Origin of the sequence: Streptococcus sp. bf_0095, assembly GCF_004166885.1 — a bacterium.
Classification (GTDB): Bacteria; Bacillota; Bacilli; order Lactobacillales; family Streptococcaceae; genus Streptococcus.
Genome location: NZ_RCYU01000001.1, coordinates 113,887 through 171,557 on the forward strand (window position 1 = coordinate 113,887; position 57,671 = coordinate 171,557).

A 57,671-nucleotide genomic window follows, 5' to 3' on the forward strand; every position below is an offset into this window, starting at 1 on the left:
AAGATTATCATCGTCTGGTACTTGGCCCTGGTCTTCTCCAAAAAGCAAGAAGAGATTCAACGATATGATTACCAAGCGTTAACCCACAATCAATGGCTTCCTCGAGATTTGTCGGATTGGCGTTGGATGGTGCTCTTCCTGATTGCTATTGTGGTCATCATGCCAGACTTAGGAAATGCGACCATTCTTGCACTGACAACCTTAATTATGATTAGTGCAAGTGGGATAGCTTACCGCTGGTTTTCAAGCCTATTAGCCATCCTAGTGGGAGGCTCAACCGTTCTTCTTTATTCCATTCAGCTAATTGGGGTAGAGCGTTTCTCTAAAATCCCTGTCTTTGGCTATGTAGCGAAACGTTTCAGTGCTTTTTACAACCCCTTTAATGATTTATCAGATTCGGGACACCAACTAGCCAATTCTTATTACGCCATGAGTAATGGGGGCTGGTTTGGCTTGGGACTTGGAAATTCGATTGAAAAGCAAGGGTATCTGCCAGAAGCTCATACAGACTTTGTCTTTTCAATCGTTATTGAAGAACTTGGTTTTGTGGGAGCTAGTCTCATCTTAGCCTTGTTGTTCTTCTTAATTTTGCGCATTATTCTTGTCGGGATTCGGGCAAGAGATCCATTTAATTCAATGATGGCGATTGGTATAGGAGGGATGCTCCTGACCCAAACCTTCATCAACATTGGTGGGATTTCTGGGCTGATTCCTTCGACAGGGGTGACCTTCCCCTTCCTTTCACAAGGAGGAAATAGTTTGTGGGTCTTATCCATTGCGATTGCCCTTGTCTTAAATATTGATGCGAGTGAAAAGCGTGCCCTAGCTACTCAAGAGGCCCCTTCTTACGAGAAGCCTCAGAAAATTCAGAGCTATTACTAAACCGGTGTGAGTAAAGAAAGGAGTTATCATGACTTTACAAAAACTAGAGAGCTATACCAACAAAGAGATTATCAAAGAAGAAGCTGAGATTTTAACCACTATTTTAGAAGATATTGCTAAAAATTTGGTGAGTCCAGAAACCTTTAATAAGATTCTTGAATTGAAAAAACTATCTGTTTCAAAAGACTATTTAAAATTGGATCAAATTGTCAAAGAGCTATCAAATGAAGAGATGACCGTGATTTCTCGCTACTTTGCCATTCTCCCCTTGTTGATTAATATCTCTGAAGACGTTGATTTGGCTTTTGAAATCAATCATCAAAATAATGTGGGGCAGGACTATCTAGGGAAACTATCGTCTACCATTCGCCAGGTAGCTGAGACTGAAAATGCACAGGAAATCTTGGAGCACCTCAATGTAGTACCGGTACTGACCGCTCATCCGACCCAAGTGCAACGGAAAACCATGTTGGACTTAACCACTCACATTCACAGTCTTTTACGCCAACATCGAGATGTAAAAGCTGGCTTGATGAACGAAACCAAATGGTACAACAATTTGCGTCGTAATATCGAAATTATGATGCAAACCGATATGATCCGTGAAAAGAAACTCAAGGTAACCAATGAGATTACCAACGTCATGGAATACTATAATAGTTCCTTCCTTCAGGCTGTTCCTAACTTAATGTTGGAATACAAACGTCTTGCCAAGGAGCAAGGGATTGAGTTGCAACAACCCAAACCGATTACGATGGGAATGTGGATCGGTGGAGACCGGGATGGGAATCCTTTTGTAACCGCAGAGACCTTGAAGCGATCAGCTACGATTCAAAGTGAAGTCATTCTGAACTATTATATTCAGAAAATCTCTAGTCTTTATCGGAACTTCTCCCTCTCTACCAACCTTTCAAAAACCAGTCAAGCGGTTGAAGAGATGGCAGCCCGTTCCAGTGATACATCTGTCTTTAGAGAGAAGGAGCCCTACCGTCGGGCCTTCCATTATATTCAATCCAAGTTGGTCCAAACCTTTTTGAATATCAAGGAATGGTCTGTTGTTGGCTCAACAGTAGATGACCGTCATCCGGTCGAACGTCTTCTTGGTGCTCACACCCATCAACAAGGAGTGGTTTCCGATTATATCGGTACCCGAATCAGTGGTGCGATCCAAGAGTTGGCAGAAGATCGCCCTCCTTATTACGAAACAGTTGAAGAATTTAAACAGGATTTGACCCTTATTCAAGAGTCATTGATTGAAAATAAGGCAGAAGCTTTAATCTCAGGGGAGTTTGCTGAGTTATTAGAAGCAGTAGAAGTCTTTGGATTCTTCTTGGCTTCGATCGATATGCGTCAAGATTCGAGTGTCCATGAAGCTTGTGTTGCGGAACTTCTCAAAGAAGCTGGAATCAATGACCATTACAGTGATTTGTCAGAAGACGAAAAGTGCGAGTTGCTTTTACAAGAGTTGTTAGAAGATCCTCGTATTTTATCTGCTACCCATGCAGAAAAATCAGAATTGCTTGAAAAAGAATTAGCTATTTTCCAAACAGCGCGTGAATTAAAAGACCGCTTAGGAGAAGATGTTATTCGCCAAACCATTATTTCTCATGCAACCAGTGTATCGGATATGCTTGAGTTGGCTATTATGTTGAAAGAAGTGGGACTGATTGACAAGGAAAGCGCACGTGTGCAAATTGTTCCCCTCTTTGAGACGATCGAAGACTTGGATCAATCTGAAGATACAATGAGAAAGTATCTATCACTTCCAATTGCTAAACGCTGGATTGCTTCTAAGAATAACTACCAAGAAATTATGCTTGGTTATTCAGATAGTAACAAAGATGGTGGTTATCTATCTTCTTGTTGGACTCTTTATAAGGCCCAACAACAATTAACAGCGATTGGCGACGAGTTTGGTGTCAAAATTACCTTCTTCCATGGCCGTGGGGGAACGGTTGGTCGTGGGGGTGGTCCAACCTATGAAGCCATCACCTCACAACCATTGAGATCCATTAATGACCGTATTCGTTTGACGGAGCAAGGCGAGGTTATTGGCAATAAATATGGGAACAAGGATGCAGCTTATTACAACTTGGAAATGTTGGTATCTGCAACGATTAACCGGATGATTGCTAAGCAGAAGAGTGAAAAGAGCATGTCCGATCAGTACAATGAGATTATGGACCAGATTGTCAATCGTAGCTACGATATTTATCGTGAACTGGTGTTTGGCAATGAGCATTTCTATGATTACTTCTTCGAATCCAGTCCGATTAAGGCCATTTCTAGTTTCAATATTGGTTCCCGTCCAGCAGCCCGTAAGACCATCAAAGAAATCGGTGGCTTGCGTGCTATTCCTTGGGTCTTCTCATGGTCACAGAGCCGGGTGATGTTCCCTGGCTGGTACGGTGTAGGCTCTAGTTTTAAAGAATTTATTGATGCAGATCCTGAAAACATTGAAACCTTGCGTTATATGTACCAAAAATGGCCATTCTTCAAGTCTCTTCTTTCAAACGTAGACATGGTACTCTCAAAAGCCAATATGAACATTGCTTTTGAATACGCCAAGCTTTGTGAGGAAGAGGAGGTTCGTGACATCTTCAATATTATCTTGGACGAGTGGCAATTGACTAAGGATGTTATTTTACAGATTGAAGGTCATGATGAACTCTTAGCTGAGAACCCTTATCTAAAAGATAGTTTAGATTATCGTATGCCATACTTTAATGTTCTAAACTATATTCAATTAGAATTAATTAAACGCCAGAGACGCGGCGAATTGCCTGCTGATCAGGACAAGTTGATTCATATCACGATTAATGGTGTCGCGACAGGATTGCGTAATTCTGGTTAATCGTGAACCATAAAACCAATCCCGATTAAAGGGATTGGTTTTTTATTGGAATAAAGTGAAAATGATTGTGAAAAAACTCGAAAATTGGTCGCAAAGAATGAAATATCTAGCTGTTTATTTCAAAAAAGAAGTGGAAATGAGATTTCACAAACTTTCATTTGGGTAAATTCCTTTAAGAAAAAAGAAATAAGAAAAAAAGCTAGTAAAACACTTGCAATTTAGACGAAATTTGATAAAATAGTAAGGAAAGTTAGACTGTATTGCCTACTGTCTATCTATAAAATATATTTTATTGGAGGCTTTTACTCAAATGGCAAAAGAAAAATACGATCGTAGTAAACCACACGTTAACATTGGTACTATCGGACACGTTGACCACGGTAAAACTACCCTAACTGCAGCTATCACAACTGTTTTGGCACGTCGCTTGCCTTCATCAGTTAACCAACCTAAAGACTATGCGTCTATCGATGCTGCTCCAGAAGAACGCGAACGCGGTATCACCATCAACACTGCGCACGTTGAGTACGAAACTGAAAAACGTCACTACGCTCACATCGACGCTCCAGGACACGCGGACTACGTTAAAAACATGATCACTGGTGCCGCTCAAATGGACGGAGCTATCCTTGTAGTAGCTTCAACTGACGGACCAATGCCACAAACTCGTGAGCACATCCTTCTTTCACGTCAGGTTGGTGTTAAACACTTGATCGTCTTCATGAACAAAGTTGACTTGGTTGACGATGAAGAATTGCTTGAATTGGTTGAAATGGAAATCCGTGACCTTCTTTCAGAATACGATTTCCCAGGTGATGACCTTCCAGTTATCCAAGGTTCAGCTCTTAAAGCTCTTGAAGGTGACTCTAAATACGAAGATATCATCATGGACTTGATGAACACTGTTGATGAGTACATTCCAGAACCAGAACGCGATACTGACAAACCATTGCTTCTTCCAGTCGAAGACGTATTCTCAATCACTGGACGTGGTACTGTAGCATCAGGACGTATCGACCGTGGTGTCGTTAAAGTCAACGACGAAATCGAAATCGTTGGTATTAAAGAAGAAATCCAAAAAGCGGTTGTTACTGGTGTTGAAATGTTCCGTAAACAACTTGACGAAGGTCTTGCAGGGGACAACGTTGGTGTGCTTCTTCGTGGTATCCAACGTGATGAAATCGAACGTGGACAAGTTATCGCTAAACCAGGTTCAATCAACCCACACACTAAATTCAAAGGTGAAGTTTACATCCTTACTAAAGAAGAAGGTGGACGTCATACTCCATTCTTCAACAACTACCGTCCACAGTTCTACTTCCGTACAACTGACGTAACTGGATCTATCGAACTTCCAGCAGGAACTGAAATGGTAATGCCTGGTGATAACGTGACTATCGACGTTGAGTTGATCCACCCAATCGCCGTTGAACAAGGTACTACATTCTCTATCCGTGAAGGTGGACGTACTGTTGGTTCAGGTATGGTTACTGAAATCGAAGCTTAATTCGATCTAGTTCCCAGATTAACAATTATATAGACAGACAGAAAACCCCGTGAAGACGGGGTTTTTATTGTTTTAAAAAGTAAAAGAGTTTGTGCAACCTTTCATTATCACGAAAATTATGGTAAAATAGTTAGTATAAAATTAGAAAAACGAGGTATGTGAAATGTCACGTAAACCATTTATTGCTGGTAACTGGAAAATGAACAAAAACCCAGAAGAAGCTAAAGCATTCGTTGAAGCAGTAGCATCAAAACTTCCTACATCTGATCTTGTTGAAGCTGGGATTGCTGCACCTGCTCTTGACTTGACAACTGTTCTTGCTGCTGCTAAAGGTTCAAACCTTAAAGTTGCTGCTCAAAACTGCTACTTTGAAAACGCTGGTGCCTTCACTGGTGAAACTAGCCCACAAGTTTTGAAAGAAATCGGTACGGACTACGTTGTGATTGGTCACTCAGAACGTCGTGATTACTTCCACGAAACAGACGAAGACATCAACAAAAAAGCAAAAGCTATCTTTGCTAATGGTTTGCTTCCAATCATCTGTTGTGGTGAAAGTCTTGAAACTTACGAAGCTGGTAAAGCGGCTGAATTCGTAGGTGCTCAAGTATCTGCTGCTTTGGCTGGTTTGACTCCTGAGCAAGTAGCTGCATCTGTTATCGCATATGAGCCAATCTGGGCGATTGGTACTGGTAAATCTGCATCACAAGACGATGCACAAAAAATGTGTAAAGTTGTTCGTGACGTTGTAGCTGCTGACTTCGGTCAAGAAGTAGCTGACAAAGTACGTGTCCAATACGGTGGTTCAGTGAAACCTGAAAACGTTGCTGAATACATGGCTTGTCCAGACGTTGATGGAGCTCTTGTTGGTGGTGCATCACTTGATCCAGAAAGCTTCTTGGCATTGTTGAACTTCGTAAACTAATCGAACATAAAAAGAGAGTGGGACAGAAATCGGTAATTCGTTAGAATTCGATTTCGTCGTCCCACCTCCGCACAGTTGAGTAGGGCTGTAAAAGCTGATGAAATCAGCGTAGTAGAGCCCACTAAACCACTGCGTCTTGCTCGACAATCCAAAGACAATTGAGAGGCTAGGACTTTTGTCCTAGCCTCTTTTCTTGTCTTAAAAAAACCAGCTAGTAAGCTGGCTTTTGTTTTTTCTTATGAGCGTCCTAAGATCCGTTTGATCAAGGACAAGGCCTTAAATTTCAGAGGATTTGGGTAATAACGGAAGGTTCCCATCTTACGGACGATGTAGCCATTGAAGTTCTGTTTGAAACGAAGAACGCCGTCTGAGCCGTCGAAGACCCCTTGAATACCAAGGAAATTGTATAAGGTGATTCCTTTTTCTAATGCACGCTTCATGGCATGGTATTGAATCAAGAAGGCTGCAGAGAATTTCTGATATTTGGTATACGAACCACCAAACAAATAGGTCACTTCTGATGGATTATAGATGATCAGGGCGCAGGCTAAGGGCACTGTTTCAACTGTTTCGTCAGCCAAGGTCTCCCGGACAATTGTCTTTTGTTTCTCTAATTTTTGCAGCTGTTGCTCATATTGTTTGGATGAAGGATTGAGCAAGGAAATCTTCTGGTCTAAATAAGCGAGTGCATCAGCTGTATTGATTTCAGCAATGAGAAATTCTGCCTTGTCTCCAAAGGTATCATAGAGATCGTAGTAGTAGTCAAGGCTCTTGTCTTCAAAGCCTTGACGTTTTCCAGTTTCCTCAATAATTTGTTTAAACTGAGGGATTTCCTCTCTCCTAATATTTCGAATAGAGATATCATAGTTGAGGGCAGTCGTAATATTCCGGCTACAGTTCTTGTTGAAGGATTTTAAGAGAGATTTCGCATCAAAATCGGTGAGGTCCTTCAGATAATGCCAAACAGGCTCTCCTCCAGGATAGCCCACTTGTAAGCCATCAAATTGATAGCCAAGATCCAGTAATGATTGGAGAAGCTGTTTTTGTTCTTCTTCAGTTGGATTGCCATTGCTATCGAAAACTTGATAGTGGTCATAGGGTTTTAAAATGAATTCGATACCACCATTTTCTTTTACATAAGCCTGTACTGCTTTGTAAAAATCTGGTAGGTAGCGAGTATCCGTAACGATTGGCCCGCTATTGATTTCGTAATGCAGGCCTCCCGTCATAGGTAGGCTGTATAAAATGGCAGAGATAGCTAATGTTCCTTGCTCTTCCCATCCAATATAGTGAATGGTTGCGCCTCTTTTATGAAGCAAATCAGCCATTTCAATACTCTGTAAAAAAGAGTGATTGGAAGTAGTAAGAGAGTGTTGGTAAAATTCTTCCCTACTAATAATCTTGAATGTCATAGGTCACCTTACTGTTTATTTCTTAGTTTCTTTCGTAACTGATAGGCCTTGTTAACAAGGGGATAAAGCATGCTAGTTGGGAGGTTGAATTCGCCAACAAATTCTTCGATCATTGGATTAAATTTTGACTTGAAGTGGTAGAGTCCTCCATCTAACTGGTTCTCAACTCCTCCCATATTTTGCCAAGTAGCTCCACGGTCAAAGGCATGCTGGGCTGTTTCATACCAAGTCAAAATAGCTGGTTGATAGCGGCGGAAGTTCTCATCCATTCCTGCATAGACATTCTCTGAAGTGCCTCCAAATTCAAGAGTTAAGGTTCCAGAAAGAGAAACAATCTCTTGGCCAGCTTTTAGCTCTTGATGGAGAAATTGGATTTCTTCTTCCAAGCGTTCTTTTTCTTGACGGTTATTATCGATCTTGCCTGGTTTTGTTTTTTCGTTAAAACGACTAGCTTCGGCTTGGTTTTTTTCCAGCTGTTCCTTGAGTGAAGCAAGACGTTGAGCTAAATTAATTCTTGAGAGAGTGATATAAGATTGTCCTGCATAGGTTGTTAGCAGTTTCTCATAATAGTCTCTTCCACGAAGATGGATGCCTTTTCGTGCTTCTGTCTTTTTCATCAGAGCTGCAAATTCGTCTAAGAGTTCAGTACCTCCAAAGATGACTTCAACTCCTTTATTTCGAGCAGTCCGAATGGCTTGCTTGGTGGATTTGGACAGTTGGTCCTCAGTGAAGTATTCCTTATAGATATTGGCCTGGAAACGTGGTTGAATGGTTTCTCCCATGTCTTCTGTCCGTCCAACCCATTCCACTCCATATTCTTTTAAGGATTGGATAATCGCCAAAGTAGCCTCTTGATCACTTGTTTCTTGGCCGATTAATCCTTTTCTTAGGAAAAGAGAGGGATCAAACTTGGCGAAGACAGCACGCTTGCTTTTAGCATATGTTTTGATGGATTGGAGCATGAAGGCTACTAATTCGCTGTTTTGATAATCCATAATAGGTCCACGTGGGATATAGAGCATGGTAAAACCAAGTGGAAGTGGCTGGATTAAAATACTTGCGACAGCGACTAGTTTGTGATCTTGGTAAACGCCAAGGCGCTCATTGCCCCAGTTGTCTTTGATCTTTGCCCAATCGGCGCTCTGAAGCAAATTGGTTTGGGGGCTAGTTTTAACGAATTCATCATGTTCTTCGGCAGTAATGCCGATTTTGTATGTATACATTAATGGAGTACCCACTTTCTAAGGGCGTAAGCAACACCCGACTCATCGTTGGATCGCGTAACAACTTTCGCAATCTTTTTTAATTCAGGACTAGCATTGTCCATCGCGACTGGGAGACCAGCAACCTCTAGCATGGCCTGATCGTTTTCTTGATCGCCGACCGCCATCACTTGTTCTGGACTTAAGTGTAACTTGGACGCTAAGTGTAAGAGGGCCTGGCCCTTATCAACTGTCTTAGGCAAGATCTCAAGGTAAAAAGGTGCAGAACGCACAATCGTAAAACGGTCGTAAAAACTATCTGGTATAGAGGAGATGATTCTTTCTAAGACTTCCGGTTCATCGACATACATACATTTGAGCACCGTATGATGCTCCATTTCTTCTGGAGTGCGGTAGAAAAGATCTGAGTGGACCAATTTGGCTTCATGAACGGTATAGGTACCAATGTTACGATTAGCTGTATAAATGCCAGACTTGGTACTAGCGTGCATAGGAACAGCTAATTTGCGAGCTAGCGCTTCAATATCTAAATAGTCCTTGTAGGAGAGGTGTTCTTCATAGAGCATTTCGCCAGTATGGGCGTCTTGAATCAGCCCTCCATTGAAGGTGATAACCAGGTCACCTGGTTGATCCAAATGAAGTTCTTCTAACAATCGAAGGACACCCGAACGAGGACGACCAGTTGCTAAGACAACATGGACCCCTTGAGCTTTGGCATCTTGGATGGCTTGAAAAACTTCGGGGGTTATTTGGCCGTCAGATGTTAAAAGAGTCCCATCGATATCAAGTGCAACAAGTTTAATGTTCATCTTTTTCTCCTGTGAAGGTATCGTTAACAATATAGGACTGGAATAATTGTAGTTGAGGTGTAAATAAGCTATTTTCAAGCAACATTTCTTTTGGGAAATAGAAGCGGTTATCCCCTTGTCTGCTACCGGCTAAGGAAGCAACGATAGGAGAGAGAAGGGATAGCTCAGCTAAATTTCCATCCTTCTGGATGATCTCAATTTGAGTACGAGGTTTTTCTGAATCAGGTCGGTAAACGTCGTAAGGAAGGTCAAAGTTTCGATGAATAGCCGTATAATAGGTTGGATCAAAACCGACCTCTTGAATCAATTGTTTGAGAGCAGCTAATTGTTCTTCATCCTTATCTTGAAAGAGAATGGATTTGAAAACCTTGCGATTGATAAAACGCTGGGCCAAATCAGAGAGTACGGAGTCAGGACTCTCCATCCAAGATTGAAAGTAGGTATTCATAACGCCGTCGTCCAAAGCCAAGTAATCGGCTAGGCTAACTTGGTGTTCAAAAAATGGAATCAGTCGAGGAGAAGTCGCTCGAAAGAACTCTTTATGCGCAAGGTAGAGATGACGTGCCCGCTTGAGCAGGTTCTGCAATAGGACTTCCATTGCTCTGGTGGCTGGATGAAAGTAGACCTGCATATACATTTGATAGCGAGAAACAACATAATCTTCAACCGCATGCATCCCATTGACCTGAAAAGCAATTCCGTTTTCTACTGGGCGAATGACACGCAATATACGAGTTAAATCAAAATTTCCGTAAGAAGCACCAGTGAAGTAGGCGTCTCGTAGAAGGTAATCCATGCGATCGACATCAATCTGACTAGAGATTAACTGCACCACCTGTTTATTAGGGTAGGTGTGGTCGATAACACTGGCTACCTTTTGAGGGAAGTCTGGTGCTACTTGAATTAATACCTGGTAGATTTCTGTTTCAGGACAGGTAATAATTTCCTGGGTCATTTTTTCATGATCTGTATCAAATAGCCCTTCAAAGGTATGCGAATAAGCACCGTGTCCGATATCATGGAGCAAGGCGGCAACCATGGTGAGAAGGGATTCGCTTGAGTCCCATTGGTCGGTGTATTTCTCATCAAAGATTGATAGGATGCGCCGAGCAATTTCATAGGCTCCTAGACAGTGCGAAAAACGACTATGCTCGCCCCCATGAAAGGTAAACCCAGAGGTTCCTAACTGTTTGATGCGACGTAGTCGTTGAAATTCTTTTGTATTAATGAGCTTGTAAATGACTGGGTGATCCACGTGAATATAGTTGTGCACAGGATCCCGAAATACTTTTTCATTCATGCCTCTATTATAGCAGAAAACGGCCTAAATTGGTATCGAGAGATGGTTGCAATAGCAAAAAGAAAGAAGTTTTTGGTAAAATAAAGGAAAGAGGGAAAGGATGGGAACTTTTGAAGATTAGAATACAAAATCAGATTCAATTTGATGATCAAGTGGAAGTGATGGACCAATATTACGAAGGGGAATGGAAGGAAAGAGGCGGCTATCACTATCTGCTTTACGTTAACGAAGAAGGCGAAAAAGTCGCTTTGAAATTTCATGATCAAGAATTGACCATGACGCGCTTTTCAACGCCAAAATCCATCATGAAATTTATAGCTTCAGAGAAAGGTCATGCGCTCATTCCAACTCCCCTAGGCATGCAGCAGTTTGTGATTGATACTCAGGAATATAGATTGGAGCAAAATAGGCTTGGTTTGTCCTATCAGTTGTTAACGGCAGACGGAAGTCAACAGTTTGCGACCTATCGATTAGAAGTGACATGGGAAGACTAGTTTATCAGTAGTTTTTCTTGATTTTTTTACGAGTTGTGGTATAATGAAACCACTCAAGGGAGTAGCTGGCGGTTAACCGCGATAGTGTCGTCATTACGAATTATTTCCGGCACTATATTAAACAGCGAGACTTTTTTTTTAAAAAAACAGGTCTCTTTTTTTGTAAAAAGAGGCCAAAAAGGAGGAGACTGTTTTGTCAAAAGAACAAAATAAAGACTTGTTTTACACACAGACCTCAGAAGAAGTCCTAAAGAACTTGGACTCATCCGTTGAAGGTTTGTCAACTGCCCAGGCTCAAGAACGCTTAGTGACTTATGGTCGCAATGAGTTGGAAGAGGGCGAAAAACGGAGCCTACTAGCTAAATTCCTTGATCAATTTAAGGATTTGATGATTATCATCTTGCTTGCGGCAGCGGCACTTTCTGTGATTACAGAAGGAATGGACGGTCTAACGGATGCCATTATCATCTTGGCCGTTGTTGTCTTGAATGCTGCCTTTGGGGTTTACCAAGAAGGGCAAGCAGAAGCAGCCATTGAAGCTCTGAAAAATATGTCTAGCCCGATGGCCCGTGTTCGTCGTGATGGTCATGTGATTGAGATTGACTCAAAAGAATTGGTACCTGGAGATATCGTCTTGCTTGAAGCGGGAGATGTCGTGCCTGCAGATATGCGTTTGTTTGAAGCAGCTTCTCTTAAAATAGAAGAAGCAGCACTTACAGGGGAGTCTGTCCCAGTTGAAAAAGATGTGACAGGACTTGTTGAAGCAGATGCTGGTATCGGGGATCGTGTTAACATGGGTTACCAAAACTCAAACGTAACTTACGGTCGTGGTATTGGTGTTGTGACTAACACTGGTATGTATACAGAAGTTGGTAAGATTGCAGATATGTTGGCTAATGCCGACGAGACAGAGACACCATTGAAGCAAAGCCTGGAACAATTATCTAAGGCCTTGACTTACTTAATCATTGTGATTGCAGTGATTACCTTCTTGGTTGGAGTCTTTGTTCGTGGTGAACATCCATTAGAAGGCTTGATGGTGGCGGTTGCCCTTGCAGTAGCGGCTATTCCAGAAGGGCTTCCTGCCATTGTAACTATCGTTCTATCTTTGGGAACTACAACCCTTGCAAAACGTAATTCGATTGTCCGCAAATTGCCAGCGGTTGAAACTCTTGGTTCAACAGAAATCATCGCATCTGATAAAACAGGTACCTTGACTATGAACCAAATGACGGTTGAAAAAGTTTATACCAATGGTCAATTGCAAAGTTCGGCATCTGAAATTGCTGCTAACAATAATACCCTCCGTATCATGAACTTTGCCAATGATACCAAGGTGGATCCATCTGGCAAATTGATCGGTGACCCTACTGAAACTGCTCTTGTACAGTTTGGTTTGGACCACAACTTTGATGTTCGTGAAGTCTTGAAGGATGAGCCACGTGTTGCTGAATTACCATTTGACTCAGACCGTAAGCTTATGTCGACTATCCATAAGGAAGCTGATGGTTCATACTTTATCGCTGTCAAGGGTGCGCCTGACCAATTGCTCAAGCGTGTGACACGTATTGAAGTAAATGGGGAAGTTCGCCCTATCACAGAAGAAGACAAGAAAGCTATCCTTGCAATCAACAAAGACTTGGCCAAACAAGCCCTTCGTGTCTTGATGATGGCTTATAAGACAAGCAAGGAAATCCCAACCTTGGAATCTGAAATTGTTGAGTCTGACCTCATCTTCTCTGGTTTGGTCGGCATGATTGACCCTGAGCGTCCAGAAGCTGCCGAAGCTGTACGTGTCGCTAAGGAAGCAGGTATCCGCCCAATCATGATCACAGGTGACCACCAAGATACAGCGGAAGCCATTGCCAAACGTCTTGGAATCATCGATCCAAATGATACAGAAGACCACGTCTTTACAGGAGCTGAGTTGAATGAACTCTCTGATGAAGAATTCCAAAAGGTCTTCAAGCAATACTCTGTTTACGCTCGTGTATCACCTGAGCACAAGGTTCGTATCGTGAAAGCATGGCAAAAAGAAGGTAAGGTTGTTGCTATGACAGGTGACGGGGTTAACGATGCGCCTTCACTTAAGACAGCTGACATCGGTATCGGTATGGGGATTACAGGTACAGAAGTTTCTAAGGGAGCTTCTGATATGGTCCTTGCTGATGATAACTTTGCAACCATTATCGTAGCGGTAGAAGAAGGACGTAAGGTCTTCTCCAATATCCAAAAATCTATCCAATACCTCTTGTCTGCCAATATGGCTGAAGTCTTCACCATCTTCTTTGCAACCCTCTTTGGTTGGGATGTGTTGCAACCAGTACATCTTCTCTGGATCAACTTGATAACCGACACGCTTCCAGCCATCGCTCTTGGTGTGGAACCAGCTGAGCCAGGTGTCATGACCCACAAACCTCGTGGCCGCAAATCTAATTTCTTTGACGGTGGGGTTTTCGGCGCTATCCTCTATCAAGGGATCTTCCAAACTATCTTGGTACTTGGTGTTTACGGTTGGGCTTTGATTTTTCCTGAACACTCTACCCGAGCAGAAATCCATGCAGATGCTTTGACCATGGCCTTTGCGACTCTTGGATTGATCCAATTACTCCATGCCTTTAACGTCAAGTCTGTTTACCAATCTATCTTTAAAGTGGGACTCTTCAAGAACAAGACCTTTAACTGGTCCATCCCAGTTGCCTTTATTCTCTTAATGGCGACGATTATGGTACCTGGATTCAATAAACTCTTCCACGTGTCTCATTTGAGCTTGACGCAATGGTTAGTTGTTGCTGTAGGTGCCCTTATGATTGTTGTTTTGGTTGAGATTGTCAAAGCCGTTCAACGTGCACTTGGTAAGGATAAAAACGCCATTTAAACGCGTATCAAAAGTCATCTTCGGATGGCTTTTTTGTGTGCAGAGATGTCTGGGCATATTTCTTGAGGCAAGACTGGATTTTTGATAAACTAGACAACAGTTTGAAGAAAGGAAACTTATATTATGAAAAAGTTTTTTGCTGAAGTAATCGGCACATATATGCTTGTCTTTATCGGGACTGGCGCAGTTGTTTTTGGAAATGGGACAGAAGGTCTTGGGCATTTAGGAATTGCCTTGGCATTTGGTTTGTCCATTGTTGCAGCTGCATACTCTATTGGGACTGTTTCTGGTGCTCACTTGAATCCTGCTGTTTCGATTGCTATGTTTGTCAACAAACGCTTGTCATCTAAAGACTTAGTCAACTACATTGTAGCGCAAGTAGTAGGAGCTTTCCTTGCGACTGCTTCTGTCTTCTTCCTTTTGTCTAATTCAGGGATGTCAACAGCTAGTCTTGGTGAAAATGCCTTGGCTAAAGGAGTAACTCCATTTGGCGGTTTCTTGTTTGAAGTGATTGCATCCTTTATCTTTATCTTGGTCATCATGACAGTGACATCAGCTTCTAAAGGAAACGGGAAGATTGCTGGTCTTGTCATCGGTTTGAGCTTGACCTTGATCATTCTTGTAGGTTTGAACATTACAGGTCTTTCTGTAAACCCAGCTCGTAGCTTGGCTCCTGCACTCTTTGTAGGTGGTGCAGCCCTCCAACAAATTTGGATCTTTATCCTTGCTCCAATCGTTGGTGGTGTCTTGGCAGCGCTTGTTGCAAAGAATCTCCTTGAAACTGAAGCTTAAGCTATTTTAACGAAAAAAAGATTTCGATTCCCTGTGGGGTCGAAATCTTTTTCTTTTTAGCAGTCAAGGATGGTTAAAGCCTGACGAAATTCGCTTGCTAACTGCTGTCTTTTGTATTGATGAAATTCAGGTAAGTCTTTCACAGCGTTGTAGCGTTTATGAAGACGATACATGTGAGGGATCTTGTACTGTGGATAGGCCTTGAAAAAGTCTTCTGTCAGTTGCCATTCTCGAATATAGCCAAGAGGCCGCATGTGATAATGGACGTTATCGATGGCTCTGGAAGGATGGCGATGATGCAAGTGTCCGAAGACGACATCAGCTACCTCGTGCTTTACAAAGAGATCGTGAAAAGCTTGACTACCTAAGAAGGCGTTGAATTTCTGAAAGTAGGGGTGACTAACGAGGAAGTCCTTGTGGGGGACAAAGTGAAGAGCGACGATGATTCTACCATCTAAAGAAGCGAGGACCTGATCCAATCGGAAGAGATCTTCTTGCGTGATGGTTGGATCATCTAAAGGACGTTCCAATCTTCGATCAAACCAGAAAGTATTCTTGGTACGCAGGTGGGCTTCCTTGCTCTTTTCAGGAACAAAGCTATAATCGTACCATCCAGCAAGAGATACTAAATGGCTGTCTCCAAAGGTCTGGACCTGAAAATCATACTGCTTGATTTCTTCTTCTGAAAGAGATAGCATATCGTGATTGCCCAGGTTAAAGGAGACAGGAAGCTGTCTTTGGAGGTCCTGAATGAAGGGAAGGCTTATCTGTTTAAAGTCATTAGAGATGTCTCCAGCTAGATGAAGATGATCAATCTGTTCTTCTTGTAGGACCTGCAGGAGTTGCATGCGTTCGGCCTCGCCAAACTGATTGGAATCCAGGTGCAGGTCACTCATAAAACCAATACGTGTCATATCACTAGTGTATCATAAGTTGATGAGAAAGAGAAAGGTAACCAACATGTAACAAATCTAACAATTATGTAACAAGGGAGGTGACAACGACCTGGTTTTATGCGATTTTTGTAGGGTAAACTATTCTTACTATCTCTTACTATGTGCAAATGACGGGGTTTGTGGTATAATAGACTGATACTTAGAAAGAGGTACTTATGGATATTTCAGAAATCCGTCAGAAAATTGACGCGAATCGTGAAAAATTAGCTTCTTTCAGGGGGTCTCTTTGACTTAGAGGGTCTGGAAGAAGAAATTGCCATTTTGGAAAACAAAATGACAGAACCTGATTTTTGGGATGATAATATTGCGGCGCAAAAGACATCCCAGGAATTAAATGAGTTGAAACAAACCTATGAGAATTTCCATCAAATGACAGACTTGTTTGATGAATCCGAAATCCTTCTTGAGTTTCTCTCAGAAGATGAATCCGTTCACGAAGAGCTAGAAGAGAAGTTGACAGAGTTGGATAAGATGATGACCAGTTATGAGATGACGCTTCTCTTATCAGAACCCTATGATAATAATAATGCAATCTTGGAAATCCATCCGGGATCTGGTGGTACTGAGGCTCAGGACTGGGGAGATATGCTTCTTCGGATGTATACCCGCTTCGGAAATGCTCATGGCTTCAAGGTGGAAGTCTTGGACTATCAGGCAGGAGACGAGGCTGGGATTAAATCTGTTACCTTGTCTTTTGAAGGACCGCATGCCTATGGCTTGTTGAAATCTGAAATGGGCGTTCACCGTTTGGTACGGATCTCGCCATTCGACTCAGCTAAACGTCGCCATACATCCTTCACATCAGTTGAAGTCATGCCAGAATTGGATGATACCATTGAAGTGGAAGTCCGAGATGATGATATCAAGATGGATACCTTCCGTTCGGGTGGAGCTGGTGGACAAAATGTCAACAAGGTTTCTACAGGTGTTCGTTTGACTCACATCCCAACAGGGATTGTAGTTGCTTCGACGGTTGACCGGACTCAGTACGGAAACCGTGACCGTGCAATGAAAATGTTGCAGGCGAAACTTTATCAATTGGAGCAAGAAAAGAAGGCAGCTGAAGTAGATTCCTTAAAAGGTGATAAAAAAGAAATCACCTGGGGAAGTCAGATTCGCTCCTACGTCTTTACACCATATACCATGGTGAAGGATCACCGTACAAGCTATGAAGTAGCCCAAGTTGATAAAGTAATGGACGGAGATATTGATGGCTTTATTGATGCCTATTTAAAATGGCGTCTCAATTAAAGTCCTCCTTCTATATAAAATGTGGAAAGGAATTTTCAATACATGTCAATGATTGAAATGAAAGATGTTGTCAAAAAGTATGACAACGGAACGACAGCTCTTCGAGGAGTGACCGTTCATATTGAACCAGGAGAATTTGCCTATATTGTAGGACCTTCTGGTGCAGGTAAATCAACCTTTATTCGCTTGCTTTACCGTGAGGTGAAGCATGATAAAGGTAGCTTGAAAGTTGCTGGTTTTGATTTAGATAAAATCAAAAAACGCGATATTCCGATGTTGCGTCGGAACGTTGGGGTAGTCTTCCAAGACTACAAATTGCTTCCTAAAAAGACCGTTTATGAAAATATTGCCTACGCAATGGAAGTAATCGGAGAGCGTCGTCGCAACATTAAAAAACGCGTTATGGAAGTTTTAGACCTTGTTGGTTTAAAACACAAGGTTCGTTCCTTCCCAAATGAGCTTTCAGGTGGTGAGCAACAACGGATCGCTATCGCGCGTGCCATCGTCAACAATCCTAAAGTATTGATTGCGGACGAACCAACAGGGAACTTGGACCCAGATAACTCTTGGGAAATTATGAACCTCTTAGAGCGAATTAATTTGCAAGGTACCACTGTTTTGATGGCGACTCATAATAGCCAAATTGTAAATACACTTCGTCACCGTGTTATCGCCATTGAAAATGGCCGTGTTGTACGGGATGAAGCGGAAGGAGAGTACGGATACGATGATTAGAAGATTTTTCCGCCATCTCATTGAATCATTTAAAAGTTTAAAACGGAATGGCTGGATGACCATTGCTGCGGTTAGTTCGGTGATGATTACACTTGGACTTGTAGCGATTTTTGCCTCAGTTATTGCGAATACGATCAAGCTATCAGATGATATTCAAAATAGTGTACGGATTGTTGTCTATATGCGTAAGGATATCCAAGATCAAAGCCAGCAGATCGAAAAAGAAGGCCAGATGGTTGATAATGAGGACTACAAAAAAGTCTACAATGCGTTGACAGCCATGAAGAATGTTGATAAAGTTGAGTTCTCCAGCAAGGAAGAACAATATGAAAACTTGATCAAGACTGCCGGTAACAACTGGAAAATTTTTGACGGAGATGCCAATCCACTCTATGACGCCTATTTTGTAGAGACAACGGCTCCTAAGTATGTGAAAGAAGTCTCTAAAGCCGCTAAGAAAATCGAAGGGGTATCTGAAGTAAAAGACGGGGGAGTTGATACTCAACGTCTCTTTGCTCTAGGGAACTTCATCCGTATTTGGGGCTTGATTGGTGCCGCTTTACTAATCTTTATCGCAGTCTTCTTGATTTCTAATACGATTCGGATTACCATTATTTCACGAAGTCGAGAAATCAAGATTATGCGTCTGGTAGGGGCTAAAAGTGGCTATATTCGTGCGCCATTCCTTCTGGAAGGTGCCTGGATTGGCTTGATTGGTGCAATTCCACCAGCTCTCTTGCTTTATTATGTCTATAATATTGTCTACAAGTCCATGTACAATACCCTACAAGATCAGAAATTGTTCTTATATAGTCCAAACCTTCTTGTTCCGATTATGGTCGGAGGACTGTTTGGTCTCGGTATTTTAATTGGAGCACTTGGCTCATCTATTTCAATGAGACGTTTCTTGAAGATTTAAGATTATACAAAAAAGGAAGTTCAAAAGAACTTCCTTTTTTAATGCAAATAAACTGTTATTTTAAATAAATTAGCTAGATGATTTTCAAAAAACAACTTATAATATTTTAGTCAATTAAGAAGATTAAAAACTTTCCGCTGTGAGAAAAGTGACTGTAAAAATTCGATTTCAGGCACTCGGGAGTTTTGAAACCTTAGGTTCAAAACTAAGTTATGGAACTTCGGAGAAGTTCGCTAACGTCCGTGCTCACCTAAGGAAAGTTTTTTAGAGGACTTTATTTTTAAATTGAAAGGAAGTTCTTTTGAACTTCCTTTTTTATCGATTTCGAAAGAAGGGATTAAACATTTTTTCATGACCGATAGTGGTATCATTCCCATGTCCTGGGTATACTGCATAAGAGGATGGAAGAGTGAGCAATTGTGTCTCAATACTTTCAAGGAGTTGGGGACCGCTTCCTGTTGGCAAATCGGTCCGTCCAATGGTTTCTCGGAAAAGAGCATCTCCTGTCAAGACAAGGTGGTCATCAGGAAAGACCAAGGAGACCCCTCCGATGGAATGTCCTGGTGTGTGAAGAACATAAAAATGGAAGTTCTTCAAATGATAATCTGTTCGGTATTCAAAATGCTCTTCGGCTGGCTGGCAGACCACATCCGTTAAATCAGAATGGCGGTCTAAACCAGAAAGATTGTCCACAGGACTTTGAAGCCAGGCTGCTTCATGAGCATCTACATAAACAGGTGGATGGCCATAAGTTTCCCGCACCTTCTCTAAACTCATGATATGGTCGTAGTGGGTATGGGTGAGGAGAATAGCAGCAATTGGTTTTGCGAGTTGATCGATGCGGCTGCGAATTTGTTCCCAAGCACTCCCAGGATCAACGACGAGAAGATAGTCCTCGTTTTCAAGCAAGTAGGTGTTTTCATAAGCGATGGGATTGACAATGCGGTGGATTTTCATAAGAGCTCCTTTCTCTATTAGTCTATCAAAAATATTGTAAAATAGCTGACTAAAACGCCTCTAGAAACCGAAGAATCGTCGCTTGGCTGGATTTGGTCCTTTCAATGTCATAAAATACCAAGCAAAGCGAGTCGGAAAATGATATAATTTTAAGTGCTATGACAACGAATGTTAAAAGAAAATATGCTGTCGTGGACCTGGAAGCGACCAGTGCAAGCAGCAATGCAAAAATTATTCAAATCGGGATTGTCATCATTCAAGATGGGCAGATTGTAGAGACCTATGAGACTTATGTCAACCCCCATGAGGAACTAGACGAACATATTCGCCAACTGACTGGGATTACCAATCAGCAACTAAAGAAGGCCCCTGACTTTTCACAGGTAGCCAGACAAGTATACGAACTGATTGAAGATGCTGTCTTTGTGGCTCATAATGTCAAATTTGATGCCAATCTCTTGGCAGAATCATTGTTTTGGGAAGGCTTTGAGCTCATAACCCCCCGGATCGATACGGTTGAATTGGCCCAAGTCTTTTTCCCAACCCTAGAAAGATATAATTTAAGTAGCCTGTGTGAAGAATTGGCGATTCCTCTAGACCATGCTCACTCAGCTATTTCTGATGCGCAAGCAACCGCCCAGCTATTTCTTAAGCTTCGTGAAACGATTGCTTCCTTACCAAGAGAATTGGTTGAAACCTTGCTATCATTTTCTGATAATCTGATTTACGAGTCGAGACTCTTGATAGAGGATGCATTCGAGGATGCGGGAGCTTTTCATAAAGAGGACTTGACATCTCACCATGGGATTTTTCTTCGTAAGCCTCTGATCAAAAGAGATGCCAAGAATTTTTCTGATCAGTTTGCTATTAATATCCAGTTAATGGGCATGGAACCCCGTCCCTTGCAGCAAGAGTTTGCCCAGTCAATTGAAGAAAGTCTTCAGTCTTCGAGAGAAGTAGCAACCTTTATCGAGGGACCTACTGGGATTGGAAAAACCTATGGCTACCTCCTTCCCTTACTAGCGCATACAAGGGACCAGATTGTTGTCAGTGTTCCAACCAAGGTTTTACAAGACCAAATCATGCAACAGGAAGCTAAGACGATTGAGGACGTTTTTCAGACATCTTTTCATAGCCTAAAGAGTCCTCAAAATTATCTAAAACTGGATGAGTTCTTTCGAATCTTGCATGAACCAGAGGAAAATCGCCTATGGAATCGGTTCAAAATGCAATTGCTAGTCTGGTTGACCCAAACAAGGACGGGTGATCTAAACGAAGTGGGACAGCTCCATCGTTACGGGAATTTTGTTCAACGAATCCGTCATGATGGGAAACTATCAAAAAAATCTTTATTTTACACAGAAGATTTTTGGCATCTCGGTCAAGAAAAAGCCAAAATGAGTCGGGTCTTGCTCACCAATCATGCCTATTTATTGACTCGATTAGAGGATGATCCTTCTCTAGTAGAAAATCGGACTCTAGTGGTGGATGAAGCACAAAAACTATATTTTTCATTGGAGCAGTTTTCAAGGGCTTCCTTATCCTTATCGGATTTCATGCTAGATCTGCAACGGGAGATTGAAATAGAAAAATCCTTGTTGAAACGACGGATCCTTGAAAGTCTCCAATTTGAATTGAATGCTCTACTCAAACATCTTGAATCGGGTAGCAGAAAGGTCGAACTAACACCGGAACAGGTGAAAAAAATTCGCCAGGATTTATCTGAACTAGATAGTCCAGTCTTGGCTGCATTAAAAACGGTCTTTGATCCTCGTTTTCAAATTTTTTGGATTGATCGTACACAAGAGAATCAGCATCCGATAATTCGCTTGCAGTCTGGAAGAGAGGGCTTGGTTTCCCTTCAAGACTTTATTCCAACAACTACCAGACTTCTCTTGGTCTCAGCTACCTTATCCATTAGTAAAAAGGTCAATCTAGCCTCGATTTTAGGAATTGAGAATTACCAATTCATCGGGAAAGAACTGTCCTACCATCAAGGGCAAACCATCTTCATCGATCGAGAATTTCCTGATTTGACCAATTTGACGCAAGAGGAATTAGCTGGCTCTTTAGCAAGCTATTTGGATGATCTAGCAGCTACTGGCTTGCCTCTCTTTGCCTTGTTCACTTCCAAGGACTTGCTTTTAGCAACTTCTCAGCTGATGACAGTGGGTCACCTGGCTCAGTATAAGAATGGTGAAGCAGCAACTATTAAACGCCGATTTGATAGAGGGGAAGCTTCCGTCCTTTTAGGATCCGGTAGTTTTTGGGAAGGGGTCGATTTTGCCCAGCAAGCAAAAATCATTCAAGTCATTCCTCGCATTCCTTTTGATAATCCAAGTGATTTCTTCGTGCAAAAACTGCACGAAACCTTGCGTCTAGAAGGGAAAAATCCTTTCTATGATTATAGTTTGCCACTAGCTATCTTACGCATGAAGCAGGCTCTTGGACGCTCGAGTCGTTCGAGCGAGCAAGAATCTCTGGTCATTTTATTAGATCAACGCTTATTAAATCGCCAATATGGTTCGCAGATTCAAGCTAGTTTAGAGAAAATAGCTCCTCTTGTCATTGCTAAGACAGGAGAAGTAAAAGAAGTTGTTGAACAATTTAGGAGTTAACATGAATCAAAAACCCAATGGAACTCAGTATGTTCCCGGTGTCTTGCTAGCCGCTCTCACAGCAGGACTATCTATGGTGTTAGGAAAAGCAGTACCTATTCTTGGCTCTAGTCTCTTTGCTATCCTATGTGGGATCCTCTTGAATGCTAGTCAACTATTGCCTCAAAATAGCAGGCCGGGACTAGCCTATTCAGGGAAAAAACTCTTGCAATATTCCATTATCTTGATGGGCTTTACCATGTCTTTTCAAAAGGTGACTCAACTGGGACTATCTTCTTTGGTCATTAGTCTACCGACCATCAGTATTGCCTTTCTCTCTGCTTTTGCAATGGGCTACCTCTTAAAAGCTCCAAAGATCTTAACTGCCTTGGTTGGAATGGGGACAGCTATTTGTGGAGGGTCTGCAATCGCGGCAGCCTCTCCCGTTCTAGAAGCTGATGAAAATGACATCGCTCTGTCCATGTCGACCATCTTTTTCTTTAATATCCTAGCGGTTTTCCTCTTTCCTTTCTTTGGTCACCTCCTTGCTATGACGGATCGGCAATTTGGTTTTTGGGCAGGAACAGCTATTAATGATACCTCATCTGTTGTAGCGGCCGCATTTTCCTATAGTAAAGCAGCGGGTGAAGTGGCTACGGTTGTGAAGTTGACCCGAGCTCTGATGATAATTCCTATCTGTTTTGGGATGTTGGGACTAAAACTTCTAGGACGGTCGAAACAGGATCGAGAAGGCAAGCAAGTGGCATTGAGTAAAATTGTTCCTTGGTTTATTTTTTACTTCCTTTTGGCTTCTTTAGTGACGTCCTTTGGCTGGTTTCCAAGTTCTTGGATTCCCTTCTGTAAATGGTTGTCACAATATTTGATGGCCATGGCCTTGGTTGGCATTGGAAGTCAAGTGTCTATTCAGGCCTTCCGTAAGCAGGGGGTGGCTCCTCTCCTCATCGGCCTTGTTGCCTGGGTAGCTGTATCCATTTCTAGTTTGCTACTTCAACACGTTTTAGGAATCTAAATGAAAGGGAGATGAAATGAAGAGACGTCAGTCTTTCAAACTTAGAGGAGATTTCTCCTTGATCACCACTGTTCTGTTATTATTGGCATTTGGAGTGGTGGCAGTCTACATTGCAGTTTCGAATGATTATCCTGACTTGGTTTGGTCAATTTTAGGCCAACAGGTTGCCTGGATTGTTTTAGGATGTATGATTAGTTTTGTCGTCATGCTCTTTAATACAGAATTTTTATGGAAAGTAACGCCCTATTTGTATGTCTTTGGCTTGGTCTTAATGGTCTTGCCCCTTTATTTTTACAACCCAACCCTGGTTGCTTCGACCGGTTCTAAAAACTGGGTGGCTTACAAGGGGATCAGCCTTTTTCAGCCATCAGAGTTTATGAAAATTTCTTATATCTTGATGGTCTCTCGTGCGATTGTTCATTTTTTACGAAACAATAGGGAAGAAGATCGGACGCTAAAAAAAGACTTTTTTCTCATTCTCCAAATTGCTGCCTATACCATACCGGTCCTAGGGCTTCTAGCCTTTCAACATGATTTTGGAACCTCCTTGGTATTTATGGCTATCTTCTCAGGAGTAGTCCTTATTTCAGGGGTCTCTTGGAAAATCATTTTACCAGTCTTTTTGACCCTCGCAGGTGGAATTGCTCTCTTTTTGGCCGTCTTTCTATCCGACGGTGGGCGGGCCTTTCTCCATCAAACTCTGGGGATGCCCACCTATCAGATGAACCGCATTTTAGCCTGGTTGAATCCTTTTGATTATGCACAAACCATGACCTTCCAACAGGCTCAGGGACAGCTGGCCATTGCCAGCGGTGGTCTATTGGGGCAAGGTTTTAATGTATCTAATCTGTTGATCCCGGTCAGGGAGAGTGATATGATTTTTACGGTCATCGCGGAAGATTTTGGATTTGTAGGAGGACTGTGCCTCCTTCTCTTATACATGTTTCTAGTTTATAAGATGTTGCGCATTACCCTGAAATCTAATAATCAATTTTACACCTATATCTCAACTGGTTTCATCATGATGCTGGTCTTCCACATATTTGAGAATATTGGGGCTGTAACGGGGATCTTGCCTCTCACTGGAATTCCCTTGCCATTTATCTCACAAGGAGGATCCGCTATTGTGAGTAACCTTATTGGGATTGGTTTATTATTATCCATGAGCCATCAAAATAGGGTGAGTGAAGAACGGAAAAAAGAAAGTCGACTATTGAGACAGAAACAATTGAGTCGACTACACGAGAAAGGAATAATTTGATATGACAAAAGTAGCAGTGATGTTAGCAAATGGTTTCGAGGAAATCGAAGCCTTGACCGTTGTCGATGTTTTGCGAAGAGCAGCAATCGAGTGTTTGATGGTTGGATTTGATCCAGAAGTGACAGGTTCCCATGGGATCACAGTGAAGGTTGATGAGGTCTGGTCCGGTTCGTTGGATCATTTTGATGGCATTGTCCTTCCAGGAGGGATGCCGGGAGCAGCAAATCTACGCGACCATGAGGGCTTGATTCAGTCTTTAAAAGAAGCCCATGAACAAGGAAAAAGTCTAGCAGCTATTTGTGCAGCTCCGATTGTCTTGGATCGCGCTGGACTACTTGATGAAAAACGCTATACCTGCTATGATGGCTTTGAAAAAGAAATTGGAAGAGAGCATTATGTGAAAGAAGCAGTGGTCCAGGATGGTCACATTTTGACCAGTCGGGGTCCTGCAACAGCACTTGCTTTTTCCTATGCCCTGGTCAACCATTTTGGGGGAGATGCCACAGCGTTGAGAGAAGGGATGCTCTATCAAGATGTTTTTGGAACATCGGCCCCTTAGTTGTTGAGAAGAAAAATGAAGGTAGGAAAATTCCTGTCTTCATTTTTTTATCGTCTAGATTTCTTAAAATATAAATGCTTTTTGAATGAAAGTAAAATAGGTGGGAGATGACTGTAAAAAAACCGTGAAAACATTGACTTTACAAGCAATTTTTTGAAAAATATGGTATAATTGAAGCTATGGATTATCATGATTTTATATGGGATCTTGGTGGGACTTTATTGGACAATTATGAGACCTCTACAAAAGCTTTTGTAGCGACCTTACAGTATTTCCAAAGGGAGGCTGATCATGATTCTGTTTATGCAGCTTTAAAGGTTTCCACGGATTATGCTGTTCAGCAATTTGCCGCAGACCTTCCAGACTTTCTGGGAGAGTATAAACAGCGAGAGAAAGAAGCTCTTGAAATCCCCTGCTTATTCGAGGGGACTGAAGAGTTATTGCATCGTCTGACAGTGGTCGGAGCCCGTCATTTTTTGATTTCTCACCGTGACCATCATGTAGAGACCATCTTAGAAAAAACAGGGATTCGTCATTACTTTACAGAAGTTGTGACAGCTGATGATGGTTTTCCACGTAAACCAGATCCTACGTCCATGTTGTATCTAAAAGACAAGTATGCGATTGAGTCTGGCTTGGTAATTGGAGATCGCCCGATCGATATCGAAGCTGGTCAGAGAGCTGGTATGGCGACCTATTTGTTTGACTCAATGGATCAATTAAGTGCCTATATTTTTAATTAGAAAAGGGAAAGAATGACAGAAGAATTGAAGCAAGAAACGACTGGTCAAGAATATGATGCCAGTCAGATTCAGGTTTTAGAAGGTTTAGAAGCAGTTCGGATGCGTCCGGGGATGTATATCGGATCCACTTCTAAAGAAGGTCTTCACCATTTGGTCTGGGAAATCGTCGATAACTCAATCGATGAGGCCCTTGCAGGATTTGCTAGCCATATCGAAGTCTTTATCGAAGCGGACAATTCGATTACAGTCGTCGATGATGGACGGGGAATTCCGGTTGACATTCAAGAAAAAACGGGTCGTCCAGCGGTTGAGACTGTCTTTACCGTTCTCCATGCGGGAGGAAAATTTGGCGGTGGTGGTTACAAGGTGTCTGGTGGACTCCATGGAGTTGGATCATCCGTCGTAAATGCCTTGTCGACTCAGTTAGATGTTCACGTCCATAAGAATGGCCAAATTCATTACCAAGAATACAAACGCGGACAAGTCGTTGCAGATCTTGAAGTGATCGGTGAAACAGATCGAACTGGTACAACCGTTCATTTTACTCCAGACCCAGAGATTTTCACAGAAACCACTGAATTTGACTTTGACAAGTTGAATAAACGGATTCAAGAATTAGCCTTTTTGAACCGTGGTTTACGGATCTCGATCACGGACAAGCGTGAAGGGCAGGAGCAAACGAAAGATTACCACTATGAGGGTGGGATTGCTAGTTATGTAGAATACATCAACGAAAACAAGGATGTCATCTTTGAAACTCCGATTTATACCGATGGAGAATTGGATGATATCACGGTTGAAGTAGCCATGCAGTACACGACTGGTTATCACGAAACCGTCATGAGTTTTGCCAATAACATCCATACCCATGAAGGGGGAACTCATGAACAAGGTTTCCGTACAGCTTTGACCCGTGTTATCAACGACTATGCGCGTAAGAATAAACTTCTCAAAGACAATGAAGAAAATCTAACAGGGGAAGATGTCCGGGAAGGGTTGACGGCAGTGATTTCTGTCAAACACCCAAATCCACAGTTTGAAGGACAAACCAAGACCAAACTTGGAAACTCTGAAGTGGTGAAGATTACCAACCGCTTGTTCAGCGATGCCTTCTCTGATTTCTTGTTGGAAAATCCGCAGATTGCTAAGAAAATTGTCGAAAAGGGAATTTTGGCTGCCAAAGCGCGTGTTGCTGCTAAGCGCGCCCGTGAAGTCACCCGTAAGAAATCTGGTTTAGAAATCTCAAACCTTCCTGGTAAATTAGCAGACTGTTCATCTAACAATCCAGCTGAGACAGAACTCTTCATCGTCGAAGGAGACTCTGCCGGAGGATCTGCTAAATCAGGTAGAAACCGCGAGTTCCAGGCGATTCTCCCTATTCGGGGGAAAATCCTCAACGTGGAAAAAGCCAGCATGGATAAGATTTTAGCCAACGAAGAAATTCGTAGCATTTTCACAGCTATGGGAACTGGTTTTGGTGCAGAATTTGACGTATCGAAAGCCCGTTATCAAAAATTAGTCATCATGACAGATGCCGATGTCGATGGAGCTCATATTCGAACCCTCCTCTTAACCTTGATCTATCGCTATATGAAACCAGTTTTGGAGGCAGGCTATGTTTACATCGCCCAACCACCAATCTATGGTGTAAAAGTCGGTAGTGAAATCAAAGAATACATCCAACCAGGAGCCAACCAAGAAGCAGAATTGGCTGAAGCCTTGGAGCGCTATTCTGAAGGTCGTTCCAAACCAACGATTCAACGATACAAAGGTTTGGGTGAGATGGATGATCATCAGCTCTGGGAAACAACGATGAACCCAGAACATCGCCTCATGGCGCGTGTGACAGTTGATGATGCAGCAGAAGCAGATAAAATCTTTGATATGCTCATGGGGGATCGAGTAGAACCTCGTCGTGAATTTATCGAAGAAAATGCCGAATATAGTACACTTGATGTATAAAATTCTGCGATATTTGCCAATTATTCGAATATTTATGATATAATAACTACGATTACTTTCAAGTAATTTAATGAAGGAGTTTTTATATGTCTAGTGGACTAATTATTCTCATTATTGTCATTGGGGTCCTCTTGGTTTTAGGATATGTAGTGGCAGTCTTATTGAGAAAGCGTAACGAAGCCTTACTGGCATCTCTGGAAGAACGAAAAGAACAGTTGTATAACCTTCCGGTAAATGATGAAGTAGAAGAAGTGAAGAATATGCATTTGATTGGTCAAAGTCAAGTTGCATTTCGTGAATGGAATCAAAAATGGGTGGACCTATCCCTCAATTCTTTTGCTGATATCGAGAACAACCTCTTTGAAGCAGAAGGCTACAACAATTCTTTCCGCTTTTTAAAAGCCAAGCAAGCAATTGGAAATATTGAGAGTCAGGTTCAATTGATTGATGAAGATATCAAGGCCATCCGTCAAGCTTTATCTGAATTAAAAGAAAAAGAAGAAAAGAATAGCGGTCGGGTTGTTCATGCCTTGGATATGTTTGAAAACTTGCAAAGACAAGTAGCTTCTGATCCAGACGCATACGGCCCAGCACTTCCCGAAATCGAGAAGCAAGCTGAAAATATTCAAGTTGAGTTTTCAAAATTTGTAACCTTGAATTCATCAGGTGACCCTGTTGAAGCTGCAGAAATTTTGGATACGGCTGAAAACCACATTGTAGCCTTGACGCATATTGTTGAAAAAGTTCCTGCAATTGTGAAGGATGTCCAAACAACTCTTCCTGATCAATTGGAAGATTTGGAAGCTGGTCATCGCAAACTATTGGAGTCTGGTTATCATTTTACAGAGACCGATTTGGAAGCACGTTTCCAACAATTGCATGCAGCTTTGAAAGCCAACCTACAAAATGTTGCTGCTCTTGAATTAGATAATGCGCTCTATGAAAATGAGCAGATTCAAGAAGAAATCAACGCCTTGTATGATATTTTCACTCGTGAAATTGAATCACACAAAGTTGTTGAAAAATTGGTCAAAGCCTTACCAGGTTACCTTGCCCATGCGAAGGAAAATAACAAGCGTTTAGCAGAAGAAGTTGAACGTCTCAGCAAAACATTTGAAAGCAAAGAACTCAAGGAAAATCATTTGAAAGAGTTAGAAGCTGAATTAACAGCTCAAGAGCTCGTTGTAGAAGATGCCTTGAAGGATACATCTGAAACTCAAAAAGCCTACTCTATCCTTCAAGAAGAGTTAGAAGCGATTGAAGAACGTTTGAAAGAGATTGAAGATGATCAAATTGCATTGAGCGAAACCTTGTCTAAGATTGAGAAAGACGACACCAATGCTCGTCAAAAGGTAAATATCTACGCCAACCGTTTACATGCCATTAAGCGTTACATGGATAAGCGTAACTTACCTGGAATCCCTCAATCCTTCCTAACTATCTTCTTCACTGCAAGTGATAACACAGAAGCTCTCTTGGCTGAGTTAGAAGGTCGTCGTGTCAATATTGAAAACGCCAACCGTCTCCTGGATATTTTGACCAACGATATGACAGAGTTAGAGGAAGAAACCTACAAATTAGTACAATATGCTACTCTAACAGAGCAGTTGCTTCAATACTCAAATCGCTATCGTTCATTCGACGATCATGTTCAAGCAGCGTTTGATGAAGCCTTGTACATCTTTGAAAAAGAGTATGACTATCCTGCTTCATTCAAAGTCATTTCAGAAGCATTGGAAACAGTAGAACCAGGAGTAACAGAGAGATTTGTTACCTCATTTGAAAAAACAAGAGAATCCATCCGATTCTAATCCAAAACATCCAGGAGAACATTCCTGGATGTTTTTTTATGGAAATGAAGCTGTGATGGGAAAGGGAAGGATAGAAAAAGGAGATGAGTCCATGAAAGTTTTAATTGCTCCAGATTCATTCAAAGAAAGCTTACCTGCGAAAGATGTAGCGGAAATTATTGCAGAAGGCTTGCGTCAGTCTCTCCTCGATGTAGAACCGGTCACCTGTCCTGTTGGAGATGGTGGGGAAGGGACAGTGGATGCCATCAGCTACTCATTGGGATTGAAGGAAACTTTTACCCTTGTCACAGGTCCATTTGGAGAGCCGGTAGAAATGCGGTATATGGAGAAGGATTCTTTGGTTCTCTTTGAAGTAGCCGACTTGATCGGTTTAGGAAAAATTCCAGTTAATCAACGCCGTCCACTTGACCTAGAAACCCGAGGAATTGGTGAACTGATTTGTTATTTAATCAAACAGGGGAAAAAGGAGATTTATATCGGGGTTGGAGGAACAGCGACCAATGATGGTGGGCTAGGACTTGTAGCAGGTCTAGGCTACCAATTCTATGATCGAGAAGGAAGAGAATTAAAGGCCTGTGGACAAAGTCTTTTAGAATGGGATTCCATCCGTAAAGAGGAAGCGTTCAAGATCCCAGACAATGTCCAGATACAGATCTTAGCAGATGTTTCCAATCCCTTATGTGGACTAAATGGTGCGACCTATATTTTTGGAAAACAAAAGGGGCTCAGTCCCAATATGTTTGAGCAAGTGGATCAAGCTATTTACAGCTTTTACGAAATGCACTGTCCAAGTATTTTGAATCAAGCAGGGATGGGAGCTGGTGGAGGTCTTGCTGCGGGTCTTTGTGCCTTCGCGCAAGCGAGACTGGTATCAGGAATCGATAGCTGTTTAGATCTGATCGACTTTGATTCCAAAGTAGCAAATGCAGACTTGGTCATTGTCGGTGAAGGACGACTGGACCATCAGAGTCTATCCGGGAAAGCTCCGATAGGGGTTGCGAGACGAACCCCAAAAGGAATCCCAGTAATAGCCATTTGTGGTAGTCTTGCAGATAATTTACCAAGTCTCCCATTTGAAAATATAGTCGGTGCCTTTTCTATTACGAAACATCCCGATAGTTTAGAGCAACTTCTGAAGGATGTGAGGGAAAATCTTCTCTTTACAGCTAGAAATATCGGAAATCTATTAAGCATAGAAAAAAGCGGTTAAACCGCTTCAAATTGAAGATAAAGTCTTCAGAAAAACTTTCCTTAGGTGAGTACGGACGTCAGCGAACTTTTTCAAAGTTCCATGACTAATTATTGAGCCTAAGATCTCAATAATTCCGAATGCCTGGAACAATTATGTTTCAGGCATTTTTCTCACAGCGGAAAGTTTTTGATCTTCGTAAATAACTAAAAATTAAAAGTCATTTTTGATAATCATCTAACTGTTTTATGTAAAACAATAGCTTGTCTACATACTCAAGCGGTTAAACCGCTTTTTTCCATCTAATGTTTAATACTAATAAAATGTCTAAGGGACAGCTCTGATTAACCAAACCATTTTTTCCAAAGAGATGGTTTGGTCGGCTTCTTTTCTTCCTCCCAGAGATCCGAAAAAGCAGATCGGAGGTCCTTGTCAGTAGTGGTCACTGGTGCATCTGTATGAATCACGAGCCCAAAAGGAGAGGAGTCGTGTTCCTCCGAAACAATAGTAGCCTGGCAACCAAATTCTTTTGCTTGTTTTAGATAGCTCAACTGGACGCTAGAATCAACATTTGGAGAAATCTTGACAAAGAGAGGGCTAGCTTGTTCATTCAAGCTTTTCAGCACCTTCAAAAAGCCCTTCTGAAGCTGAGGACTATTGCTAGTTTTTAAATCGGCATATCCTAGAACACGCTCTTCAAATGTACCTAGAAAGCGACGTTGTTCATCAGGATTTAATTTTAGGCCACCGTTAGCCTTTTCCATAATTTCTTTAGATAGATCAGTCATAAGAATAGTATATCATACTTTAGGTTGAAAATGCCAAACGAATAAAGGCTGTTCCAAACAAAAAGAAAGCGATTTCTTGATAAAGTTAAGGAAAATCTGCACAAAGATAACGTTTTTTCTTGAAAAACGCGTATTTTTAAGGTATCATAGAGGTGTAAAAAATTTAAACTCAAAGGAGAGTAAGAAATGTCAATTATTACTGATGTTTACGCTCGCGAAGTCCTAGACTCACGCGGTAACCCAACACTTGAAGTAGAAGTGTATACTGAATCAGGTGCTTTCGGACGTGGTATGGTTCCATCTGGAGCTTCTACTGGTGAACACGAAGCAGTTGAACTTCGCGACGGTGACAAATCTCGTTACGGTGGTCTTGGAACTCAAAAAGCTGTTGACAATGTAAACAACATCATTGCTGAAGCAATCATCGGTTACGATGTTCGTGATCAACAAGCTATTGACCGTGCAATGATCGCTCTTGACGGTACTCCTAACAAAGGTAAATTGGGTGCGAACGCAATCCTTGGTGTGTCTATCGCTGTAGCTCGTGCTGCTGCTGACTACCTTGAAATCCCACTTTACAGCTACCTTGGTGGATTCAACACTAAAGTTCTTCCAACTCCAATGATGAACATCATCAACGGTGGTTCTCACTCAGATGCTCCAATTGCTTTCCAAGAGTTTATGATCTTGCCAGTTGGTGCACCTACATTTAAAGAAGCTCTTCGTTACGGTGCTGAAATCTTCCACGCTCTTAAGAAAATCCTTAAATCACGTGGTTTGGAAACTGCCGTAGGTGACGAAGGTGGATTCGCTCCTCGTTTCGAAGGAACTGAAGATGGTGTTGAAACTATCCTTGCTGCGATCGAAGCTGCTGGATATGTACCAGGTAAAGACGTATTCATCGGATTTGACTGTGCATCATCAGAATTCTACGATAAGGAACGTAAAGTCTACGACTACACTAAATTCGAAGGTGAAGGCGCTGCTGTTCGTACATCTGCAGAACAAATCGACTACCTTGAAGAATTGGTTAACAAATACCCAATCATCACTATCGAAGATGGTATGGATGAAAATGACTGGGACGGATGGAAAGCTCTTACTGAACGTCTTGGTAAGAAAGTTCAATTGGTTGGTGACGACTTCTTCGTAACTAACACTGACTACCTTGCACGTGGTATCCAAGAAGGTGCTGCTAACTCAATCCTTATCAAAGTTAACCAAATCGGTACTCTTACTGAAACTTTCGAAGCTATCGAAATGGCTAAAGAAGCTGGTTACACTGCTGTTGTATCACACCGTTCAGGTGAAACTGAAGATTCAACAATCGCTGACATCGCAGTTGCAACAAACGCAGGACAAATCAAGACTGGTTCACTTTCACGTACTGACCGTATCGCTAAATACAACCAATTGCTTCGTATCGAAGACCAACTTGGTGAAGTAGCTGAATACCGTGGATTGAAATCATTCTACAACTTGAAAAAATAATCTAGTTAACTAGATACAAAAGATCCTTGAGTTTTCTCAAGGATCTTTTTTGTTATCGAGCCAAACAAAAAATCCTCAACTAGATAGTTGAGGAATCGTTTTATTAGAACAAGCCTTTGATTTTATCAACAGCACCGCTGACGAGATCGTTTCCAGCAACAAGAGCTTTGGCTTGTTCTAAGTAGTCACCAAGGTTATCCTTGTTGTTATCGATAAATTTTTTAGCAGCATCGAAATCTTTCTTTTCGATCATTTCTTTGACTTGGTTAAATAAATCCATTGGGTTCATGAGTTTTCTCCTATAACCTATTTATTATTATCACTATTTAATCACTTTTTAACCAAACTAGCAAGCGTTTTGATTGTTAGTTGAAGAGGACACAAACCGCCTCTGGTACGTGGAAATCATGGCTTAATTCAGTCAATCTACCACTCGTTTTATCGCGTTTAAAAACAGTGGCATTGTCTGAATCTTGATGAACTGCAATGAGATATTCTTGGTCCGGACTAAGAATGAAATCACGTGGATTGAGTCCATTGGTTGGAACGATTTCCAGAAGCACTAAGCTACCATCTGCCAAGATTTCATAAACTGCAATGGAGTTATGGGCACGATTTGAGGCATAGAGGAATTTCCCATCCTCTGAGAGGCGAATAGCAGCGGCCCATTTTTGACCTTCATACTCTTTAGGTAGGGTTGAGATGGTTTGGAAATGTTCAAAGTAGCCAAGTCCGTCATAGAAAAGGACATCGATGGTAGCGTTTAATTCGTTAATGAGGTAGGCGGTCTTGTAATGAGTATGGAAAATGATATGACGCGGACCAGCACCTGGAGCAGTTTGGTAGGTTTGAGCTTCCGTCAGTTTCCCCAGATCATCGATTTGGTAGACCACGACTTGATCAGTCCCCAAATCACAAGTGATAAGCAACTTATCTGGAGTAAGATCTGCATAGTGAACATGGGGACTGGATTGGTTTTCGTGAGGTCCAGAACCCTGATGAGTCGCTTGATCGACCAAGGTCAAATGACCATCTTCATGGATGCGATATGAGAGGACTTGTCCCTTGTGGTAGTTAGCTCCATAGACCAAGCCACGCGCCTCATCAACAGAGACATAACAGAGGGGCGCCCCTTCCTCGACCACATGATTGATTAACTGGTGATCAGGACTAAAGCTTGCAATGCCGCCAAGACCTTGCTCCGCACCCACACTGTATAAGAAACCAGCTTTTGAAAAAGCGAGATAGGTTGGGTTTGGCTCTTGAGCAACTAGTTCTAAGTCGCTAAGTTGACCAGTTCTTTCATCGAAGGAAGCCTTATAAATTCCTTTAGAGTCTCGTTTGGTATAGGTTCCGAAATAAATATCTTGCATCACATGCACCTCGACTTTGTTGATAGCTCCATTATATCAGAAAAGAAGGGGATGGAAAACGATTAGGTGAAGGATTGACAAGCTAAGCATTAAAAAAAAGCTCACATTTCAGCTATATCGTGAAATTATGGACTAAAAATGCTAAAATAAAGACAGATTGAAAACGAAGGAGATTCCCGTGGAACATAAAGAAAAAGATTTTAGTTTATCCTGGTTTTTTAAATGGTTTGTAGATAATAAAGCCATTACTGTTTTTCTAGTAACCTTACTGATGGGATTGAATATTTTAGTTCTCAGCAAGATTAGTTTTATTTTTACACCCCTGTTAGAGTTTGGAGCAGCAGTCATGCTACCAGTCATTATTTCAGGGCTCCTCTATTATTTGTTAAATCCAATCGTGGACTTTTTGGAAAGGCACCGAGTCAAACGGATCATTGCAATTTCCATCGTCTTTATTTTGATCGCGCTTCTCATTTTATGGGGCTTGGCTGTCGCTATTCCAGCTATTCAACATCAAGTTCTTAGTTTTATGAAGAACCTGCCAGATTACTTGGAAAAGGCCAATAGGACCATCGATGATGTCTTAGACAACAAAGTGTCGCCAGAAATCAAGCCTCAGCTGGATGAATGGACCAGCCAATTGTCGCAGAATATTACCAGTTGGGCGAGTTCTTTTTCCGCCCGAGCAGTCAACTGGGTCAGCAATCTGATTACTGTCGCCTCTCAGGTCATTATCGCTTTGATTATTATGCCTTTTATCGTCTTCTATCTTTTGAGAGATGGAAAGAACTTAAAAGGGCAAATCATCCGTTTCTTGCCAACCAAGATTCGTAAATCTGCAGACAAAGTACTGTCTGATGTCAATACACAATTGGCTAATTATGTCAGAGGTCAGATTACTGTTGCTATCATCGTAGCTTTAATGTTTATTCTTCTGCTTAAGATCATTGGGCTTCGTTACGCTGTGACACTCGGTGTAACCGCTGGTTTTTTGAACTTGATACCATACTTGGGCAGCTTCTTGGCCATGCTCCCAGCCTTAGTCTTGGGGTTGGTGGCAGGACCAGAGATGTTTGTCAAAGTCGTCATTGTCTTTATTGTTGAGCAAACAATCGAGGGACGTTTCGTTTCCCCACTTGTCTTGGGGAGTCAGCTCAATATCCACCCAATCACGATTCTGTTTGTATTGATTACTTCTGGCTCTATGTTTGGAATCTGGGGAGTCTTCTTAGGAATCCCGGTTTATGCTTCGGCTAAAGTAGTCATCAGTGCTCTATTTGAATGGTATAAAGAGGTCAGTGGTTTGTACGAAAAGGACGAAGTTGAGGAAATTCAAAGTGAAGAATAGTCAAAAAATTCTAGAAGCAATTGAGAAACAAGAGCTAGATCGTCTGCCAGCTTATTTGGATAAGGCTTTGCTAGAAGATGATCCAGCTACCTTGTTAGAATTGGGACAATATTTTGAAAGTATTGGTTTTTACCCAGAAGCCAAGCAAACCTACTTGCATCTGAGAGATGATTATCCAGAGGTCTATCTGAGTCTAGCCACTATCGTAGCGGAAGATGGACTAATGGAAGAAGCCTTTGCTTATTTGGAAGAAATCCCGGAAAGTTCGGAATGGTATCTAGCCAGTCTCTTAGTCAAGGCAGACCTCTACCAAAGTGAGGGCTTGGCAGATGTGGCTCGAGAAAAACTGATGGAAGCAGCGACTCTTTCAGATGACCCTATTATTCAACTAGGCTTGGCAGAGATTGATTTAGAACTTGAAAATTACCAAGAAGCCATTCAAGAGTATGCTCAGTTAGACAACCGTCTCATTTTAGAAGAAACGGGCATTTCCACATACCAGCGGATTGGCTATGCTTATGCGAATCTGGGTCGGTTTGAGTCTGCTATTGAGTTTTTAGAAAAGGCCTTGGAAATTGAGTTTGATGACCAGATTGCCTATGAATTGGCAACCCTTCTCTCTGACCGAGAAGAGTATCAACGTTCTCTGATCTACTTCAAGCAGATTGATACACTGTCGCCAGACTTTGAAGGGTATGAATACGGCTATGCCTTGGCTCTTCAAGCTGAAAATGACCGAGAAACAGCGTTAGCAATAGCAGAGCAAGGAATCCAAAAGAATCCTTTTGACGCTTATCTCCTCCTTCTAGCCTCCCAATTGGCCTACGAGTTGCACCAGCCAGAAAAAGCAGAGAAGTATTTGTTAGAAGCCAAAGAAGTTGCTGAGGATCTTGAAGATATCGCCCTTCGTCTGACAACTCTTTATCTGGAACAGGAACGTTATGAAGACGTCCTTGAATGGCAAGAAGTGGAAGTGGAAAATGTCGTCACCCGTTGGAATATCGCTCGTGCCTTGGTAGCACTCGAAGAGGTTGAAAAAGCGGCTCCGATCTATGAAGAGCTCTACCCAGATTTGAAAGAAAATCCAGAGTACTTAGAAAGCTATAGTTACCTCTTGAGAGAGTTGGGACAAATCGCAAAAGCCCGGGAAGTGGCAGAAGGCTATTTGCAGCTAGTCCCAGATGATGGGCAAATGCAAGCTTTCTATGAGAGCCTGTTAGAAGATTAACTACTTGACCCTTGAAGGGCGGGAATCAGAACAAGTTTGTATCATGGTTCGGTCCCGCTCTTTTTTAATCAGTCTTTCTGTTATTGTCCTTGAGAATATGGTATACTGGAAGGGCTAAAAAGAAGACAAGATGAATGAGGGAGAAGATAATGGAACCGGTGAAATTGTTTCAATACAATACCTTGGGGGCTTTGATGGCTGGTCTCTATGGAGGATCCTTTACGGTTAAAGAATTACTAGAGCATGGAGATTTAGGAATTGGGACCCTGGACTCAATCGATGGCGAATTGATTGTCTTAGATGGTAAGGCTTATCAAGCTAAGGGTTCAGGAGAGGAACCAGAGATTGTGGAAGTATCTTCAGATGCGACTGTCCCCTATGCAGCCATTGTTCCCCACCAGGCCGAAGTGATTTTTCGACAACGCTTTGAAATGACAGATGAGGAGTTAGAGGCTCGCATTGAATCTTATTACGATGGCGAAAATTTGTTTCGTTCCATCAAGATTCACGGTGATTTCGCCAAAATGCATGTGCGCATGATTCCCAAATCAACTTCGGAGACCAAGTTTGCAGATGTAGCAACCCATCAGCCAGAATTTACACGAGAAAATGTTACAGGAACCATTGTTGGTTTTTGGACGCCAGAGATGTTTCATGGGGTCAGTGTAGCAGGCTATCACCTTCACTTTATCTCAGATGACCATACCTTTGGAGGACATGTTATGGATTTTGTCATCAAAGAGGGCATCGTCGAAGTTGGAGCCATTGATCAATTGGACCAACGCTTTCCTGTCCAGGACCGCCAGTATCTCTTTGCCAAGTTCAACGTTGACCAGGTCAAAGAGGATATCCACAAATCAGAATAAAACAAAAGGGCTGAGATGATTCTCAGCCCTTTTTATTACTCATTGATGCGCATAGATTTGATCTTTTCTTCTTCAGGGGTGACCCGTAGGGTTTTCTGACCGGTATAGGTTACAAATCCAGGTTTTCCTCCGGTCGGTTTGTTGAGTTTTTTTGTTTCAATCATGTCGACTTGGACCAGATTGGACAGGCGTCCCTTAGAGAAATAGGCTGCAAGCTCAGCTGCATCGGTTTTGACCTCATCTGAAGGGTTGAGGTTACCTGTAATGACCACGTGACTACCTGGAATATCCTTAGCGTGGAACCAGAGTTCGTCCTTTTTAGCCATTTTGAAGGTCAATTCTTCGTTTTGAAGATTGTTCCGGCCGACCAGAATAATGGTCTTGCCATCTGATGCTAAGTACTTCTCTGGTTTTTTCCGTTTGTGGATCTTTTCTCGGTTGCGTCGTTTGATAAAGCCTGTTTGGATCAGCTCTTCGCGAATCTCGGCTACTTCAGAAAGGCTGGCTTGGGCCAGAGCGGTCTCGACCGTCTCTAGGTAGGAGATAGTTTCCTTGGTTTCCTGGATGAGAGAGGTCAAATGTTTGACGGCTTCTTTTAGCTTCTGGTAACGCTTGAAGTAGCGTTGAGCATTTTGACTGGGGGTCAAGGCCTTATCCAAAGCAATGGTAATAGGCTGGTTGGTATAGTAGTTGTCCAAGGTGACCTGGTCTTGATCATTTGGGACTTGATGGAGGAAGGTAGTGAGTAGTTCGCCTTTTTGACGGAATTCTTCGGCATTTTCTGTCGCTGCTAGTTCGGCTTCCTGTTTGGCCAATTTTTTCCGGTTCTTTTCTAGCTCATTATCCACCTTGCGGATTAGTTCCCCAGCTTGTTGTTGGACCCGGTCGCGCTCAGCCTTGTCCAAGTAGTAGTGGTCGAGTAGATCTGATAAGGTTTCAAAGGTCTCCTCCTGGCTATCTGCATAAGCGAGAGCAGCAAAAGATTTTTTCGTTAGACGGGGATCTGTTGGAGCTTCAAAGAATGCTCGGAAGGTTTTTAATTTTTCTCCGCTTTCTAATCGACTGGCCAATTCTTGAGCAGTATCTCGACCAAGACCCTGGAAATGGGTTTGAAGGTTTTTAGGTGTCAACTCTTCTCGGTGAAGAAAGGCGAATAAGGCTTCGTCTTTAATGGTAAAGGGGTTGACCGCTTCGGTTTTTGGAGGAGCTACATAGGTTGATCCAGGGAGAATGGTCCGGTAGCTATTTTGTGAGAAGCCCACATGCTTGATTGCTTCGATGATTTTTCCAGTTGCCTTGTCCAGAAGAATGATATTGCTGTGCTTACCCATGATTTCAATAATCAGGGTTACAGATATATCATCCCCAATCTCATTTTTATTGGAGACGGCAATTTCTAAAATACGGTCATTCTCCAGTTGCTGGATCTGCTCAATGACTGCCCCTTGGAGATACTTGCGCATGACCATGATAAAGGTATTAGGGAAGGCAGGATTCTCAAAATTGGTCTGAGTCCGTTGGATCCGACCAAAAACAGAGTGGGAAGACAGCAAGAGTTTTTGATTCTTGCGATTGCTACGAATTTGTAAAACCAACTCTTGTTCAAAGGGTTGGTTAATTTTTTGGATGCGACCATATAGGAGTTCGCTTTGTAATTCATTCACCATATGGTGTAAAAAAAATCCATCAAAAGACATGGGGTTCCTCAACATTCTAGACTAATTCTAGTAAATTATATCAAAAAAGTGCCTGAAAACCCAGTAAGAAGGCGGTTTTCAATCCTTGTAAAAGCATCCGTTAGAAAATGAATTTCAGGAAATGACGAACGTTTTCAAAAAAAACATAAAAAAGTATTGACAAGGCTTACGGAAACATTTACAATGGATTCAATTAGAAAAGTAATAAATGAAAATTTAATAGAGAGCTCACGGTTGGTGGAAGTGGGTAGTGGACATTTATGAAATTGGACTAATGATGAGATGAATTTGAAACAATAAAAATTCGGTCGGCACACCTTATCGTGCAACTTGTTGCTAGACAAGACAGAGACATGGGAGGAGTATATCCATTTTCCCATAAGTGAGGTGGCACCGCGATGACACGTCCTCACATAGCTATAGCTATGTGTGGGCGTGTTTTTGTTTCAAAAAGAAGGGAGAAAAGAAGATGAAGAAACGATGGCGACTCAGTCTTTAACAAAGATGCGAAAAAACGAAAAAATAAATAATTGAGGTAAAGAAAATGAAAAACAAACGTGTATTGGGAATGATTGGTGCTTTGCTAGCTATTATTTTAGTAGCAGTAGTCTATCCAATGTTAAACAATAAAAATGAAGCTAATAAAGCAGATGGAACTAAAAAGGTAAAAGTCGGTGTCTTGCAGTTGGTCAGCCACCCATCGCTAGACGAAATCTACAAGGGGATTCAAGATGGCTTGGCTGAAGAAGGCTATGACAAGGACAAGATTGAGATTGAATTCCTCAATGCAGAAGGGGACCAAAACAAGGTTGCTACCATGAGTAAGCAATTGGTCCAAAACAACAACGACGTTTTGATCGGAATCGCAACCCCATCTGCTCAAGGTTTGGCTAGTGCAACCAAGGACAAACCAATCGTCATGGGTGCTATCACAGACCCAGTCGGCGCTAACTTGGTCAAAGATTTGAAAAAACCAGGTGGCAATATCACAGGAGTATCTGACCACAACCCAACGGAACAACAGTTGAAATTGATCAAAGAGTTGACTCCAAACGTGAAAACAATCGGTGTCCTTTACTCAACCAGTGAAGATAATTCTAAAACGCAAGTAGAAGAATTTACAAAATTGGCTGAAAAAGCAGGCTACAAGGTGGTTCCTTATTCAGTCCCTTCTACAAATGAAATTGCTTCAACGGTTTCTGTCATGACTGGTAAAGTGGATGCTATCTGGGTTCCAATTGACAACACCATCGCTTCAGCCTTCTCAACGGTAGTCGAAGCAAACAAAACAGCTAAAAAACCAATCTTCCCAAGTGCGACAGCCATGGTCGAAGCTGGTGGTTTAGGCTCAGTCGTTGTCGATCAACACGATCTTGGAGTGGCAACTGGTAAAATGGCTGCGAAAATCTTGAAAGGTCAAAAACCAGGTGATACACCAGTCGAAATCTTCACAGATGGTAAATCTGTCATCAACAAAAAAGTGGCAGAAGAATTAGGCATTACCATTCCAGAATCTGTCTTGAAAGAAGCTGGACAAGTCATCGAATAAAAACAAACGGATAACAAGAACGGCAGAGGAATTTGGCTTTGGCAGGTCTTTAAATCCTGACCTTTAAAAATGTTCACCAGTGCCCAGGACCAGCTTATTTTACTCTTGGTAGAGGAGAAAGAATTGAAAATCAAAATAACAGATCTTCATCCGACCCAACTATATTTATCAGAAAAGAAGTTACATGATATCCAGATGCTTGATCAATCGGCGGAAATCATCAATGTGGATCCAATTAGTATTCTTGCGTTTGGAAATTGCTTCTTGATTACAAACGGGCATCACAGGGCTTATCAGTCTTTATTGGCAGGTCGGGATACGATTTCTGCTGAGTTTGATAAAGATGGTGGTGATGAAATTTATCATCTCTATGCGCAAGCTTGTGAGGAAAGAAAGATATCCTCTGTTTTGGATTTAAAACATCGTATCTTACCTCAAGATGAGTATGAAGCAAAATGGTATAACTGGTGTGATGGTTTTAACCAAGCAGCAACTCTTCTATTGAAAAGGAAAGCAGATGAAACAGACAAGGCAAATAAATAATGCCCTGGGTCTTGTTTCTTTGTCTATTGAAATTAGTCTCATCTAACTTGTTTTTTAACTAAAAATCTGCTAAACTAGATAGTAATTGAATAGAAATCTGCAAGACTAGTACCTCAAGGGAAGTGCAACAGGGAGAAGAGCCGTGACTGAAAGCTCTTTGCATGAAAGCTGAGTGAATTCACTTGCGCAAAAGATTTAGAAATTAAGGTCTGAGTTTCAGATAAAAAACGGATGGTACCGCGTGTCAACGCTCCGAATATGGGTGTGGCACGTGGTTTTTTCTATGTCTGAGTGAAGACCATGATGGAGGAAATATGTCAACGATTGAAGAACAACTAAAAGCGCTTCGGGAAGAAACGCTGGCAGCCTTGAAGCAGATCTCTGCTGAAAATAAAAAAGAGATGCAAGAGTTACGCGTCTCTGTCCTTGGGAAGAAAGGGTCGCTAACCGAGATCCTCAAAGGGATGAAAGATGTCTCTGCTGAGATGCGTCCGGTCATCGGGAAACATGTTAATGAAGCCCGTGATGTCTTGACTGCTGCCTTTGAAGAAACAGCCAAGCTCTTGGAAGAAAAGAAAGTTCAAGCTAAATTGGCTAGTGAAAGTATCGACGTGACCCTTCCTGGACGTCCAGTTGCAAGTGGTCACCGTCATGTCTTGACCCAAACCAGTGAAGAAATCGAAGATATCTTTATCGGGATGGGCTACCAAGTCGTAGATGGCTTTGAAGTCGAAAAAGACTACTACAACTTTGAACGCATGAACTTGCCAAAGGATCACCCGGCTCGTGATATGCAGGACACCTTCTACATCACAGAAGAAATCTTGCTTCGGACCCATACTTCGCCAGTTCAAGCGCGTGCCATGGATGCGCATGACTTTAGCAAGGGGCCTTTGAAGATGATCTCTCCAGGGCGTGTTTTCCGTCGGGATACAGATGATGCGACCCACAGTCACCAGTTCCATCAGATCGAAGGCTTGGTTGTTGGGAAGAACATTTCTATGGCAGACCTTCAAGGAACGCTTCAGTTGATCGTGCAGAAGATGTTTGGTGCAGAACGTCAAATCCGTCTGCGTCCTTCTTACTTCCCATTTACAGAGCCATCCGTTGAGGTCGATGTATCTTGCTTCAAATGTGGTGGAGCGGGATGTAATGTATGTAAGAAGACGGGTTGGATCGAAATCATGGGGGCCGGTATGGTTCACCCACGCGTGCTCGAGATGAGTGGTATTGATTCAACAGTCTATTCAGGATTTGCCTTCGGACTTGGTCAGGAGCGTGTAGCCATGCTTCGTTATGGAATCAATGATATCCGTGGCTTCTATCAAGGAGATGTTCGTTTCTCAGAACAGTTTAAATAATCATGTTAGTTAGAGTAAAAATCGATCAATTGCAGACCTTACGTGACCTAGAGGTGGAAACCTATCGGGAGACCTTTGGTCCCTATATTGTTGAGGAAGACTTGGAAGAGTACTTCTCTACGGTGCTCTCTTTGGAGCAAATCGAGAAAGATCTGTTAGATCCAGAATCCGAAACCTATTTTGTCCTCAATGAAGAACAAGAAATCTGTGGTTTTCTCAAGATCAACTGGGGGCAAGCGCAGACGGAGCCAGTAGAGATGGATAAGTCCTTTGAGATTCAACGGATCTATGTCAAAAAGGAATATCATGGAGCTGGTTTCGGTAAGGAAATGTTTACCTTTGCGCTGCATCAAGCGAAGAGCCGTGGCTTTGAGTGGGCCTGGCTAGGTGTCTGGGAACGCAATTTTAAGGCGCAAGATTTTTACTACCGCTTTGGATTTGAACGATTTAGTGAACACGAGTATCCTACCGGTGATACGGTTGATATTGACTGGTTGTTGAGAAAGAAATTGACCTAGAATGGACAAGAAACTTCTATTCTAGAGAAGGGGAGGTTATTAGACCTACCTAAGCCAGACTCGGGCTGGAAAACACAAAATGAAAGGATCTAAACGAGGGTCAAAGGAAATCTAGGAAAGTCATCTAGATTTCAGTAGAACCCTTGGTATCTTACATATGTTAGTTAGTTATAAATGGTTAAAAGAATTGGTGGACATTGATGTGCCATCACAAGAGTTGGCTGAAAAAATGTCAACCACAGGGATCGAGGTAGAAGGTGTGGAATCTCCAGCTGCTGGTCTCTCAAAAATTGTTGTCGGAGAAATCTTGTCTTGTGAAGATGTGCCCGAAACTCATTTGCATGTCTGCCAAGTCAATGTGGGTGAAGAAGAAGCTCGTCAAATTGTCTGTGGAGCACCAAATGTGCGTGCAGGCATCAAGGTTATGGTGGCTCTTCCGGGTGCCCGCATTGCGGATAACTATAAGATCAAAAAAGGGAAAATCCGTGGCTTAGAGTCACTAGGGATGATCTGCTCACTTGGTGAATTGGGCATTTCTGACTCTGTTGTACCGAAGGAATTCGCAGATGGTATCCAAATCTTGCCGGATGATGCAGTACTAGGTGAGGAAGTATTCTCTTACCTAGACTTGGATGATGAAATCATCGAACTTTCCATCACTCCAAACCGTGCAGACGCCCTTTCAATGCGTGGAGTGGCGCACGAAGTGGCAGCCATCTATGACAAGGCAGTCACCTTCAAAGAATTTACTTTAACAGAAACAGACCAAGCTGCAGCAGATGCTCTTTCAGTCAGCATTGACACAGACAAGGCACCTTACTATGCAGCTCGTATCTTGGATAATGTGACTATCGCACCAAGTCCACAATGGTTGCAAAACCTCCTCATGAACGAAGGCATCCGTCCGATTAACAATGTCGTTGACGTGACCAACTACATCTTGCTCTACTTTGGTCAGCCTATGCATGCCTTCGACTTGGATACCTTTGAAGGAAACGACATCCGTGTGCGTGAAGCGCGTGCTGGTGAAAAATTGGTGACCTTGGATGGGGAAGAACGTGACTTGGAAGTAACTGACCTGGTGATTACGGTTGCAGACAAACCAGTGGCCCTTGCAGGTGTCATGGGTGGTCAGGCTACAGAAATCTCTGAAAACTCTAGTCGTGTTGTCCTTGAAGCTGCTGTCTTCAATGGCAAATCTATCCGTAAGACCAGCGGTCGTCTCAATCTTCGTTCAGAATCATCTTCTCGCTTTGAAAAAGGGATCAATGTGGCAACCGTTAATGAAGCCCTTGATGCAGCAGCAAGCATGATTGCTGAATTGGCCGGTGCGACTGTTCGTAAAGGAATCGTTTCAGCAGGCCAGTTGGATACTTCGGATGTAGAAGTTTCTTCAACCCTTGCAGACGTTAACCGTGTCCTTGGTACAGAACTTTCCTACGCGGATGTAGAAGATGTCTTCCGTCGCCTTGGATTTGGCCTTTCTGGAAATGCAGATAGCTTCACAGTTAGCGTACCACGTCGCCGTTGGGATATCACCATCGAAGCGGACCTCTTTGAAGAAATCGCCCGTATCTATGGTTATGATCGCTTGCCAACCAGTCTTCCAAAAGACGATGGGACAGCCGGTGAATTGACTGCAACTCAAAAATTGCGTCGTAAAGTTCGTACCATTGCTGAAGGGGCAGGACTGACTGAAATCATCACCTATGCTTTGACAACTCCTGAAAAAGCGATTGAATTTACGCCTACACCAAGCAACTTAACTGAGCTCATGTGGCCAATGACTGTGGATCGTTCAGTCCTCCGTCAAAATATGGTTTCAGGTATTTTGGATACCGTTGCTTACAACGTGGCTCGTAAGAACAAAGACTTGGCCCTTTACGAGATTGGAAAAGTCTTCGAGCAAACAGGAAATCCAAAAGAAGAATTACCAAACGAAATCAATAGCTTTGCCTTTGCATTGACAGGTTTAGTTGCTGAAAAAGACTTCCAAACAGCTGCGGTTCCAGTTGATTTCTTCTATGCTAAGGGAATTTTGGAAGCTCTCTTTGCTCGTTTGGGTCTTGAAGCGACCTATACAGCAACCTCTGAAATCTCCAGCCTTCACCCAGGACGGACAGCCTTGATTTCACTCGGTGACCAAGTCCTTGGTTTCCTCGGTCAAGTGCATCCTGTAACGGCTAAGGCTTATGATATTCCAGAGACGTATGTAGCAGAACTTAACCTTTCAGCTATCGAAGCAGCCCTTCAACCAGCCGCTCCATTTGTGGAAATTACCAAGTTCCCAGCGGTGAGCCGTGATATCGCTCTTCTCCTCAAAGCAGAAGTGACCCACCAAGAGGTGGTCGATGCCATCCAAGCTGCGGGCGTGAAACGCTTGACAGACATCAAACTCTTTGACGTCTTCTCAGGTGAAAAACTGGGTGTCGGAATGAAGTCTATGGCCTACAGTCTGACCTTCCAAAATCCAGAAGATAGCTTGACAGACGAAGAAGTCGCACGCTACATGGAAAAAATCCAAGCTTCCCTTGAAGAAAAAGTAGACGCAGAAGTGCGGTAAATCGTAAAAATTTGAAACAGTTGAGAATTTCTCAGCTGTTTTTTTCTTACAGAATTTACTTGATATAGAGCTTAAAACCCTATAAAAATAAAGAAATTCCTTTAAGGACTCAAAATATCCATGTCAACCATCTTTCTATTTTTGACAAATATTTTTATTTTTTGACAAATATACTTGTCAAAAAGAAAAAGAAGTGTTACAATGATTTTAGTTGAAAGAAGGGGAGGTTTCTTATGGGAGCCATATGGATTCTTTTTATCCCTTTTCTGATTATGGTTTATGCGAGCTCAGAAAAGAAGATTAAAAGGTTGAACAAACGCATTAGACGATTAGAAAAACAAGTGAAAGGAAATCAAGACATGTCTAGAATTTTAGAAGAATTGAAAGGCCAAACGGCCACTGTTACAGTGAGTGGTGTTGGGTTCGAGTATGAAATTTTGGATATCGACGAAGATTGGGTCAAACTGACTCGTGTGAATAATAAACAACAAAGAGAGACAAAATTAGTTCGCATCGAAGATATTCAAGGTATTCAACTATAAGGGGGCGAAAGCCATGATCTTAAAAAATCGACTGAAAGAGCTGAGGGCGCGTGATGGGCTCAACCAATCCGAGCTAGCTAAGCTAGCAGGGGTCTCGCGCCAGTCCATCAGTCTCTTGGAGCGAGGGGAATACACCCCTTCGGTTATCATTGCTATCACCATCGCCCAGATTTTCAAGGAACCGGTGGAGAATGTTTTTAGTCTAGTAGAGGGAGAGGAATAAAAGTGAAAAAGAAGTTAAAAGAGAGGTCAGCCCGTTTTCGTTTTTGGAGAAATGTAGCCATGATCCTATTAGGTGTCATCATCGGCTTTTTGACAGGATATTTTGGTGCTGATCATCCTATTGAATTCCAAAAGTTATTTGATCGAGATATGCTCTATATAGGGTCAATCATTTTATATCTGGTGATTTTCGGGATTGCGTCTACTTATCTCTTCTCGTCCCGCCAGTCTTATCAGATGATGGAGGAGGCAGAAGATGAAGACGAAGCCTACCGTTATGAAAGCCAAACGAGAAGGATCTATGACTTGGCTACGATTTTTAAAGGCGTCATGATTGTTCCCTATCTACTAGTAATTTTCTTCTCTTGCCAAAAACTAGTCTATGAAGAAAAACTGACAGGTATCCTTGGAAAATACACCATCCCGCTTATTTTCCTCGGTTTGCTTCTCCTTACTTTTGGATTGGAACATCAGTTTCGGAAGACGTTTAAACAGATTTATGGAAAAGCGATTCCTCGCAATTCTAGCGGAGCAGAAGTCCGTGAATTAATAATGAGTATGATGGATGAAGCAGAAAAACAAATTTGCTACGAGGAGAACTTCGACATTGTTTTCAAGTTAAGCAATTATGTCTTACCGATTTCCTTAATGGCGATATTCTTAGTTGGGATTACATTCCAGACAGATATCTTGTTAGCATTAGTAGTTGTATCACTGATTTATGTCTATATCTTGGTCTCTCAGTACAAGATTACCAAACGTTACTATAAAGAGTAGAGGAGTTTTCTATGTTAGAAATCAGAAATTTAGAAAAGAGTTTTGGCAAGAAGCAAGTCTTGTTCGGGATTGACTTGACTGCGAAAAAAGGATCCATCTTAGGTTTGATCGGGAAGAACGGAGCAGGGAAGACCACCATCTTCCATAGTATCCTCCGCTTCCTTGATTACAGTGGCGATATCCAATTGGATGGCCAAGCAATCAGTCAAGAAACCTATAAGGAAATCGGCTACCTGCCAGAAGAGCGGAGCCTCATGCCTAAGTTGACTATCTACGAGCAAGTCCGTTACCTTGCTAATCTCAAAGGAATGTCAACTGCTGAGGTCAAGGAGAAGCTTCCAATTTGGATGGAAAAGCTCCAAGTAAAAGGGAAATTAACCGATAAGATTAAGAGCCTTTCAAAAGGGAATCAGCAAAAGGTTCAATTGATCATTACCATGATCCATGAACCAAAATTGATCATCTTGGATGAGCCGTTTAGTGGACTGGATCCTGTCAATACAGAAGTGCTCAAGCAGGTCATTTTTGAAGAAAAAGAGCGTGGTGCGACCATTATCTTCTCTGACCACGTCATGACCAATGTGGAAGAACTCTGTGATGAGTTGGTCATGATTCGTGATGGATCTGTGATTCTCTCAGGTCCCGTACAAGAAGTTCGCAATAGCTTCGGGAAGACTCGTCTCTTCGTATCCAATGACTTCAGTAAAGAGGAGTTGGAAGTGTTGCCTCACGTGACCAAGGTGACCATGACCAAGCAAGGCCTTTGGAAGTTGGTATTGGATGATGAAACAGCAGGTCCAGACCTCTTTGATCAGTTGACCAAGGGTCGCTATATTGCAACCTTTGACCAACAAGCCCCAACCATTGATGAAATCTTTAAACTAGAATCAGGAGTAGAAGTATGAAACAGATGCTGATTGTTATCAAAGAAACTTATTTACGCCAAGTGAAATCATGGAGTTTTTTCCTGATGGTTCTTTCTCCCTTTCTCTTCATTGGATTGACGATTGGATTGAACTACTTCGTTGGTTCTTCTACCTCTGCGAAAAGCAACATTGCCTTGATTACAGATCAAGCTCCTGTCAAGGAAGGCTTGAAAGGAACTGATGGCTTGACCTTTGACTATAAGGATGAAGCAGCAGCTAAGAAGGCCATGAAAGAGGAAGAAATCAAGGGAATCCTCACAGTTGAAGAAAAGGATGGCCAGCTAGAGGCTCGCTACCAGAGTGAGGATGCCATGAAGCCAGATTTCAAATCAGTCCTTATGGCTAAATTGAGTCAGGTCCAACAAATGCTCAATGTTTCTAAGGCGGACTTAAGCCAAGAGCAGTTAACAGCTCTTTCGCAACAGGTCTCATTGACTGAAAAAATTGATGAGAAGAAAGAAGGGCTAAAAATGGTGCAAACCATGGTAGCTGGAGGAATCGGTTTTCTTCTCTACATGATTCTGATCTTTTATTCAAGTATCACTGCTCAAGAGGTAGCTAGTGAAAAAGGAACCAAGATCATGGAAGTGGTCTTCTCAAGCATTCGTGCAACTCACTATTTCTATGCTCGCATGATTGGTCTTTTTGGAGTAATTTTTACCCATATTGGTATCTATGCAGTCGGCTTGGGAGGCGTTTGGATGTTTAGAGATTCCATTCCTCTTGTAAAAGATATTTTATCTCCAGACTCTCCTATCACTCAACATATTGGACAATCTATTTCCTTGAACACCTTCTTCTTTATCATTCTCGGAATATTCATGTACGTTGTTCTTTCAGCTTTCCTAGGCTCAACAGTTGCTCGTCCAGAAGATACAGGAAAGGCCCTCTCTCCTCTGATGATGTTAGTGATGGTTGGATTCTTTGGAGTGACTGCCTTGGGTAGCGCAGGAGATGTCCCTCTATTGAAGATTGGATCCTACATTCCATTCATTTCAACTTTCTTCATGCCATTCCGTACTATTAATGGCTATGCAAGTGGACTTGAATCATGGGGTTCATTCGGAATTGCCTTGACCTTCACGCTCCTCGGCACCATGATCATTGGAAAAATCTATTCTAGCCTCATCTTACAAACAGATGATCTAGGTTTGGTAAAAACAGTTAAAAAAGCTTTAAGCTATCGCTAAAAGAGGAGAGTGGGACAGAAATCGGTAATTCGTTAGAATTCGATTTCGTCGTCCCACCTCCGCACAGTTGAGTAGGGCTATAAAAGCTGATGAAATCAGCGTAGTAGAGCCCACTCAACCACTGCGTCTTGCTCGACAATCCAAAGACAATTGAGAGGCTAGGACTTTTTGTCCCAGTCTCTTTGCTTTGTGAAATCATTGCTGTTTGGTCCTGATTACTTTATAATGAAAGTAGAATGAAAAGGAGGCGGACATGAACTATATTGAGTTTGCTGAAAATGAGCGTCTATCCACGATTGTCCTTGGGATGATGCGGATCAGTCAGATGAGTGAAGATGAGGTGGAGGCCTTGGTGGAGGCTGCCCTGTCAATTGGGATCAACACTTTTGACCTAGCGGATATCTATGGCGATGGCCAGTGTGAGGTCCTGCTGGGTAAGGTTCTCACGCGCCGTCCGGATCTTCGGGATCAGATGTGGATCCAGTCCAAGTGTGGCATTCGCAAAGACGGCTTTACCTATTTTGATTTTTCTAAGGACTATATTTTGCACTCCGTCGATGGCATCCTCGAGCGCCTGCAGATCGAGCGCTTAGATAGTCTTCTCCTTCACAGACCGGATGCTCTCATGGAGCCTGAAGAAGTAGCAGCAGCTTTTGATCACTTGGAGCAAGCGGGCAAGGTCCGTCATTTTGGGGTGTCCAATCAAAATCCTATGATGATGGAATTGCTCAAAACGGCTGTCAAACAGCCTCTCAAGGTCAACCAGTTGCAGTTGAGTGCCGCCTTTACACCGAGCTTTGAAGCTGGTTTTCATGTCAATATGGAAGGGCCAAAAGCAGCCGTGCGAGATGGCAGTGTTTTTGAGTATTGTCGCTTAACAGATACGGTGATCCAAGCCTGGTCTGTCCTTCAGCATGGCTATTTCAAGGGGAATTTTGTCGGTAAGGAAGAGTTTGCGGCTCTCAATCATGTCCTTAATGACTTGGCGAAGAAATATCAGGTCACTCCGACAGCAATCGCCCTTGCTTGGGTCCTCCGCTATCCAGGGAAGATGCAGGCCGTCATCGGAACGACCAAACCCCAGCATGTCCTTGAAGCAGGGAAAGCAGCAGAAGTCACCTTGACTCGCAAGGAATGGTACCAAGTCTACCTGGCTGCAGGAAATGATTTGCCTTAGAATAGTTATTAGTAGACCAGCCCTCACTTGTATTAGTGGGCTGGTTTTTTGTCTTTTACTTTATAGATTTTTCTTGACAATTCTTTCTTTATTATGGTACTATTTTAGGAAACAAACGTTGCGCAACAAACGTTGCGCGAAAGGAGTCTTATGCCACCCAAGGTTAAATTTAGTAAAGAGACTATGATTGGGACAGCTTTACAATTGGTGAGAGAAGAGGGCCTGGCTAGTTTGACGGCTCGAGCATTAGCAGAGAAACTGGGAGCCACGCCAAGGGTCATTTTTGGGCAATTTGCTAATATGTCTGAGTTACAAGCAGAGGTTGTTGTTGCTGCGGAAATGGTAGTAGTGGAGTATATACGAAAGGCTTTAGAAGATGAGAAGCCTTTCCGTTCTGTCGGGATTGCTTATATCCTATTCGCCTCAAAAGAGCCCCAACTCTTTCAGTTGCTTTTCCAAAATCCTAGCAAAGATCCGATTGGTCGCTTTCAAGATTTTCTTCCCTTGAAGGATCATAGTTACCAATTGGTTCTGGATTCGATTGTCGCAGACTATACGTTGACGTTAGAGGAGGCTAGTCGCTTGTACCAGCATCTATTTATCTACTCACACGGGATGGCCTCTATGGTTGCTTCTGGTATTTATCAGTTCAGCATGGAAGAAGTGATTGGTTTATTGACAGAAGTTTGTCAATCTCTCATCAAAGAAATGGTAGGAAAGAAATGATTCAACTAGAAAATGTTCACAAAAGTTACGGCCAAACAAAGGTCTTAAAAGGGATTGATTTGCAGATTCAAGACCAGGATGATGTGGTGATCCTAGGTCCTTCTGGATCGGGCAAGTCAACTCTCTTAAACGTATTATCCGGATTAGAAAAGGTAGATGAGGGGCATATCCTCATCCAAGGACAGGATTTATCGCAACTCACGGATGCTCAATTGACAGCCTTTAGACGTGAGAAGATAGCCTTTATTTTCCAGCAATATTATTTATTGCCTAATCTGACGGTTAGACAGAATGTTAAGATGGGAGCTGACCTGGCGAGCAATCATGATTTTTTGCAGATCATCGAGGATTTGGGACTTGGCGATAAGCTGGACAAGTATCCGAGTGAATTGTCTGGTGGGGAACAGCAAAGAGTGTCTATTGCTCGGGCCTTGGCCAAAAAGCCAGAGATTCTTTTCTTAGATGAGCCGACGGGAGCTCTCGATGAAGAAACAGGGCGCAAGATTCTTGACTATATCTGGAAGTTGAAGGAAAAGCTAGGATTTACTCTAATCATGGTGACGCACAACCAAAATATTGCGGATATGGCGAGAACCATCATTCGTGTCAATAGTGGCAAGATTACTGAAGTGGTGACCAACGATCAGCCTCAGACTGCCTATGAGATTGGATGGTAAGCTATGTTTTCAGTAAAAGATATTCGAAAATTAGTTGTCGTCAGTATTATTGGGGCTTGTGCGGTCTTTGTGGCCAATCTCTTCTTGAATTTTTATCTGGATATCGAGCAGTTGGAGATTTCTAAAACCAATCCGATGATTACGACCTACTATGATGCCCAAGTTTCGCTATCTTGGATGGTGGCCATGGTCAGTGGAGTCGTCTTGTCCTTGACGTCGATCCTTCTCATGTGCTTTTATATTAAACAATTTGTCGATGACCACAAGGAACAATTAGGAATTTTAAAGGCCTTGGGTTATAGCAATGGCCAGTTGGCTAAACGATTTTGGGCCTTTGGACTCAGTTTTGGAGTTGGAGCGCTTCTTGGCTATTTCACTTCCTTTCTCATGATGGGACATTTTTATGACTTCCGCAACGAGAAGGGGATTTTACCAGAAATTACCATTCATTTTCATTGGCAACTCTTAGTTGCTTTGGTAATACTGCCAATGCTTTTCTTTATGGTTCTTGCGGTTGGCTATGCTAGAAGACAACTACAAACGCCGGCCCTTCGCTTATTGAAAAAATCTCCAACACCGATCAAGGTCAAAAGGAGAAAGAGGGCTCCTAAGAAAGAGAAATCCTTCCTAAAAGAGTTGTCTTCGTCGCTGATGTGGGGTAGAAAATCGATCTTGTTTTTTGTAGTCTTTGGCTCCATGTGTTTCGCGGCCATGGTTCAATTGTCCTTTGGACTAAGGGACTACACAGATGACATCATCCAAGCTATGATGATTATGATTGGCTTGATCCTTTCTTTCTCTATTCTCTTTTTGTCATTGGGGATTGTGATCTCAGAAAGTTGTGAAACCTTGGCCTTGATGAAGGCTTTTGGCTACACCGATCGTGAATGCCAAAGTCATATTCTCGCTCCCTATCGTTTCTGGGCCTATCTAGGATTCCTTCTTGGGACGGCTTATCAATACGGCATCATGGAAATTTTGATTGGTGTGATCAAAGACACGGTTCCTGAAAAGATTGAGCACAACTTTGATGGGAACGTGTGCTTTTGGGCGTTGATCGGATTTGCGGTGATTTATGAAAGCCTCTTTTATCTCTCCAACAGAAAACTCCAAAAACAAACCATCAAAGAAGTGATCTTAGCTGAATAAAATAAATAGAAAGAGGCTGGGACAAAAGTCCTAGCCTCTCAATTGTCTTTGGGTTGTCGAGCAAGACGCAGTGGTTGAGTGGGCTCTACTACGCTGATTTCATCAGCTTTTACAGCCCTACTCAACTGTGCGGAGGTGGGACGACGAAATCGAATTCTAACGAATGACCGATTTCTGTCCCACTCTCTTTTCTTGTGAAACTCATTGACAGAGAGAGGCTTTTCCGCTATTCTAAGGGAAATAATAGAAATAAAAGGGAGACAGCATGAAACGGAGCTACTGGCAGGATCTGAAGGGGGCCTTTTACTTAATCTGGCGCAACAAATGGTCCTTTATCTCTGTGGGAATCCTTCTGCAGTTTGTGGTTGGTATTGGGGCTGCGAACTTGAGCTTGGTGTCCCTCAGTACGAGTGAGTAGGAATACGGTTTAAATAGAACTCGGCCTAACTGGCCTTCAAGTTGACCAAATCGGAATATTCTTTAGTGATGATACCTAAATGTTTGATTTTTCTCCTATATTCCTCTATACTAAATAGTATGAATAATGAAAGTCGTCCCTACAGTAACGCTGTCAGGGCGCTTTCTCTTTCTATAGCTTTCTTTTGCAGGCGCAATCCTTTCAGAACGAAGGACTGTTTCTTTGTTCGGAAATGGATGACTTGCTAAAGAAAACTTTACTAACTAGTATTTTTAGGAGGTAACTATGCTTCAGTCATTGATTGCTGAAATCAAGGAATACAAGAAACCCTCTATTCTAGCCTCACTCTATATGGTGTTTGAGGTCATGTTTGAGATTTCTATTCCATTCATTATGGCGACGCTTCTGGACAAGGGGGTTCAGAAGGGGGATATGACCACTGTTCTGACCTATGGTCTCCTCATGTTGGTCTTCGCCTTTCTCTCTCTTTTCTGTGGAATACAGTCGGCTCGCTACGGGGCTTTTGCTTCAGCTGGCTTTGCTAAGAATCTACGGAAGGCAATCTTCAAGAAGATCCAAACCTTTTCCTTTGAAAACATCGATAGTTTCTCCTCAGGTGGTCTGGTAACCCGGATGATGACGGATGTGACCAATGTGCAGAACTCCTATCAGATGGTGATCCGGATCTGTGTGCGCGCACCGCTCAATCTGATCTTTGCTATTGCTGCTAGCTACTTGATCAATCCGCAGATGGCTAGTATCTTTGTAGGGATTACCCTCTTCTTGGGTCTGGTCTTGGGTGTGATTACTAAGATCGTCTATCCACTCTTTACCAAGGTCTTTGATGCCTATGATAACTTGAACAATAGCATCCAGGAAAACATCACCAACATGCGCGTGGTCAAGTCCTATGTCAAGGAAGAAGAAGAGACTGTCAAGTTTAAGAAAGCTTCTCGCTTGATCTACAACATGTTCATGAAGGCTATTCGCATCGTGATTTTGAGTAGTCCAGCCATGATGCTCTCCTTGTATGCTTCCTTTATCTTGATCTCTTGGATCGGGGCACAACTCATCGTGGGTGGAAGCTTTACCACTGGTGAGCTGACGTCTATGTTTGCCTATGTCATGACCATCCTTATGTCCCTCATGATGTTTATGATGATCTTCGTTATGCTCTCGATCTCTATGGCATCTGTAGAGCGGATCAATGAAGTCCTTGGGACAGAGTCAACCATCGTCTCTCCGGAGAACGGTCTGACAGAAGTAGCAGATGGTTCTATTACCTTTGACCATGTGGACTTCGCCTACACGGATGAAAATGGCGACAAGGCCCATGTCTTGTCCGATATCAACCTCAGCATTCGCTCGGGTGAAGTGATCGGGATCCTTGGGGGGACTGGTTCCGGTAAGTCTAGTCTGGTCCAGCTCATCCCTCGTCTCTATGATGTGGAGTCAGGTAGCGTCAAGGTCGCTGGTCAGGATGTGCGAAACTATGATTTGGATCATTTGCGCAAGCAAGTAGCCATGGTGCTTCAAACCAATGTCCTCTTCTCTGGTACCATCAAGGAAAATATGCGCTGGGGGAATAAGGATGCGACGGATGAAGAAATCATGGAAGCTTGTAAGATTGCTCAAGCGGATGAATTTATCCAGAACTTTAAGGATGGCTATGATACCATGATCGAACGTGGTGGAGCCAATGTGTCAGGTGGTCAGCGTCAACGTCTCTGTATCGCCCGCGCTCTCTTGATGAATCCAAAGATTTTGATCTTGGATGATTCGACCTCGGCTGTCGATACTAAGACCGATAGCCTGATCCGTCAAGGATTGGCTACCAGTCTTAAAGACACAACTAAGATCATCATTGGCCAACGGATCTCTTCTATCCAAGATGCAGACCGAATCGTGGTCATGAATGATGGGAAGATCGATGCGATTGGTACTCACCACGACTTGATTGAGACCAATGCCATCTACCGTGAAGTCTATGACATGCAAACCCAAGGGAAAGGAGGACAAGCAGATGAAGAATAAGAAAAAAGCTAGCTGGGGCTCTCTCGTACGCTTGCTAGACTATATGTGGAAACAATATAAGTTTGTTCTCCTACTAGCGGCTATCCTCATTGTGGCAGCCTCCCTCTCTACGGTCTATATTACCTCCTCTATCCGGGCCTTGGTGGACCAATACATCCAACCTATGTTAGATAGTGGTAGCAAGGACTTTGGTCCTCTCCTCAGCTTCTTGATGATGCTGGCAGTAGTCGGTATTTTGGGTGTTTTGGCCAACTATGGCTTCTCCCTCATTATGGCGACAGTATCTCAGGATACATTGCGCTCTCTGCGGAACCAGCTCTTTGCCCGTATGCAGAAGCTCCCTGTGAAGTACTTTGATACCCACCAGCACGGGGATATCATGTCTATCTATACCAATGACATCGACGCCCTTCGCCAAGCGATCGAGCAGTCTATCCCGCAGCTCTTGCAGTCTGCCATCACGATCATCGGTGTAGCAGTCAGCATGCTTATGATCAGTCCTCTCCTTTTCCTTCTTGTTCTTTCGATGGTCGGCGTCATGGCCTATGTCATCAAGGATATCTCAGGCAAGTCTGGTCGCTATTTCGCTGATCAGCAAAAGAACCTAGGGATTGAAAATGGCTTTATCGAAGAGATGATGGCTGGTCAAAAGGTAGTCAAGGCCTTTGTCCACGAAGAAGAGAGTATTGAAGCCTTTGAGCGGATCAATGACCAACTCTTTGAATCTTCTTATCAGGCCAACCGCTATGCAAATGTCCTGATGCCAATCTTGGGGAACCTGGGAAATGTCTCCTTCGTCTTGACCTCATTGGTCGGAGGGATCTTCGCCTTGAATGGGATCAGTGGCCTCACCATTGGTGGCCTCATGGCCTTCCTCCAGCTCAACCGTTCCTTCAACGGGCCTATCACTCAAGTATCGCAACAGTTGAACTTTGTCCTCATGGCTCTAGCTGGGGCAGATCGGATCTTTGATCTCTTGGATGAAGAAGTCGAAGTGGATGAAGGGAAAGTGACCTTGGTCAACTATGAAGAGGTCGATGGTCGCATGGTCATCACTGATAAGAAGACCAACCTCTGGGCTTGGAAACACCCGCGGGAAAATGGAGACTATGAACTGGTCAAGCTGGTCGGAAATGTCGTCTTTAACAATGTAGACTTCTCTTACAATGATAAGAACCAAATCCTCTACGATATCAACCTCTATGCGGACAAGGGGCAAAAGGTGGCCTTTGTCGGCGCGACAGGAGCAGGGAAGACCACCATTACCAACTTGATCAACCGTTTCTACGATATTCAATCAGGATCTATCACCTATGATGGTATCGATGTGAAGCTGATCGAGAAGGCTTCGCTCCGTCGTTCGCTAGGGATTGTCTTGCAGGATACCCACCTCTTCACTGGAACGATCGCAGAAAATATCGCCTATGGTCGATCAGATGCGACCCGGGAGGAAATCCTGGAAGCA

The 57,671-nt window shown here is 42.6% G+C and carries 50 protein-coding genes and 1 other annotated feature (2 of these 51 only partly in view); of the genes, 39 read left to right on the forward strand and 11 right to left on the reverse strand.

Going from position 1 to position 57,671, the window contains the following annotated elements; genetic code table 11:
- The 4 genes from EAI95_RS00645 to tpiA form a co-directional block, all read left to right on the forward strand.
- Nucleotides 1-882, forward strand: the 3' portion of a protein-coding gene (locus EAI95_RS00645) for an FtsW/RodA/SpoVE family cell cycle protein (RefSeq protein ID WP_048717375.1). 357 nt of this gene lie to the left of the window's left edge; the window shows 882 of its 1,239 coding nt (coding positions 358-1,239); the start codon falls outside the window, past its left edge; it ends in the stop codon at nucleotides 880-882.
- 28 nt (nucleotides 883-910) lie between these two features.
- A complete protein-coding gene (ppc, locus tag EAI95_RS00650) occupies nucleotides 911-3,736 on the forward strand; it encodes a phosphoenolpyruvate carboxylase (RefSeq protein WP_048717373.1) in 2,826 nt (941 codons plus the stop codon).
- Between the two features lie 310 nt (nucleotides 3,737-4,046).
- Nucleotides 4,047-5,243, forward strand: coding sequence for an elongation factor Tu (tuf, locus tag EAI95_RS00655; RefSeq protein ID WP_070665412.1), 1,197 nt, complete (start codon nucleotides 4,047-4,049; stop codon nucleotides 5,241-5,243).
- A 163-nt stretch (nucleotides 5,244-5,406) separates the two neighbouring features.
- Complete coding sequence (gene tpiA, locus EAI95_RS00660; protein WP_129821896.1) at nucleotides 5,407-6,165, forward strand: triose-phosphate isomerase; 759 nt, start codon at nucleotides 5,407-5,409, stop codon at nucleotides 6,163-6,165.
- On the opposite strand, the gene EAI95_RS10025 is transcribed toward tpiA, so the two are convergent.
- The 5 genes from EAI95_RS10025 to EAI95_RS00690 all read right to left on the reverse strand — a co-directional run bounded on the left by EAI95_RS10025 (nucleotide 6,118) and on the right by EAI95_RS00690 (nucleotide 10,909).
- Complete coding sequence (locus EAI95_RS10025) at nucleotides 6,118-6,312, reverse strand: hypothetical protein (RefSeq protein ID WP_238662877.1); 195 nt, start codon at nucleotides 6,310-6,312, stop codon at nucleotides 6,118-6,120. The genes tpiA and EAI95_RS10025 overlap by 48 nt on opposite strands.
- An 89-nt stretch (nucleotides 6,313-6,401) precedes the next feature.
- Nucleotides 6,402-7,577, reverse strand: coding sequence for an aminoacyltransferase (locus EAI95_RS00675; RefSeq protein WP_006595929.1), 1,176 nt, complete (start codon nucleotides 7,575-7,577; stop codon nucleotides 6,402-6,404).
- 8 nt (nucleotides 7,578-7,585) lie between these two features.
- Nucleotides 7,586-8,800, reverse strand: a complete 1,215-nt coding sequence (locus tag EAI95_RS00680; protein ID WP_006595930.1) for an aminoacyltransferase — start codon at nucleotides 8,798-8,800, stop codon at nucleotides 7,586-7,588.
- Nucleotides 8,800-9,609, reverse strand: a complete 810-nt coding sequence (gene yidA / locus EAI95_RS00685) for a sugar-phosphatase (protein WP_129821897.1) — start codon at nucleotides 9,607-9,609, stop codon at nucleotides 8,800-8,802. The genes EAI95_RS00680 and yidA overlap by 1 nt, the downstream gene beginning before the upstream one ends.
- Nucleotides 9,599-10,909 (reverse strand): HD domain-containing protein, encoded by a 1,311-nt coding sequence (locus EAI95_RS00690; protein WP_129821898.1) that lies wholly within the window; start codon nucleotides 10,907-10,909, stop codon nucleotides 9,599-9,601. The genes yidA and EAI95_RS00690 overlap by 11 nt, the downstream gene beginning before the upstream one ends.
- A gap of 110 nt (nucleotides 10,910-11,019) precedes the next feature.
- Here EAI95_RS00690 and EAI95_RS00695 point away from each other — a divergent pair, with 110 nt between their 5' ends.
- The 3 genes from EAI95_RS00695 to EAI95_RS00705 all read left to right on the forward strand — a co-directional run bounded on the left by EAI95_RS00695 (nucleotide 11,020) and on the right by EAI95_RS00705 (nucleotide 15,073).
- A complete protein-coding gene (locus EAI95_RS00695; protein WP_129821899.1) occupies nucleotides 11,020-11,403 on the forward strand; it encodes a DUF1934 domain-containing protein in 384 nt (127 codons plus the stop codon).
- Nucleotides 11,404-11,596: 193 nt separating this feature from the next.
- Nucleotides 11,597-14,281, forward strand: coding sequence for a cation-translocating P-type ATPase (locus tag EAI95_RS00700; protein WP_129821900.1), 2,685 nt, complete (start codon nucleotides 11,597-11,599; stop codon nucleotides 14,279-14,281).
- Between the two features lie 123 nt (nucleotides 14,282-14,404).
- Complete coding sequence (locus EAI95_RS00705; protein ID WP_129821901.1) at nucleotides 14,405-15,073, forward strand: MIP family channel protein; 669 nt, start codon at nucleotides 14,405-14,407, stop codon at nucleotides 15,071-15,073.
- Between the two features lie 56 nt (nucleotides 15,074-15,129).
- Here EAI95_RS00705 and EAI95_RS00710 read toward each other — a convergent pair whose 3' ends face one another.
- Nucleotides 15,130-15,987: a metallophosphoesterase gene (locus EAI95_RS00710; RefSeq protein WP_129821902.1), complete on the reverse strand. Its 858-nt coding sequence runs from the start codon at nucleotides 15,985-15,987 to the stop codon at nucleotides 15,130-15,132.
- A 197-nt stretch (nucleotides 15,988-16,184) separates the two neighbouring features.
- Between EAI95_RS00710 and prfB the strand changes: the two genes are divergently transcribed.
- The 3 genes from prfB to ftsX all read left to right on the forward strand — a co-directional run bounded on the left by prfB (nucleotide 16,185) and on the right by ftsX (nucleotide 18,934).
- Nucleotides 16,185-17,280 (forward strand): peptide chain release factor 2 gene (gene prfB, locus EAI95_RS00715; RefSeq protein ID WP_129821903.1). Its coding sequence is split into 2 segments (ribosomal slippage): nucleotides 16,185-16,256 and nucleotides 16,258-17,280, totalling 1,095 coding nucleotides; the frame shifts between segments, so codons are not numbered across the junction.
- Between the two features lie 42 nt (nucleotides 17,281-17,322).
- The gene (ftsE, locus tag EAI95_RS00720; protein ID WP_006595938.1) at nucleotides 17,323-18,015 is read left to right on the forward strand and encodes a cell division ATP-binding protein FtsE; all 693 of its coding nucleotides are present in this window, start codon (nucleotides 17,323-17,325) and stop codon (nucleotides 18,013-18,015) included.
- Nucleotides 18,008-18,934 (forward strand): permease-like cell division protein FtsX, encoded by a 927-nt coding sequence (ftsX, locus tag EAI95_RS00725; protein WP_048714915.1) that lies wholly within the window; start codon nucleotides 18,008-18,010, stop codon nucleotides 18,932-18,934. The genes ftsE and ftsX overlap by 8 nt, the downstream gene beginning before the upstream one ends.
- A gap of 315 nt (nucleotides 18,935-19,249) precedes the next feature.
- Here ftsX and EAI95_RS00730 read toward each other — a convergent pair whose 3' ends face one another.
- Nucleotides 19,250-19,891: an MBL fold metallo-hydrolase gene (locus tag EAI95_RS00730; protein ID WP_129821904.1), complete on the reverse strand. Its 642-nt coding sequence runs from the start codon at nucleotides 19,889-19,891 to the stop codon at nucleotides 19,250-19,252.
- 158 nt (nucleotides 19,892-20,049) lie between these two features.
- On the opposite strand from EAI95_RS00730, the gene EAI95_RS00735 reads away from it, so the two are divergent.
- From EAI95_RS00735 to EAI95_RS00770, 8 genes are all read left to right on the forward strand, one after another.
- Nucleotides 20,050-22,509, forward strand: a complete 2,460-nt coding sequence (locus EAI95_RS00735; RefSeq protein ID WP_129821905.1) for a bifunctional DnaQ family exonuclease/ATP-dependent helicase — start codon at nucleotides 20,050-20,052, stop codon at nucleotides 22,507-22,509.
- A 1-nt stretch (nucleotide 22,510) separates the two neighbouring features.
- The gene (locus EAI95_RS00740) at nucleotides 22,511-23,518 is read left to right on the forward strand and encodes a YeiH family protein (protein WP_129821906.1); all 1,008 of its coding nucleotides are present in this window, start codon (nucleotides 22,511-22,513) and stop codon (nucleotides 23,516-23,518) included.
- Nucleotides 23,519-23,534: 16 nt separating this feature from the next.
- Nucleotides 23,535-24,779: an FtsW/RodA/SpoVE family cell cycle protein gene (locus EAI95_RS00745; RefSeq protein ID WP_129821907.1), complete on the forward strand. Its 1,245-nt coding sequence runs from the start codon at nucleotides 23,535-23,537 to the stop codon at nucleotides 24,777-24,779.
- A 1-nt stretch (nucleotide 24,780) separates the two neighbouring features.
- The gene (locus EAI95_RS00750) at nucleotides 24,781-25,338 is read left to right on the forward strand and encodes a DJ-1 family glyoxalase III (protein ID WP_006595944.1); all 558 of its coding nucleotides are present in this window, start codon (nucleotides 24,781-24,783) and stop codon (nucleotides 25,336-25,338) included.
- A gap of 179 nt (nucleotides 25,339-25,517) precedes the next feature.
- The gene (locus tag EAI95_RS00755) at nucleotides 25,518-26,081 is read left to right on the forward strand and encodes an HAD-IA family hydrolase (RefSeq protein ID WP_129821908.1); all 564 of its coding nucleotides are present in this window, start codon (nucleotides 25,518-25,520) and stop codon (nucleotides 26,079-26,081) included.
- Between the two features lie 12 nt (nucleotides 26,082-26,093).
- Nucleotides 26,094-28,043, forward strand: a complete 1,950-nt coding sequence (gene gyrB, locus EAI95_RS00760; RefSeq protein ID WP_129821909.1) for a DNA topoisomerase (ATP-hydrolyzing) subunit B — start codon at nucleotides 26,094-26,096, stop codon at nucleotides 28,041-28,043.
- An 86-nt stretch (nucleotides 28,044-28,129) separates the two neighbouring features.
- Nucleotides 28,130-29,854: a septation ring formation regulator EzrA gene (ezrA, locus tag EAI95_RS00765; RefSeq protein WP_006595947.1), complete on the forward strand. Its 1,725-nt coding sequence runs from the start codon at nucleotides 28,130-28,132 to the stop codon at nucleotides 29,852-29,854.
- A 91-nt stretch (nucleotides 29,855-29,945) separates the two neighbouring features.
- Nucleotides 29,946-31,064: a glycerate kinase gene (locus tag EAI95_RS00770; RefSeq protein WP_048714933.1), complete on the forward strand. Its 1,119-nt coding sequence runs from the start codon at nucleotides 29,946-29,948 to the stop codon at nucleotides 31,062-31,064.
- Nucleotides 31,065-31,387: 323 nt separating this feature from the next.
- Here EAI95_RS00770 and EAI95_RS00775 read toward each other — a convergent pair whose 3' ends face one another.
- Nucleotides 31,388-31,831 (reverse strand): DUF1694 domain-containing protein, encoded by a 444-nt coding sequence (locus EAI95_RS00775; protein WP_048714904.1) that lies wholly within the window; start codon nucleotides 31,829-31,831, stop codon nucleotides 31,388-31,390.
- 186 nt (nucleotides 31,832-32,017) lie between these two features.
- On the opposite strand from EAI95_RS00775, the gene eno reads away from it, so the two are divergent.
- The gene (eno, locus tag EAI95_RS00780; protein ID WP_000022813.1) at nucleotides 32,018-33,322 is read left to right on the forward strand and encodes a surface-displayed alpha-enolase; all 1,305 of its coding nucleotides are present in this window, start codon (nucleotides 32,018-32,020) and stop codon (nucleotides 33,320-33,322) included.
- A 103-nt stretch (nucleotides 33,323-33,425) separates the two neighbouring features.
- Here eno and EAI95_RS00785 read toward each other — a convergent pair whose 3' ends face one another.
- Nucleotides 33,426-33,611, reverse strand: a complete 186-nt coding sequence (locus tag EAI95_RS00785) for a hypothetical protein (protein WP_129821910.1) — start codon at nucleotides 33,609-33,611, stop codon at nucleotides 33,426-33,428.
- Between the two features lie 76 nt (nucleotides 33,612-33,687).
- A complete protein-coding gene (locus tag EAI95_RS00790) occupies nucleotides 33,688-34,698 on the reverse strand; it encodes a lactonase family protein (RefSeq protein WP_193775102.1) in 1,011 nt (336 codons plus the stop codon).
- Nucleotides 34,699-34,873: 175 nt separating this feature from the next.
- Between EAI95_RS00790 and EAI95_RS00795 the strand changes: the two genes are divergently transcribed.
- From EAI95_RS00795 to budA, 3 genes are all read left to right on the forward strand, one after another.
- Complete coding sequence (locus EAI95_RS00795) at nucleotides 34,874-36,043, forward strand: AI-2E family transporter (protein ID WP_048691022.1); 1,170 nt, start codon at nucleotides 34,874-34,876, stop codon at nucleotides 36,041-36,043.
- Entirely contained in the window at nucleotides 36,033-37,271 is a 1,239-nt protein-coding gene (locus EAI95_RS00800) for a tetratricopeptide repeat protein (RefSeq protein WP_023027056.1), read from the forward strand. Before EAI95_RS00795 ends, EAI95_RS00800 begins: the two co-directional genes overlap by 11 nt.
- A 149-nt stretch (nucleotides 37,272-37,420) precedes the next feature.
- Entirely contained in the window at nucleotides 37,421-38,137 is a 717-nt protein-coding gene (budA, locus tag EAI95_RS00805) for an acetolactate decarboxylase (protein WP_048714898.1), read from the forward strand.
- A gap of 35 nt (nucleotides 38,138-38,172) precedes the next feature.
- Here the strand turns inward: budA and EAI95_RS00810 are convergent, their stop codons facing one another.
- On the reverse strand, nucleotides 38,173-39,834 hold the full coding sequence (locus EAI95_RS00810) for an NFACT RNA binding domain-containing protein (RefSeq protein ID WP_048714896.1): 1,662 nt from the start codon (nucleotides 39,832-39,834) through the stop codon (nucleotides 38,173-38,175).
- Nucleotides 39,835-40,013: 179 nt separating this feature from the next.
- Nucleotides 40,014-40,248: a binding site (T-box leader), on the forward strand.
- 130 nt (nucleotides 40,249-40,378) lie between these two features.
- On the opposite strand from EAI95_RS00810, the gene trpX reads away from it, so the two are divergent.
- The 17 genes from trpX to EAI95_RS00905 form a co-directional block, all read left to right on the forward strand.
- The gene (gene trpX, locus EAI95_RS00815; RefSeq protein ID WP_048714894.1) at nucleotides 40,379-41,383 is read left to right on the forward strand and encodes a tryptophan ABC transporter substrate-binding protein; all 1,005 of its coding nucleotides are present in this window, start codon (nucleotides 40,379-40,381) and stop codon (nucleotides 41,381-41,383) included.
- 123 nt (nucleotides 41,384-41,506) lie between these two features.
- Nucleotides 41,507-41,926 carry a hypothetical protein gene (locus EAI95_RS00820; protein ID WP_048714892.1) on the forward strand — a complete coding sequence of 140 codons (420 nt, stop codon included), beginning with the start codon at nucleotides 41,507-41,509 and terminating at the stop codon, nucleotides 41,924-41,926.
- 314 nt (nucleotides 41,927-42,240) lie between these two features.
- Nucleotides 42,241-43,287 (forward strand): phenylalanine--tRNA ligase subunit alpha, encoded by a 1,047-nt coding sequence (pheS, locus tag EAI95_RS00825; protein ID WP_023023788.1) that lies wholly within the window; start codon nucleotides 42,241-42,243, stop codon nucleotides 43,285-43,287.
- A 2-nt stretch (nucleotides 43,288-43,289) separates the two neighbouring features.
- Nucleotides 43,290-43,805 (forward strand): GNAT family N-acetyltransferase, encoded by a 516-nt coding sequence (locus EAI95_RS00830; protein WP_125374297.1) that lies wholly within the window; start codon nucleotides 43,290-43,292, stop codon nucleotides 43,803-43,805.
- A gap of 157 nt (nucleotides 43,806-43,962) precedes the next feature.
- On the forward strand, nucleotides 43,963-46,368 hold the full coding sequence (gene pheT, locus EAI95_RS00835) for a phenylalanine--tRNA ligase subunit beta (RefSeq protein ID WP_129821912.1): 2,406 nt from the start codon (nucleotides 43,963-43,965) through the stop codon (nucleotides 46,366-46,368).
- Nucleotides 46,369-46,601: 233 nt separating this feature from the next.
- Nucleotides 46,602-46,910, forward strand: a complete 309-nt coding sequence (locus EAI95_RS00840; protein ID WP_061455075.1) for a hypothetical protein — start codon at nucleotides 46,602-46,604, stop codon at nucleotides 46,908-46,910.
- Between the two features lie 13 nt (nucleotides 46,911-46,923).
- Entirely contained in the window at nucleotides 46,924-47,133 is a 210-nt protein-coding gene (locus tag EAI95_RS00845; RefSeq protein WP_003002675.1) for a helix-turn-helix transcriptional regulator, read from the forward strand.
- Between the two features lie 2 nt (nucleotides 47,134-47,135).
- Nucleotides 47,136-47,909, forward strand: a complete 774-nt coding sequence (locus EAI95_RS00850) for a DUF3169 family protein (RefSeq protein WP_129821913.1) — start codon at nucleotides 47,136-47,138, stop codon at nucleotides 47,907-47,909.
- Between the two features lie 11 nt (nucleotides 47,910-47,920).
- Nucleotides 47,921-48,814 (forward strand): ABC transporter ATP-binding protein, encoded by an 894-nt coding sequence (locus EAI95_RS00855; RefSeq protein ID WP_129821914.1) that lies wholly within the window; start codon nucleotides 47,921-47,923, stop codon nucleotides 48,812-48,814.
- Entirely contained in the window at nucleotides 48,811-50,025 is a 1,215-nt protein-coding gene (locus EAI95_RS00860) for an ABC transporter permease (RefSeq protein WP_129821915.1), read from the forward strand. The genes EAI95_RS00855 and EAI95_RS00860 overlap by 4 nt, the downstream gene beginning before the upstream one ends.
- 253 nt (nucleotides 50,026-50,278) lie before the next feature.
- Nucleotides 50,279-51,202: an aldo/keto reductase gene (locus tag EAI95_RS00870; protein ID WP_129821916.1), complete on the forward strand. Its 924-nt coding sequence runs from the start codon at nucleotides 50,279-50,281 to the stop codon at nucleotides 51,200-51,202.
- Between the two features lie 150 nt (nucleotides 51,203-51,352).
- Nucleotides 51,353-51,928 carry a TetR family transcriptional regulator gene (locus tag EAI95_RS00875; protein ID WP_023027046.1) on the forward strand — a complete coding sequence of 192 codons (576 nt, stop codon included), beginning with the start codon at nucleotides 51,353-51,355 and terminating at the stop codon, nucleotides 51,926-51,928.
- On the forward strand, nucleotides 51,925-52,605 hold the full coding sequence (locus EAI95_RS00880; RefSeq protein WP_023027045.1) for an ABC transporter ATP-binding protein: 681 nt from the start codon (nucleotides 51,925-51,927) through the stop codon (nucleotides 52,603-52,605). Before EAI95_RS00875 ends, EAI95_RS00880 begins: the two co-directional genes overlap by 4 nt.
- Nucleotides 52,606-52,608: 3 nt before the next feature.
- Complete coding sequence (locus EAI95_RS00885; protein ID WP_023027044.1) at nucleotides 52,609-53,754, forward strand: ABC transporter permease; 1,146 nt, start codon at nucleotides 52,609-52,611, stop codon at nucleotides 53,752-53,754.
- A 265-nt stretch (nucleotides 53,755-54,019) separates the two neighbouring features.
- Nucleotides 54,020-54,172 carry a hypothetical protein gene (locus EAI95_RS00895; RefSeq protein ID WP_023027043.1) on the forward strand — a complete coding sequence of 51 codons (153 nt, stop codon included), beginning with the start codon at nucleotides 54,020-54,022 and terminating at the stop codon, nucleotides 54,170-54,172.
- Between the two features lie 285 nt (nucleotides 54,173-54,457).
- Nucleotides 54,458-56,206: an ABC transporter ATP-binding protein gene (locus EAI95_RS00900; protein WP_129821917.1), complete on the forward strand. Its 1,749-nt coding sequence runs from the start codon at nucleotides 54,458-54,460 to the stop codon at nucleotides 56,204-56,206.
- Nucleotides 56,196-57,671, forward strand: the 5' portion of a protein-coding gene (locus EAI95_RS00905; RefSeq protein ID WP_129821918.1) for an ABC transporter ATP-binding protein. The gene runs 393 nt beyond the window's last position; 1,476 of the gene's 1,869 nt are visible here — the first part of the coding sequence; the start codon lies at nucleotides 56,196-56,198; its stop codon lies beyond the right edge, outside the window. The genes EAI95_RS00900 and EAI95_RS00905 overlap by 11 nt, the downstream gene beginning before the upstream one ends.

Bases quoted from the DNA above. Each gene is read 5' to 3' on its own strand.
- pheT (WP_129821912.1), top strand. From the start codon at position 43,963: ATGTTAGTTAGTTATAAATGGTTAAAAGAATTGGTGGACATTGATGTG.
- EAI95_RS00845 (WP_003002675.1), top strand. From the start codon at position 46,924: ATGATCTTAAAAAATCGACTGAAAGAGCTGAGGGCGCGTGATGGGCTC.
- yidA (WP_129821897.1), bottom strand. From the start codon at position 9,609: ATGAACATTAAACTTGTTGCACTTGATATCGATGGGACTCTTTTAACA.
- EAI95_RS00875 (WP_023027046.1), top strand. From the start codon at position 51,353: ATGCCACCCAAGGTTAAATTTAGTAAAGAGACTATGATTGGGACAGCT.
- EAI95_RS00735 (WP_129821905.1), top strand. From the start codon at position 20,050: ATGACAACGAATGTTAAAAGAAAATATGCTGTCGTGGACCTGGAAGCG.
- EAI95_RS00680 (WP_006595930.1), bottom strand. From the start codon at position 8,800: ATGTATACATACAAAATCGGCATTACTGCCGAAGAACATGATGAATTC.
- EAI95_RS00860 (WP_129821915.1), top strand. From the start codon at position 48,811: ATGAAACAGATGCTGATTGTTATCAAAGAAACTTATTTACGCCAAGTG.
- EAI95_RS00690 (WP_129821898.1), bottom strand. From the start codon at position 10,909: ATGAATGAAAAAGTATTTCGGGATCCTGTGCACAACTATATTCACGTG.
- ezrA (WP_006595947.1), top strand. From the start codon at position 28,130: ATGTCTAGTGGACTAATTATTCTCATTATTGTCATTGGGGTCCTCTTG.
- EAI95_RS00880 (WP_023027045.1), top strand. From the start codon at position 51,925: ATGATTCAACTAGAAAATGTTCACAAAAGTTACGGCCAAACAAAGGTC.
- ftsE (WP_006595938.1), top strand. From the start codon at position 17,323: ATGTCAATGATTGAAATGAAAGATGTTGTCAAAAAGTATGACAACGGA.
- EAI95_RS00900 (WP_129821917.1), top strand. From the start codon at position 54,458: ATGCTTCAGTCATTGATTGCTGAAATCAAGGAATACAAGAAACCCTCT.
- EAI95_RS00785 (WP_129821910.1), bottom strand. From the start codon at position 33,611: ATGAACCCAATGGATTTATTTAACCAAGTCAAAGAAATGATCGAAAAG.
- EAI95_RS00855 (WP_129821914.1), top strand. From the start codon at position 47,921: ATGTTAGAAATCAGAAATTTAGAAAAGAGTTTTGGCAAGAAGCAAGTC.
- gyrB (WP_129821909.1), top strand. From the start codon at position 26,094: ATGACAGAAGAATTGAAGCAAGAAACGACTGGTCAAGAATATGATGCC.
- EAI95_RS00885 (WP_023027044.1), top strand. From the start codon at position 52,609: ATGTTTTCAGTAAAAGATATTCGAAAATTAGTTGTCGTCAGTATTATT.
- EAI95_RS00745 (WP_129821907.1), top strand. From the start codon at position 23,535: ATGAAGAGACGTCAGTCTTTCAAACTTAGAGGAGATTTCTCCTTGATC.
- EAI95_RS00675 (WP_006595929.1), bottom strand. From the start codon at position 7,577: ATGACATTCAAGATTATTAGTAGGGAAGAATTTTACCAACACTCTCTT.
- EAI95_RS00840 (WP_061455075.1), top strand. From the start codon at position 46,602: ATGGGAGCCATATGGATTCTTTTTATCCCTTTTCTGATTATGGTTTAT.
- EAI95_RS00710 (WP_129821902.1), bottom strand. From the start codon at position 15,987: ATGACACGTATTGGTTTTATGAGTGACCTGCACCTGGATTCCAATCAG.
- EAI95_RS00705 (WP_129821901.1), top strand. From the start codon at position 14,405: ATGAAAAAGTTTTTTGCTGAAGTAATCGGCACATATATGCTTGTCTTT.
- pheS (WP_023023788.1), top strand. From the start codon at position 42,241: ATGTCAACGATTGAAGAACAACTAAAAGCGCTTCGGGAAGAAACGCTG.
- trpX (WP_048714894.1), top strand. From the start codon at position 40,379: ATGAAAAACAAACGTGTATTGGGAATGATTGGTGCTTTGCTAGCTATT.
- tuf (WP_070665412.1), top strand. From the start codon at position 4,047: ATGGCAAAAGAAAAATACGATCGTAGTAAACCACACGTTAACATTGGT.
- ftsX (WP_048714915.1), top strand. From the start codon at position 18,008: ATGATTAGAAGATTTTTCCGCCATCTCATTGAATCATTTAAAAGTTTA.
- EAI95_RS00870 (WP_129821916.1), top strand. From the start codon at position 50,279: ATGAACTATATTGAGTTTGCTGAAAATGAGCGTCTATCCACGATTGTC.
- ppc (WP_048717373.1), top strand. From the start codon at position 911: ATGACTTTACAAAAACTAGAGAGCTATACCAACAAAGAGATTATCAAA.
- EAI95_RS00830 (WP_125374297.1), top strand. From the start codon at position 43,290: ATGTTAGTTAGAGTAAAAATCGATCAATTGCAGACCTTACGTGACCTA.
- EAI95_RS00740 (WP_129821906.1), top strand. From the start codon at position 22,511: ATGAATCAAAAACCCAATGGAACTCAGTATGTTCCCGGTGTCTTGCTA.
- EAI95_RS00770 (WP_048714933.1), top strand. From the start codon at position 29,946: ATGAAAGTTTTAATTGCTCCAGATTCATTCAAAGAAAGCTTACCTGCG.
- budA (WP_048714898.1), top strand. From the start codon at position 37,421: ATGGAACCGGTGAAATTGTTTCAATACAATACCTTGGGGGCTTTGATG.
- EAI95_RS00730 (WP_129821904.1), bottom strand. From the start codon at position 19,891: ATGAAAATCCACCGCATTGTCAATCCCATCGCTTATGAAAACACCTAC.
- EAI95_RS00775 (WP_048714904.1), bottom strand. From the start codon at position 31,831: ATGACTGATCTATCTAAAGAAATTATGGAAAAGGCTAACGGTGGCCTA.
- EAI95_RS00755 (WP_129821908.1), top strand. From the start codon at position 25,518: ATGGATTATCATGATTTTATATGGGATCTTGGTGGGACTTTATTGGAC.
- EAI95_RS00750 (WP_006595944.1), top strand. From the start codon at position 24,781: ATGACAAAAGTAGCAGTGATGTTAGCAAATGGTTTCGAGGAAATCGAA.
- EAI95_RS00810 (WP_048714896.1), bottom strand. From the start codon at position 39,834: ATGTCTTTTGATGGATTTTTTTTACACCATATGGTGAATGAATTACAA.
- eno (WP_000022813.1), top strand. From the start codon at position 32,018: ATGTCAATTATTACTGATGTTTACGCTCGCGAAGTCCTAGACTCACGC.
- tpiA (WP_129821896.1), top strand. From the start codon at position 5,407: ATGTCACGTAAACCATTTATTGCTGGTAACTGGAAAATGAACAAAAAC.
- EAI95_RS00895 (WP_023027043.1), top strand. From the start codon at position 54,020: ATGAAACGGAGCTACTGGCAGGATCTGAAGGGGGCCTTTTACTTAATC.